Source organism: Larkinella sp. VNQ87 (assembly GCF_049445795.1).
Taxonomy (GTDB): domain Bacteria; phylum Bacteroidota; class Bacteroidia; order Cytophagales; family Spirosomataceae; genus Larkinella.
The window spans coordinates 1-57,671 of the sequence record NZ_JBMSDT010000012.1 but is presented as its reverse complement, the minus strand read 5'-3'; the positions used below and the strand labels follow the sequence as shown (position 1 = coordinate 57,671).

Sequence of the window (57,671 nt, the reverse complement as noted above, 5' to 3'; positions counted from 1 at the left end):
GGGAGAAATCCCCTGACTTAACTCAACAACGTTATGAGCTTGTCAAGCAATTCACGGAAAGAAAGTACTGAATCGTACGCCCGCCAACGGATGGGCAATACAATGGGTGTGGCACCCGAACAGAGCCAGTTGTCGAAAACCGAACAGCCGGGCGATTTGCTGCCTTCGGAATCCAATGATTCTAATGATATCGATGTAAATGATATTCTGCCGGTTGAAGAAAGCGCTGATTCCCGGACAAACGATGACGTCACGGATAGGGTAGAAGTCTCGGATCAGAACCTGGCCCGCGATGAAGACGGTGGCCTGACCGGATCGAAGTGGCACGAAGACCGCGTGCCAGGAGCCGACTGGAACCGGGATACGGAAGATCCCATCCATGAAGAACGTGGACACTCCTAATCGCTGGATTTGCATTTTTTAAAGCCCACCTCGTGTGGGCTTTTTTGTTGAACGGCTATTATTCCCACCGGCTGACGTCGACCAATTGCAAATCCGTCCTACCTTTGCGGAATGAATACTCCTCTTTTCCGGCGACCGGTTTTCTGGCAAGTTCTTAGCATTGCGCTGCTGATTCCCGCTCTTTTTTCGTACCTGGGCTATCTGCCGCTTGATACCGGGAGCGACGAGCCCCGCCGGGCGCTGGTGGCGCTGGAGATGATTCTGTCGGGCGATTACCTCACGCCAACGCTGAACGGGGAGTTGTATTTCAACAAACCGCCCCTCTACAACTGGCTCATCGCGGTTTCGTTTCACCTGTTCGGCAACTATTCCTCGTTTGCGCTACGCTTCCCGATGGCGGTTTCCCTGCTCCTGTACGGATTGACAATTTATGTACTCGTAAAACCGTATCTCGGCCCCCGAATTGCCTTTGCCTCCGCCCTGATGCTGGTTACCAACACCCGGATTTTATTGTACGATTCGATGTTGGGACTGATTGATACCACCTTCTCCTGGCTGACCTACGCGGCTTTTATTCTGGTTTACCGGTTTGATCAGAAGCGCAACTATTGGGCATTGTTTCTGAGTACCTACCTGTTGACCGCCCTCGGTTTTCTGATGAAGGGCCTGCCCTCGCTGGTCTTTCAGAGCCTGACGTTGCTGGCCTATTTTCTGTACACCAAACAGTTTCGCCGGTTATTCAGTCCCGCCCATTTTGCCGGGATCGGCCTGTTTCTGCTAATCATAGGGAGTTATTACGTGGCGTATTTTAACCGCAACGCCATTCCGCCCGAAAAGATAATGTCGGTTCTGTTCGATGAAAGTGCCAAACGGACCGTCGTTCAGTTCGGTATCTGGGAGACGCTGCTGCACCTGCTAACCTTCCCGTTTGAAATGCTCTACCACTACGCGCCCTGGATGCTGATGGTGGTGCTGCTCTTTCGAAATGGCGTTTTCCGTTGGAAAAAAACCGCTTCTGAAACCGAAAAGCCGCTTATTGCCGGACAGCCGTTTGTGCTGTTCAATGCCGTTGTGTTTGCGGTCAACTTCGTCATTTACTGGTCATCCCCACAGGTCTACGCCCGGTATCTGCTTATGTTACTGCCCTTACTTTTCACGGTTTTTGCCTACGTATATTACGAACGAACCTCGCCGACCGACTGGCGACGCCGGGGCTGGGAAACATTGTTGGGGGTGGTGCTAGTCGTCGTGACGCTGGGAGCCTGGGTGCCGCTGTTTTACCCCGATACCCAATCCATTCCGGGTTTGTGGTGGAAGTGCGGTTTGATGTTCGTGGGGCTTTCGTTTATTTCGTATCACTACATTCGACAACCCGAACACCGGCTGATTATCCTGATTGCGTTTCTGACGATGTTCCGAAACGGCTTCAACTGGCTGGTGGTTCCACCCCGGCTGGCCCACCGGCAGGAATACAAGGATTCGTCGGAACGCATCGCCCGGCAGTCGCTCGGCAAACCGCTGTACGGCTATAAACAGACCATCGGCAGCGACGGGCAAACCGACGTAAACAGCTTCCACATCGAAGTGGTGCGGAACGAAATTCTCCGAAAAACCGACCGCAAACTGCCCAATGCCCTCTACATCGGCGACTCGGCCACGCTGGCCGGGGAGCGGTACCAAACTCTTTCCGACTTTAACTTGTTTGACAGGCATCCGGCCAAACTGGTTCGCTTCGAGGCCGTTCCCACCGCGAAATAATTTTGTATGCAACCGTACCTTTCTATCGTCATCTGCGTCTACAACGAAGAGGGCAATATTTTTCCGATGATCGATCAGGTCGAGCGGGCCTTGATCGGCTATGATTTTGAGATTGTTTACGTCAACGACGGCTCCTCCGACCGGACGCTGGCCGAACTGAAATCCGTGCACAACGAGCGGCTGGTTGTGGTCGATTTGCAGACCAACTATGGGCAAAGCCTGGCCCTGGCGGCCGGGATCGATGTAGCGCGTGGTCAGTACATCATCACGATGGACGGCGATTTACAAAATGACCCCAGCGATATTCCGATGATGCTCCGGCTGGCCGAAGAAGGCGATTACGACCTCGTGGCCGGGATTCGGGCCAACCGCCAGGACGGCGCGTTATTGCGAAAATTGCCGAGCCGCATCGCCAACTGGATCATCCGGCAGACTTCCGGCGTTCATCTGAAAGATTATGGTTGTGCCCTGAAGGTGTTCCGGGGCGATCTGGCGAAAAGCCTCGGTTTGTACGGCGAACTGCACCGGTTTATTCCAGTTTTGGCCCGGCTGGAGGGTGCGCGCATGACGCAGGTCGATGTGAAGCACCACCCGCGCCGAATCGGGCAGTCAAAATACGGCCTGGGCCGCACGCTGAAAGTGGTCAGTGACCTGATTCTGATGCTGTTCATGAAAAAATACCTCCGCAAACCGATGCACCTGTTTGGCAATTGGGGCTTGATGGCGCTGGCACTGGGCTTGTTGATCAATGCTTATTTGTTTGTTCTGAAGTTATTGGGTCACGACATATGGGGACGTCCGTTGCTGATTCTCGGAACGATGCTGGTCTTGGCTGGTATTCAGTTGATTACCTTCGGCATCATGACCGAACTGCAAATGCGAACGTATTACGAATCGCAGGACAAAAAACCGTACAAAATCCGCCGGATTTACCAGTCGGCCCTGTCCTGAAACGCGGTCGTCGATGCCAAAGTACCTGAAAACCGCCCTTAAAATTGGCTTGTCGGCCCTATCGTTGTGGCTGGTGTTCCGCAAAATAGAGCCCGAGCGGGTTTGGAACGTGCTGTCGCGGGTGCAAGTGGGTTGGCTGTTGGTGGCTACGGCTCTGTTTATTTTGTCAAAAGTGGCGTCAGCCGAGCGGTTGCGGCTCTTATTTGGGCAGATTGGTCTGAATATGCGCTGGATTCCTAACCTAAAATTGTACTGGCTAGGGATGTATTATAATCTTTTCCTGCCTGGTGGCATTGGAGGAGATGGGTATAAAGTGTATCTTTTGAACCGATTGACCGGAATCCCGGTTAAACCGCTCGTAGGGGCTACGCTGATCGACCGCTTGATCGGGTTGCTGCCGCTGGGCTATGCTACGATCGTTTTTGCCGTGCTGGTGCCCGAAGTGTCGGGGTGGATCGGGTTTCCGGTAGGTTGGCTTTGGCTGATGGCTGTTCCCATTATTCATCTGATTACCAGGGTTGTAACAAAGTGGCTGATGCCGCAGTTTTACCCGGTTTTTGAACGCTCGGTCGGTTGGTCGATTCTGGTGCAAGGCTTTCAGATGGGGCAGATTCTAGCGTTGTTGCGGGCGGTAGAAGCTTCGGGAAGCTCCGAAGCTTACTTGCTTATCTTTCTGATTTCCTCGGTGGTCGCCACGATTCCGTTCACGATAGGCGGAGCAGGCGCGCGGGAACTGACCTTTTTGCTGGGTGCTGAACTGCTGAAACTGCCCGCCGATGCGGCTGTTTCGGTCAGTTTGTTATTTTATTTGATCACGGCAGCCGTTTCGCTGACCGGGCTCGTGTTTAGTTTTCGATCATCATCATTGACAAAAGAATTGAGTTCATGACTATTTTACTGACGGGAGGAGCCGGTTTTATTGGGTCGAACCTGGGCCAGCAACTTTTGGCAGAAGGCCATCAGGTCGTGTGTCTGGATAACCTGGATACGTATTACGATCCGGATATCAAGTGGAGCAACGTACAGACCAGCCTGAGTAACCCGGCTTACCAGTTTCATCAAGGCGACATTCGCGATACTGAACTGGTGAATACGCTGTTTCAGACGTACGGTTTTGAGGCTGTTATTCATCTGGCAGCCCGGGCGGGCGTTCGGCCGTCGGTGCAGGACCCGGCGCTATATTACGATGTCAACGTCAACGGTACATTAACGTTGTTGCAGGCCATGCAGCGGTCGGGCGTTCAGAAAATGGTCTATGCCTCTTCTTCCTCGGTCTACGGCGATTCGCCCCGCGTACCGTTTGCCGAGAACGATACGGCTGATAAACCGCTATCGCCCTATGCGGCTTCCAAACGAGCGGCCGAATTACTTTGTCATACCTTCCATCACCTCTACGGTTTCGATATTTTCTGCCTGCGGTTTTTCACGGTTTACGGTCCGCACCAGCGTCCGGAAATGGCCATTAGCCAGTTTACCGACAACATCCTGAACGGCAAGCCGATTACGGTTTTCGGCGACGGTTCGACGGCGCGGGATTACACCTATGTTACCGATATTGTCAACGGAATTATTCAGTCATTGAATAATCTGCAAGGCTACGAGGTGCTGAACATCGGTGGTTCGGACCCGATTTCGCTGGCCGGTCTGGTTCAAGTCATCGAGCGGGCCGTCGGGCAAACCGCCCTGATCGACCGCCAGCCGATGCAACCCGGCGATGTGCAGCAGACGTACGCCAGTATTGAGAAAGCCGCTCAACTAATTGGTTATCAGCCCGCCGTTCGGATTGAAGACGGTATTCAGCGGTTTGTCGATTGGTACCTCGCCAAACAAAATACCGGCTTGGTTCCGCACTGATGATTTTACCCCAACCCCCTAAAGGCCGGTGCCGGGCTTTCGAAATCCGGATGTTTCAGCCCCCTTTAGGGGGTTGGGGGTAAATCCAACAACTGCCGGGCGGCCTGCAACGGCAGCAATTCGCCTTTTCGTACGGCTTCCTCCAACTCCGTCAATCGTTCAGGCATGCCGGGTTGCTGATAAAACCGGCTTTCCAACTGTTGCCGGATCGTGCTGTACAGCCAGTTGAGGTTTTGTTGTTGGCGGTTCTGGTCGCGGTGGCCGCTGTGGGTCAGGCGGTTTTGGTGGTCGGTGATGATCTGCCAGAGTTCAGGGATGCCCCGGTTTTGGAGTGCCGAGCAGGTCAGTACCGGTAATATCCAGTTGGATGTGGTTGGGGGGAAGAGGTGCAGGGCATTCTGGTAGTCAATCCGGGCGCGGTCGGCGGCAGCGGCATTGTCGCCATCAGCTTTCGTGATGGCGATGGCGTCGGCCAGTTCCATGATGCCGCGCTTTAGGCCCTGCAATTCGTCACCCGCACCGGCCAGCATCAGGAGCAGAAAGAAATCGACCATCCCGTGTACCAATGTTTCGGATTGGCCCACGCCGACGGTTTCAATCAAAATAATTTCAAAACCGGCGGCTTCACACAACAGCATCGTTTCCCGCGTTTTGTTGGCCACGCCCCCCAGCGAACCGCCCGACGGGCTGGGCCGGATGTAGGCCAGCGGATCGGTCGAGAGGGTTTCCATCCGGGTTTTGTCGCCCAGGATGCTCCCGTGCGAGCGCTGGCTGGTCGGGTCGATGGCGAGCACGGCCACTTTTTTTCCCAGGGCCGTGAGGTGTTTCCCGAAGGCTTCGATAAATGTACTTTTTCCCACCCCCGGCACGCCTGTAATTCCGACGCGAATGGAGTGCCCGGTTTCCGGTAAGACTTGTTTCAAAATTTCCAGGGCTAAATCCTGATCGCTTTCCAACTGACTCTCGACCAGCGTTATAGCCCGACTGAGAACTAGCCGGTCACCGGAGCGAATACCGGCAATGTAGTAGTCGGGCGGGAGTCGGCGCATGGCGATTTCTGATTCCTGAGAAGCTGTCAGAGATTCGGACGGAGTTTCTGTTCCGCAATGTCCAGGTCTTCCGGCGTCGTGATTTTGATGTTATCGTACGAACCATCGATGAGCGTAATCGGATACCCGGCGTATTCGACCACGCTAGCGCAATCGGTGAAAAAAGGCTGTTCGTCGGCCTGAAAAGCGTGCCGAAAAAGCGGTAATTGAAATGTCTGGGGCGTTTGCACCAGCCGGTAGAGGCTTCGGTCGACGGCCTGGCTGCTCCCGTCGGGGTGCACCAGCCGGGCCGAATCTTTCAGCGGTACGCAGGTGACGGCGCTACCGGTTCGGTCGGCGGTTTCGAAACTGTTGTGAATAATCTCAGGGGAAATAAACGGGCGAACCCCATCGTGAACGGCCACCAGCCCGTCGGCGTCCGGAATCTGCCCCAGCCCGTTCCGAACCGACTGAAACCGGCTGGCACCACCCGGCACCATGGTCACCGGTTCTTCAAACCGGTACTGCTGGCAGAGTGTTTCCCAAACCGGAATTTGAGCCAATGGTAACACGAGAATGATCTGTAGGTCAGCCGAATAAACACGAAACTGCCGGATGGTGTGCATCAAGGTCGGCAATCCGCCAATGGGCAAAAACTGCTTCGGTCGGTCCAGACCCATCCGACTGCCGCTTCCCCCGGCGACGATAATGGCGTAGCGGTTTTTCATGAAAGAGCGTAAAGAGAAAAGACAAGAGACAAAAGACTGTTCCCCGGTCTTTTGTCTCTTGTCTATCGTCTCTTGTCTGATGTTACAGAATCAACATCGCGTCGCCATAGCTGAAGAACTTGTATTTCTCCTGAATGGCAACTTCATAAGCATGTTTGACCAGGTCATACCCACCAAATGCGCTCGTCATCATGATCAGAATCGACTCGGGCAGGTGAAAATTGGTCAGCAGCGCGTTGGCAATCTTGAAATCGTAGGGCGGAAAAATAAACCGGTCGGTCCAGCCATCAACCGGTTTCAGCCGACCATTGGCCGACACCGACGATTCGATGGCTTTTAGCGACGTGGTGCCGATGGCGCAGACCCGCTTGCCTTTGTCCAGTGCGTCATTCACAATATCGGCGGCTGGTTCCGTGATGGAATAATTTTCCGAATCGGTTTTGTGCTTCGTCAGATCTTCCACGTCTACCGTCCGGAAAGTGCCCAAACCAACGTGCAGCGTGATCGGTGCAAAGTGGATGCCCTTGATTTCCATGCGCTTCATAATGGTTTTCGTGAAGTGCATCCCGGCGGTCGGGGCGGCTACGGCGCCGACGTGCTGGGCAAAAATGGTCTGGTACCGGTCGCGGTCAGCATCTTCGGTTTTCCGTTTGATTTCGCGCGGCAGGGGGGTTTCGCCCAGCTCATCGATGGCCTTCATGAACTCTTCATGCGAGCCTTCGAACAAAAACCGGATCGTCCGGCCGCGTGACGTGGTGTTATCGATCACCTCTGCCACCAGGTCGCTATCTCCGAAATACAGTTTGTTCCCCACCCGGATTTTCCGGGCCGGATCGACAAGAACGTCCCACAGGCGCATCTCACGATTGAGTTCGCGCAGCAGGAACACTTCAATTTTCGCACCGGTTTTTTCCTTGTTGCCATAAAGCCGCGCGGGAAACACCTTGGTGTTGTTGATCACCATGACATCGCCGTCATCGAAATACGAAATGATGTCGGAGAATTGTTTGTGTTCGATGGTTTTGGTTTTCCGATCAACCACCATCAATCGCGCTTCTCCCCGTTCGGGCGGATAGAGGGCAACCAGACTTTGGGGTAAGTCAAACCTGAATTCGGATAGCTTCATACGGTACGGTCTACAAAGAGCTCCTCGTTAAAAAGAGCGCAAAATTAGCAAAAAAACAGTTAGCAGTTGACGATGAACCGGTTGCAAACCGCTGCATTTTTCGAAAAAATGCAGCGGCAGCAGTCGGATTATCGGCAAATATACAGTGCGCGGGGGGGCGATTGCAAGTATATTGTCTAAACGCTCGCTGCTTATTGCGGGTTGGTATCCAGACCGATAGCGTGAATAGGCTGTACGGAGCCTTCTGTATTGGTTTCGGGTCGTTCGGCGATTGAAAATTTCTGCATCAGTTCGGGCGTCACCTCGTTGGCGTACGTTCCCTGGGCTGATACAAAAACGCCTTTCATACCGTTGGTGGTCGAAATAGCGTAAAGGGTCATTTCATCACCGGGATCGGAAGTGCCTTCAAACCGGTGAAACTCATCGACGTTAATCTCTTCGCTTTTCAGTTTCAAGCCGGAGCCGCTTTCTTCGAGATAGTCCCGTTTGGGCTTAAAATCGTGCGTATAGCCGCGTTCGCGCAGGCTTTCCATCGCTTCCGTCAGGGTTTCAAAATGGTGCATGTTGTTTCTCAGTTTGTGTACCTAAGAAACCACCGACGGCGGAAGATGTTTATTGAATTAAGAGTTAAGAATTAAGAGTTATGAGTTGGCTGACGCATTCTATTCCTGCGGAGCCAACTCATAACTCATAACTCATAACTCATAACTCATAACTCTTAATTCTTAACTCTTAACTCAATCCGGTAGGACTTTCACCATGATGTCTTTGAAGTAGACCTTGCTTTTGGGGTCGTGGGCTTGCAGGGCGAAGGTGCCGCTGCTGATTTTACGCTCGGCCATGTCTTTGGAGCGCTCCACGTTGTCCGGTTCGGTGTATTCGTTGACGACTTTATCGTTGATTTTGATCGTCACCTTTTTGCCCTGCACCATGATCTCTTCGGTATACCACTCGTTGTCTTTGACGTAGGTTTCTTTGACGTCCTGAATAGCGTACAGGCTGGCCGTGCGTCGCCAGTCGGTGTGGGAGTTATTCACCTGAACTTCAAAGCCTTTTCTCGGCCAGCTTGCCTCCTGGTACTGCGTATGGAAGTACATGCCGGAGTTCGATCCGGGTAGCGTCATGACCTTCGCTTTGAACTGGAAGTTTTTGAAGTCATGATTTTGAACGGGGCCGTCGTAGAACAGGTGAGCCACCTGGCCGTTGACCGCAATGGCACCGTCTTCGATCTTGAACGATTCAGCGTTTTTCCCCACTTTCCAGCCATCGAGCGATTTCCCGTCGAACAGACTGATCCAGCCGTCTTTACCTGCTTTACTGCTACTTTTCGGACTTGAGGATTTGGAACAGGCTCCCAGCAAAACCGCCAGGCAGCCAACAATCAAAAGGTTTTTCATGGGTTTGTTGGAATAAGGAGTTTAGTTTCCGGCCCTAAGTTACGGGAGGGAAGAGAAATAATGTAAAATGAAGAATGTAAAATATCAAATGTAAAAGTAAAAAAGAAGGGCACACGTCTGCTGTCGAACAATTTACTCACCTATTAACAGGACGACGAAGCTTTGGAGTCCGAAAAGCAAGGCAATTAGCCCTAAAACGATGAAAACTTTTGTTATCTGAACCTTAACGGTCTGTTTTTCGGAAGCTGCGGGTTGCCAGAGAATTTCGAAAAGCGCTCGCAAAGTCGATTGATTTAGCAACAGGATCAGCAGCAGAAGCAACAGGCAGAATGCCGCAACCGACAACGCCCCGGCCGAAATCTGGAACGCACTATCGACCACGACGATATTCAGCAGAACAGGAATCAGGATGGCAACTCCCAGCAACTTCGTTTTCTGCGCTACCAACAACCACGCTCCGATGACCTGAGAAAGGCCAATAAACCAGATGTAAAACGGGGAGTGACCGAAAAACGCCCAGGTTAGATCAAAACCGCTCGCTTCGGCTAATGGAATTTGCGCGACTTTATCCGGAAAATGGCCGGGCCGGTAAAACTGTCCGCCCATAATCTTGCCCCAGCCGTAGAGATTGAGCACCACGAGTACGTAATAGCGGGCGGCCAGTTCCAGGTATGCTGTCCAGTTTTTTTGCATAAATAATTCTTCTGGATGGGTCACGATCGCTTTACCTGAAACGCTTTTCCCGCCACTTGCTGCGCTGGGCTTGGGTCACAGTGCTATTGCTTTCCGGTTTCGGTTGGCTATTTTGAAACAACCAAGCCGCCAGCACGGCCGCCAGCCGGGCTTCCAGCCGGGCTTCCTGCCGGCCTTCTTCCGAATCGGTTGGCGGAATAAGTTTATCGGGCGTAAAATAATGGTTGACAAAATGGGTGTCGAACTGCCCGGAGCGAAAAGCCTCGTGCTTCATCACAAATCGGCAGAAGGGCAGCGTCGTCTGCACGCCCGTAATCTGGTATTCGTCGATGGCCCGGATCATTTTCTCGATGGCTTCGGCACGGGTGGCTCCGGTGGTCACGAGCTTGGCAATCATCGGGTCGTAATAAATCGGAATCGCCATGCCCTGCTCAAAACCGTCGTCGACCCGAATACCGTTGCCCTGCGGCCGGACGTAGGTTTCGAGCGTGCCGACGTCCGGCAGAAAATTATTGGCCGGATCTTCGGCGTAGACCCGGATTTCGATGGCGTGACCGTGAATTTTTAAGTCTTCCTGACGGATCACCAGCGGTTTTCCTTCGGCAATGTAAATCATTTGCTTTACCAGATCGATGCCCGTAATCTGCTCCGTCACGGGGTGTTCGACCTGCAGGCGCGTGTTCATTTCCAGAAAATAGAAATTCAACTGGTCGTCGACGATGAACTCCACGGTTCCAGCGCCGTAATAGCCGCAGGCCCGTGCCACTTCCACGGCGCACCGCCCCATTTCGGCCCGGATCTCCGGCGTCAGCACCGACGAGGGCGCTTCTTCGACCACTTTCTGGTGTCGGCGTTGGATAGAACACTCGCGCTCGAAGAGGTGAATGATGTGCCCGTGCTGGTCGCCCAGCACCTGAATTTCGACGTGCCGGGGCGAGGTGACGTATTTTTCAATAAAAACCGATCCGTCGCCAAAGGCCGAAGTCGCTTCGCTGACGGCCCGCTCCATACCCTCGTCAAAATCGGCTTCCCGCTCGACAATCCGCATGCCTTTGCCACCGCCCCCCGCGCTGGCCTTGATCAGAATCGGGTAGCCGATGCGTGCGGCTGTCTGTTTGGCGGCTTCGCGGTCGGTGATGGCGTCGGGCGTTCCGGGCACCATCGGAATATTGTAAGCGGCCACGGCGGCTTTGGCGGCCAGTTTGCTGCCCATGATTTCGATCGATTCGGGCGACGGCCCGACAAAAATCAGCCCCGCATTCCGGACGGCCCGGGCAAAACCGGCATTCTCCGACAAAAAACCGTAGCCGGGGTGAATGGCGTTGGCTCCGGTTTTCTGACAGGCTTCCAGGATCGCATCAATCCGCAGGTAGGACTCGGACGAGGGCGCAGGGCCTACGCAGACGGCTTCGTCAGCATACCGGACGTGGGGCGACTGGCGGTCGGCTTCGCTGTAAATGGCCACCGTCGGAATGCCCATCTCGCGGGCCGACCGCATAATTCGCAGGGCAATTTCGCCCCGGTTTGCAACGAGAAGCTTCTGAATTTTCGTCATGGGTATGGGGTTGTCAGGCAGGCGACCGAATCGTCAACCGATGTTTGCAAAAATAGCCATCGTGCGGCCCGCTCCTAGGATTTGCCCCGGATTTCTAAAAACCGGCCCGGCTTGGCGATTGACGGAATTTGATTTACTTTTGTACTTATGTGGTTAACAAACTCATTATAAACCAATAAATAACGCAATAAAGTGGATTTATTTGAGAAATTACGCACCAACCTCGGACCCATCGGTTCGTCATCGCGGGAGCTGAACGCACACCATTATTTTGCATTTCCGAAGCTCGAAGGTGAGTTAGGGCCGCACATGACGTTCCGGGGAAAGAAGATGCTGAACTGGAGTTTGAATAATTATCTGGGGTTGGCCAATCATCCGGAAGTTCGAAAAGTCGATGCGGAAGCCGCTGCCGAATGGGGGCTGGCCTATCCGATGGGTGCCCGGATGATGTCGGGAAATTCGGATTTGCACGAGGAACTGGAGCGTCAACTGGCTGAGTTTGTCGGAAAAGAAGATGCATTTCTACTGAATTACGGATACCAGGGCGTCATGTCGGCCATCGAAGCCGTCGTGGATCACCGCGATGTGATCGTCTACGATGCCGAGTGCCACGCCTGTCTGATCGACGGGATTCGGTTGCACAAAGCGAAACTGGGCGAATACTACAAATTCAACCACAACGACGTCGAGAGTCTGGAGAAAAATTTACAGCGGGCGACGAAGAAAGCCGCCGAAAAAGGGGGCGGTATTCTGGTGATTACCGAGGGCGTGTTCGGGATGTCGGGCAAAGTCGGTATCCTGAAAGAGATCGTGGCCCTGAAGGAAAAATACGAATTCAAATTGCTGGTCGACGATGCGCACGGTTTTGGAACGATGGGCGCAACCGGCGCGGGCGTCGGCGAATTGCAAGGCTGCCAGGACGGCATCGACCTTTATTTCTCGACGTTTGCCAAATCGATGGCGGCTATTGGGGCGTTCATTGCCGGTTCGCACGAGATCATCATGTATCTGAAATACAACATGCGGTCACAGACGTACGCCAAGGCCCTGCCGATGCCGTACGTCGTGGGCGGGATGAAGCGGCTGGAATTAATTAAAAAACATCCGGAACTGCGCGAGAAACTCTGGCAGAACGTACGGGCGATGCAGGACGGTCTGCGGGCGCGCGGCCTGAACATCGGCGAGACGACCTCGCCCGTGACGCCGGTGTTGCTGCAAAGTGAAGGCGGCATTCCGGAAGCCACCGCCCTGGTGCGCGACCTGCGCGAAAACCGGGGTATTTTCTGCTCGATTGTGGTGTACCCGGTGGTGCCGAAAGGCGTCATCATGCTCCGGATTATTCCGACAGCCGCTCACTCGCTGGAGGACGTAGAATACACCCTGAATGCCTTCAGCGAAGTTGCCGAAAAGCTCAAGCAGGGATATTACCGGTCAAATGTCCTCAATGGAGCCGCTGAAGCGGCTTTAGTGACCGCTGATGTGGCAAAAACGCTGGCTGAGTAACCGTTTAGTAAGGAATTGTGGAATATTTGGATTTTTCCAACGATTTTTTTTGAGGTTTTCTTGCGCTGAATGATAGAATGCGTATATTTCGTCAAAAACGCGGTTTTTGAGCGTTTTAGGGCATTTTTCACAACTTAAACCCCATACGAACTGTTATGGCACGCTTTGATGAAATAAAAAATCTGGTTATGTCTTTGGAAGGCGATTTCGAAAAGTTTTACGAAAAAGGCAATCAGGCAGCCGGTACACGCGTACGCAAAGGCATGCAGGATCTGAAGACATTGGCTCAGAATATCCGCGCTGAAGTTCAGGATCAGAAAAATGCGAAGGCGTAAACACCAAATCACTCCACAATCAAACAAGCCCGGCACTTCTGCCGGGCTTGTTTGATTGTAAGCCAAATGAACCGTCAATTCTTTTTGTACATCAACGTTGCTACGCCCCGCGTTGTGATTTTGCCGGTTTGTCCGTCCTTAATTTCAGTGCTGACTTCGGCGGTGTGCTTGTCGGGGTTGGTCGAGATGACCGTAAAAACCGCTTCGTAGTCGGTATCGACAAACATGGGACGGAAAAACTCCAGCGTCTGTTTCAGGTAAACCGAACCGTGCCCCGGAAATTCCGTGCCCAGCACTTTCGTAAAAACACTGGCCCCGAGCATGCCGTGGATGATGGGCCGTTTGAACGGAGTCTGGCTGGCAAAGTCCGGGTCTAGATGCAGCGGGTTGTCGTCGCCGGTCACCCGGGCAAAAGCTTCAACATCGGCTTGTGTAAAGCGGAACGTGTGCCGATGGACGGCATTCAATTCAAAAGTAGTCATACAAAAAAGGTAAAAACCGGCCTAACTCGAATGGTCGCTCACGATGAGCCACTGGCCTTTAATTTTTCGCCAAAGTAAGGTAAAATGACCTTCGGCATCGCCGATTTGCGGGCGGGTCAGGTGAAATTTTCCGATCACGTAGGCGACTCCATTGGCCGGAAAGTCCAGTTTCAAAATCGTAAACTTCAGCGTTCCCATTGAGGCCCGGTCCGGATACCGGCGTTTGTAATTGCTCAGGGTGGCTTCATACCCGTACGTGACGCCCACTTTGCCCACAAACGTCAGCGAGTCCGAAGGCCAGTAGCCTTTCATGAACGCTTCGGTGTTGCCCGCGTTCCAGTCGGCGGTCTGGCGGTCCAGCGTGGCCAGAATCGCTTTCCGGTCGGCTGCGGTTTGGGCGTGGGCGACTGAAAGCGTCAATAAAAACAGGAGCAGGGTATAGAGTTTTTTCATTTTATGCCGAACTTTGAGGAAGCAAGTTGGACGGAAACCGGGTGTCCGGCCCCGAAAATTTCTCCAATACTAATGAATAAAATCCGCAAATTTTACGAAGAGTACAAGCCATACGTCTTTTCCGACGGCTGGTATTACATTTTCATTGTGGTGTTTATCCTGTTGCTGTTCATCTTCTTCTCCTGACCGTGGCATCAACGACCTTGCTGGCCATTGTCAACCCGTTGTCGGGCACGGCTTCGCTGGCTCAGAAGCAACAGTGGATCGATTTTCTGCTCAAAAAAGCACCGGAAGCCGGTTTTCAGCCCGAAGCGGTTTTTACGAAACACCCCGGCCATGCCACCGAACTGTCAGCCGATGCCGTGCGGCAAGGCATTCGGCGCATCATCGTCATTGGCGGAGATGGTACGATGAACGAAACCGCCCGGGCGCTGCTGCATACGCAAACGGCCTTGGGAATTGTGCCCGTGGGGTCGGGCAATGGGCTGGCGCGGCATCTGGGTGTGCCGTTGAATCCCCGCAAGGCCATCGAGTCGGCGATCAACGGCCGACCGGTCGTCATCGACAGCGGACGGATCAACGAACACGCCTTTTTTTGCACGACGGGTATTGGCTTTGACGCGTATGTAGCCCACGAGTTTGTCCGGCAGCCAGTCCGGGGGTTGCCCACCTACATTCGAACGACCTACCGCGCCTTCTGGTCGTACGAGCCCGCCAGCTACGAGATTGACGGGAAAACCCATACCTTGTTTTCGCTCACGGTCGCCAATGCCGGACAGTTTGGCAATAACGCCTGGATTGCGCCGAAAGCCAACGTAGCCGACGGCTTGCTGGATGTGTGTCTGCTGAAACCGTTTCCGCGCTCGGCGGTGGGGGCGCTGGCCTGGCGGCTTTTCAACAAAACCCTCGATGAGTCGGGCTATCTGACCGTGCGCCCAACCCGCTCGGTGACGGTGAAAGGGGCGGATTCCCTGTTGATCCACGTTGATGGCGAACCGGTGCAGTTGGCAACCAACACGGCGACGGTGCAGGTTGTGCCGTCGAGTTTGCTGGTTATTCGCTGAGTCTCAGCTTTCGCGGTTTTTGAGCTGCTGTACAATCTCCAGTACGGTTTTTTCGGGCAGCTTAAACGCTTTGGCGATGTCGGCGGTTGTCAGCCCCAGTTCCAGAAGGCCTTTGATGTGGGCAACCGTAGCTTCCTGGTGGCCTTGTTGTCGGCCTTCCAGTCGGCCTTCCATACGCAATTGTTCGGCAGCGTTCATAGCAACTTGTTCCGTTTTTTGAGAAACCATTTTAAAAATAGCAACAATCTCGTTGCTGGTCAAATTCGATGTTTCGGATAAATACAAAAACGTTGGCAGAATAAGGGCAGCTAGTTCCTCGACCGTCACCGTCGCCAGCAATGATTGGATGTGCTGCTTCAGAACCCGGATGTAGCGCCTGTTGTCGTGGTATTTTAACAGCATTGATGACAGGGCCAGAAATTTGTTGCGAAACGCGAGAATTCGCTCGTCATCCAGGTGCGACAGGTCGACCAGGATGTACTCAAAATCGGGAATGTATTGGCGCAGACTTTCGTGAAAACCGGCCAGTTGCGATGCCAGCGAACGGTAGGTCCAGCGGGAATTGCCGTGGTAAATCACGACCGGAATGATGGGCGTCAAGCCGGTGCCATGCTGCACATCCTGTTGCCAGTGATTGAGCATGTACCGGAGTAACTGAAGATGGGGATGTTTATCCGGATAACTTTTGTGTTCAAGCAATAAGGCGATGCGAAAAACCGTCAGATTGCGGAGCGTACACTGATAAACCAGGTCGGCGAAATGCTCGTTCAACGCTTCGTCGATATAGGAGTTGTTCGTCAACTGTAGACTGTTAAGGTCAATTTCAGCGGCTAATTCGGGCGGAAACAGGTCCTGGATCAGCGAGGCCACGACGGCAGGCTGTGAGAATGTTTGCTTAAATAATTTGTCGTGTGGATGATTCACCGGGCCGATGCGTACTTTTGTCCGGGCAGCAACTTACGCATTTTTTCGTAAACGACTCATGAGCAAGAAAAACCGTACGGGGATCATCTATTCGACCAATCCCGACTTCCACTACGAAGCTGATCATGAACCGGAAGCAGAAACGCTATCCCCGGCGCAGCAAAACCTGAAAATCTGGCTGGATCGGAAAGGGGGCGGCAAAATCGTGACGGCCATCCGGGATTTCGTCGGCACGGAAACCGACCTGACCGATCTCGCCAAACAACTCAAAACCGTCTGCGGCTCCGGCGGCTCGGCCAAAGACGGCGAAATCCTGATTCAGGGCGATCACCGCGACAAGATCCTGACCTGGCTAACCAGTAAAGGCTACAAAGGCAAGAAAGCAGGAGGCTGATTTCAGTGATGAGTTAAGAGTTAAGAATTAAGAGTTGGCTCCGCCACTTTACAGGAAACAGCGGAGTCAACTCTTAATTCTTAACTCTTAACTCATCACTGAACCCCGCCCATCCAGCGCTTCAGGGGTTTGTGGAAGAGCAGGATGAGGGCCGCGAAGCCGAAGCTGAAGTAAACGACGCTCATGAAGAGGCCGGGCATTTGCTGCACGTTTTCTTCGTCGAAACCGCCCGCGAACAAACCGGCGATGAGGTTACCGAGCGAGGTGCCGACAAACCAGATGCCCATCAACTGGCTGACGTAGCGTTTGGGCGCCAGCTTCGTGAACGAACTCAGGCCCACGGGGCTCAGGCAAAGCTCACCGAGCGTATGGAAGAGATACGTGAATGTCAGAAAAACCGGGGAAGTCAGTTCGCCGGTCAGGGCAATGTTTGAGGCCGCCACCATCACCAGATACCCCAGGCCGAGCAGGAAAAGCGCCACCACAAACTTCAGGTGCGGGGGTGGATTTTGGTTTCGTTTTCCCAGAAAAATCCAGAGAGCCGCCAGAACCGGAGAAAAGAGCAGGATGAAAGCCGGGTTGAAGTTCTGGAACCAGCTCGACGGCATCTGCCAGCCGAATAGGTTAAGGTCGGTATAGCGATCCGCAAAGATCTGGAGCGACGAGCCTTGTTGTTCAAAACCGGCCCAAAAGATGGCCGACGCCAGGAAAAACACGAACAGAACGCCCACCCGCTTCTTTTCGACCAGCGTCAATCCGCCCGCCAGCAGAATGAACAGGAAATAGCCGACCGCCGTCAGCGTGATAATGATGCCTGCCCCTTTTGCCAGGCCCTGTGCCGTGGTCAGGTCGAGTATGCCTGCAACCTGTAAAATGACTAGTATACCGACTAAAACGGCCAGAAATAACAGGCTTCGGCTCTGGTTGCCACTTTCAGTTGTTGCCTCGGTTTTGGTCGGTACGTCGCCGTAGCCACGCAGGTATTTCTGGCCGAAAACCCGGAAAACAATCAGCCCCAGGAACATCCCGACGGCGGCTGCTCCAAAACCGTAGTGCCAGCCTACTTTCTGACCCAGGTAGCCCACAATGGTAATGCCCAGGAAAGAACCCAGGTTGATGCCCATGTAAAAAATGGAAAAAGCGGCATCGCGCCGGGCACCGCCTTCCGGATACAGTTCACCGACGATGGAGCTGATATTGGGTTTGAGCAAACCGGTGCCGAGGGCTACCGTAGCCAAGCCGGTAAAAAACAGTACATTACCACCTGGAATCGCCAGCAGAATGTGCCCGAACATGATGACAAAACCGCCGTACCAGATGGATTTGCGCTGGCCCAGGATGTTGTCGGCAATCCAGCCACCGGGCAATGAGAGCAGGTAGGCCGAGCCGGTGTACAGGCCGTAGATGGCCGCGCCTTCGGCTTCGCTAAGCCCCATACCGCCCCGCACGTTGTCGATCAGGAAGAGCAGCAAAATAGCCCGCATCCCGTAATAACTGAACCGCTCCCACATTTCGGTGAAAAACAGGACGTATAAACCGGTGGGGTGTTTTGCCGATGTTGAAGAGCTTGGGGGTGAGGCAGTTGCTTGCATTCGTCAGGTTGGGTTGATGAGCGTTAACAGGATTCGTTTTGGTAAAAAGCATATTAAATATAGCCGATGCCCCGGAATCTCCCAAAACTTGCTCCGTTATTAACGAAATCGCCGAACTTTGCGGCATGGTACTACCCGTTAATTTTCAACGCGATCCCTTCGTGGTGCTGGACTTCACCGAACGGAATAACGATCTTCCGGGTCTTGACCTGACCGATACCGCCCGGTTTACTGAGTATGTTTTTGGGCAGCTTCGCCGGAGCGGGGCCATTGTGGGCGTCGGCGGGTACAACGAAAACCGGGTTATCTACCGGCGAAGTGCGCATTTTAACCAGACCGGCGAACCCCGCTGCATTCACCTGGGCATCGACCTCTGGGCCGAAGCCGGAACCCCGGTTTTTGCCCCGCTGGACGGTTTTGTTCACAGTTTTCAGGACAACAATCACTTTGGCGATTACGGCCCAACGATTATTCTGGCCCATCAGCAACCCGGCGAAAAACCGCTTTATTCGCTTTACGGGCACCTTAGCCGCTTGTCGTTGAACGGCTTACGGGAGGGAATGCCGGTGAAAGCCGGGCAGCAGATCGGTGAAATCGGGCCGTATCCCGAAAACGGCGACTGGCCTCCGCACCTGCATTTCCAACTGATGACCGATTTGCTGGGTCATCACGGAGACTTTCCGGGCGTTTGCAGCTTGTCGGAGCGGGAGCGTTACCTGGCGATTTGTCCGGACCCGAACCGGTTGCTGGGTATTCCGGGCCTGTAGCTTAGCGTTCGGTGATGGAAATCGTGATGTCGTGCGGGGCGGGTTCGTCACCACCGAAATACGGGTAAAGCCGATAGCGGTTGGTGCTCTGGACGGTGTTACACCCTCTTGTTATGATAGTTTCCTTGCCTTTAAAGGTGAAGACATAGTTGTCACTGACGATGCTGATTTTATAGTCCGTGGGTTGATTGAGGGCCACCGTGCCGAGTTCCTGCGAAACGCGTTCACCATTGCGGTAACAGTAGGCATAAATGCGCAACGCATTGTCGCGCCAGTTCCAGCCAAAACGGGCGCTGGCGGTTTGATGATGGGCACCACAATCCGAAAAACCGTAAAGTTTGTTGATGTCGTGCTGGTTCTCGGGAATTTTGCTCGTATAAATGGCTGAACTGTCGAACGTGACACTGAACGACAGGCTGGTTTTGGACGTGAACGATAGACCTTCCTGGTCGGCGTAGTGCTGACCAGACCGGATGCGGTAAACCGTCGTAAGCGGACCGGGCTCGTCAGGCGGGTCGGAGGGACCCTTGCAACCGCCAAGTTCGACCAGGCCAATAAACAACAGAGGGAGGAGATAACGCATAGCCATACAAACTCAACGAGCCAACATCAAAAAGTAAGGACAGACGGTGTAGGAACTTTCGACATGGGCAAAATTACCCATACCTAAAAACGGTTAACCATTAGTAATCTTTTACAAATATGCATAAACTTTCTTTCATTGTTTTGAGTTTGCTGAGCCTTTCGTCAGCAACGGCGCAACTTGCGCAGACGCCGGATTTGCCTACCAACCGGATCGTCGTCCTGGGTGATGCCGAACTGGAATTGCCCGCTGATCAGGTCCGCGTAACGGTTACCCTACAATATTCGGACCCAACCGATGCACGGAAGGCGTTCGAGGCTCACCAGGCCGCCGAAAAACGGTTGGTGAAGTTACTCAAAGAGTACCAGATTGACGAGAAGACCATTCAGTATACGTTGTTGCAGGTGCAAAAAAATCAGAACGATATTTATCAAACGGGTGAACGGCGCACCGAAATCGTGACGATGCAACAGGTAATTTTCAACCTCGACAAGCCCGACCGCTATCCGGCCCTGCAACTGGCGCTGATCAATGCTAACTTCAACCGGTTTGCGGCTACGTATCATTCCACCAAAGAAGAACAAAGCAAAAATTTGGTGCTGGAAAAAGCCGTTGAGGTGGCCCGTGGAAAAGCCGTCATCCTGGCAAAAGCCGCCGGTCGAACGCTGGGCGCGGTGTTGAGTGTGCGGGATACAGAAGAAACCGACCCGATCTTGCAGGGGCGGTTTGTGCTGGGAGCAACTGCCATGGCCGAAAGGGTACAGGTAGGCTACGGGGGGAGTTTATTGGATATTCCGCAGACCATCCGTATTCCGGCGCGGGTTAAAGTGACGTATGAATTGAAGTGATTTTTGGCGGAGTTGGTACTATTTTTCAATAAGTTGCTTGAAAACGGGGGTGGTTTGGGATTCTAAACCATCCCTTTCCTATTTTAGCGTGGGAATATTAACCGGCACTTTATGAACAAACTTCTGCTTGTACTAACCCTTTTAATTCGGTCTTTCGCTTTCGCCCAAACCCCACCGGTCTCTCCGGCGACCATTAGTGCTTTCACGAAGGGGATGGAAAAACAACCCGGTTTTTTGCCGTTTTACTGGGATGCCAAAAAAGGCAAAATCTGGCTTGAAATCGACAAGTTCGACACCGAACTGCTGTATTACCCCACGCTGGCGTCGGGCATTGGCTCCAACGACATTGGCCTCGATCGCGGGCGGCTGGGGCAGGAACACATCATCAAGTTTCAGCGCAGCGGCCCGAAGGTGCTGATGGTGGAGCCGAACTACCAGTACCGTGCCATCAGCAACGACCCGCTCGAACGCCGGGCCGTCGAAGAGTCCTTTGCGCAGTCGGTACATTGGGGGTTTGAGGTAGCCGCCGAAGAAGGTAATAGCGTGCTGGTCGACCTCACGCCTTTTCTGCTTCAGGATGCCGTGGGGGCCATTCAGGCCATTAGCCAGACGCGCCAGGGTACATTTCGGCTCGATGCCAGCCGGTGTGCGATGTACCTGCCGCACACCAAATCGTTTCCGCAAAATACCGAGTTTGAAGTTACGATCACGCTGACTGGCGACGCGCCCGGCGCATACCTGCGCTCGGTGGTGCCGACGCCCACCGCCGTGACCATGCGCCAGCACCACTCGTTTGTGCAATTGCCCGAACCCGGTTTTAAACCCCGCGAGTTCGACCCACGCATCGGTTACGGGGGCATCGAGTATTTCGACTATGCTACGCCAGTGAGCCAGCCCATCGTCAAGCGGTATATTTCACGGCACCGGCTGGAAAAGAAAGATCCCAAAGCCGCTGTCAGCGAAGCCGTCAAACCGATTGTGTATTACCTCGATCCCGGCACGCCCGAACCGATCCGGACGGCCCTTCTGGAAGGCACCGCCTGGTGGAATCAGGCGTTTGAAGCCGCCGGGTACAAAGATGCCTTTCAGGTGAAGCTGCTCCCACCCGATGCCGACCCGATGGACATTCGCTATAACCTCGTGCAGTGGGTGCACCGCTCGACGCGCGGTTGGTCGTACGGCGCGAGCATCATCGACCCCCGAACCGGCGAAATCATCAAAGGCAAAGTGACGCTCGGTTCGCTGCGCGTGCGTCAGGATTACCTGATTGCGCAGGGGCTGGTCGGAAAATTCGATACAGATACGTCGCACGTATCCGAAATGATGCAGATGTCGCTCGACCGGCTGCGGCAACTGGCGGCCCACGAAGTCGGGCATACACTTGGCTTGCCGCACAATTATATTGCGAGCACGCAAAACCAGGCGTCGGTGATGGATTATCCGCACATGGTCGCCAAACTGAAAGGGGCCAACATCGACCTCTCGGATGCGTATACGAAACGAATCGGCGACTACGACAAATGGAGCATCATCTGGGGCTACCAGGATTTTCCGGCCGGGACGAACGAAAAACAGGAACTGGATAAGATTGTCCGTCAAATGCACGCCAAAGGGCTGACGTTCCTGACTGACCAGGACGCCCGGCCCGAGGGCAGCGCCCACCCGGCTACGCACCTTTGGGACAACGGAGCCAATGCCGTCGACGAACTGAAGCGGACGCTGGAAGTGCGCCGGGTGGCGCTGGATCATTTCTCTGAGAAGAAAATACCGGCCGGTGCGCCGATGGCGACACTGGAAGAGGTATTTGTCCCGATGTATTTGTTCCACCGGTATCAAACCGAGGCTACGGCCAAGGTGCTGGGCGGACGGACCTACACGAATGCGTTGCGGGGCGATGGGCAGCCGGTTCAGGATGTGGTTCCGGCGGAAGAGCAACGCCGAGCGCTCGATGCCTTGCTGTCGACACTCAATCCGCAGATACTGGCCGTGCCGCCGGTTTTACTCAAATCAATTCCTCCGCGCCCGTTTCGCTACAGCCCGAATACACGGGAAGTGTTCAAACGGCGAACCGGTCTAACGTTCGACCCGCTCGGCCCGCCCGAAGCCGCCGTGGGCATGACGCTGCGGATGCTGCTCAATCCCGAACGCTGCGCCCGGCTGGTCCACCAGAAAATGCTCGATCCGACTCAACTCGGGCTCGACGATGTGCTGAATCAATTGGTCCGAACGGTTTACAAACGGCTCGGCGACCGGGGGTACACCGCCGAAATCAGCCGGATGACCAGCCTGAAAGTGGCCGAACAACTCATCGCGCTGGCCCATAACAAGGATGCCGACGGCACCACCCGCGATCTGGCACACCGGACCTTGCTCCGCATCAAAGGTATGGTAGAACCGACCCTGTCGGATGGCACGTACGGGCTGATTACGCACCTGATCCGGCAATACGAGCAAAACCCGGCGGAGGTCACGACCAGCCCCGTGCTGCCCCCCCCCGACGGCCAGCCCATCGACTCGGGTCAGGAGTGGCTGGAAGGATTGCTGGGCGAACCGGCCTGTGAGTGGAAATGGTAATGAAGGGCGCTGAAGAGCCGGGATATATTCGTCAGGTTTAGTGTTTTAAACCGCATCAACCTACTTTTTACAGAAAGGCAAACAGAACGGCCTGCTTTTGGGCCGTTCTGTTTTTTTTATGCGAGACATAAAAGATAAGTGACCTAAAACCGGGTAGACCGTCGGCTTTTTTCTCTTGTCTGTAGTCTAAAGCCTATCCAAACTAACTCATATGAAAAAAGTACTGGCCTTTATTAGTTTATTAAGTAGTCATTGGGGACTCGCCCAGCAGTCTGCCGATTCGTTGGCGTTGTCCGGCGCACCGACCCGGCCAAAACCGGTTTCCGAAAAAAACGAACTGAAATACAACCTGAACGAGTCGGGCACGCATTTTTTCAAGGCGACTTTTCTTAACCAGACCTGGTTACGGTTTACGGAGAGCAATCCCGGTACCACGGTGACCGGTGATCCGAAAGACAACACCTTCGACATTGGCCTGCGCCGAACCCGAATTCAACTGTTTGGCCAACTCAACGACCGCGTCTTTCTCTACCTTCAGTTCGGGATGAACAACTTCAACTTCCTGAACGGTTTTCCGGCGTATAACACCAGCGGAACGCCCTCGAATCGGAAGATACAGGCGTTTTTTCACGATGCCGTGGGCGAATACACCGTGTTTAAGAACCGCGATTACCTGAAACTCGGCGCCGGACTGACTATTGTGAACGGCCTCTCGCGGTTCAGCCAGCCGAGCATCAGTTCGATTCTGTCGATGGACGTGCCGGTTTTTGCCCAGACCACTGTCGACCAGACCGACGAGTTTTCGCGGAAACTGAGCGTCTACGCCCGCGGTCAGGTTGGGCCGCTCGACTACCGGGTCGTCGTCAGCGATCCGTTCCCGGTTCAGACCAACGGCGCCACCCCGCCTGCGCTCGGCCCCAATGCCAACTTCGCTCTGAAAGGCCATCACAAGCAATTCCAGGGCTTGCTGCTTTACCAGTTTTTTGACAAAGAGTCGCACCAGACACCCGGTTACATGACCGGGACCTACCTCGGGAAAAAGAAAATGCTCAACCTCGAAGCCGGCTTTATTACGCAGAAAAAGGCCACCTGGCATACCGGCGAAACGGTTGCCGATACGGTGTATCAGAACCTGAACCTCTGGTCGGTGGCGGTTTTTCTGGATATGCCGACCAACCGCGCGACGGGTTCGGCCCTTAGCGCCTACCTCGGCTATTTTAACCTGGATTACGGCAAGAATTACCTGCGCTACAACGGGATCATGAATCCGGCCAGCGGCACCACGCAGCCGGTCGGCGGACTGGGCGGTACGCAGGGCAACGCGTTTCCGATGTTCGGAACGGGCAGTGTGGTGTATGGGCAGGTGGGGTATCTGTTTCGGCAAGGATTGTTGGGCGGCAGCGGGACGCTGCTGCCGTACGCACAGGCGCAGATTAACCGGTTTGACCGGGTCGACGGCACGATGGGCATTTACAACCTCGGCCTGAACTGGCTGATCAACGGGCACAACGGCAAGCTGACGCTCGATTACCAAAACCGTCCGTATTTCATCGCATTACCGTCCGGCCAGCTCGACGCGCAGGGCCGTCGCGGGCAGGTCGTGCTGCAATATCAGGTGTTTATCTAAAAGACAAGAGAGCAAAGAAGTGAGACAATAGACCAGGCCCTGATGGACCTAAATTGTCTATTATCTCACTTCTTTGCTCTCTTGTCTTTCTTACAACTCCAGCGTTTTCAACACATCGTTCATGTTCCGAACGGCGTCGGCGGATTTATTGAAAGCGGCTTTTTCGTCTTCATTCAACTCGAAATCGATGATTTTTTCCCAACCATTCCGACCGATCACGACCGGGACGCCCAGGCAGATATCCGACTGGCCGTATTCTCCTTCCAGGTACACGCAGCAGGGGAAAACCCGCTTCTGGTCGCGCACGATGCTTTCGACCAGAATGGCTCCGGCGGCTCCCGGTGCATACCAGGCCGACGTACCGATCAGCTTTGTCAGGGTTGCTCCGCCCACCATCGTATCGGCAGCCACTTTTTGCAGCGTTTCAGCGTCGAGAAACTGGCTGACCGGCACGCCCGAGAAGGTTGCCAGCCGGGTCAGCGGAATCATCGTGGTATCGCCGTGACCGCCGATCACCGTGCCCTGCAAATCGTTGGGCGAGCAGTCGAGGGCCAGCGACAAATAGGTTTTAAACCGGGCCGAATCCAGAATACCGCCCATGCCGATGATGCGGTTTTTGGGCAGTCCGGACGATTTCAGCGCCAGGTACGTCATGGTATCCATCGGGTTGGAAATGATGACGAAAATCGCGTCTGGCGAGTACTTCAGGATGTTTTCGGTCACGCCTTTCACGATGTTGGCGTTGGTCCCGATCAGTTCTTCGCGGGTCATTCCGGGTTTACGCGGCAGACCCGATGTGATCACGACAACATCCGAATTGGCCGTTAATTCGTACTTATTGGAAGAACCCGTGATTTTGACATCACAATCCAGTAACGTAGACGCCTGAAGCATGTCCAGACCTTTGCCTTCGCTCAAGCCTTCTTTGATATCCAGGAGGACGACCTCCTCGGCTAATTCACGGCGGGCGATGTTATCGGCACAGGTCGCACCTACAGCCCCGGCACCTACAACGGTAATTTTCATAGAGTTAATGGTTTAAATTTTGGTAATACTGGTAATATCCTCAGGGACCAGCCGGTTTTTGAATCAATAACGAGTCGGGCAGCGGATGAAGGATTGCCCTGATTTTGACCGGTACAAAAATAGGAGAGCCAGTGAACACTCGTACCGTGCGCTAGGCTTTTTTTTGAAGAATCAGACTTTTGATCCCGAATTTGTGTTATATACGTGTCCAATTTATCAGAGACATTATACAACAATATACCTATGGCAAACCGTCGCTTAGTAACGGCTATTCTCAGTTCTATTTTTTTTCGGCGTTCCACGAAAAAAGCATCGCGGTATGCCCGCAGTGGCAAAAGTCTGCTGGAGTTGCTGCAACGAGTGGCCAACAAATCCCGGTCGCTGGGGGTAGGAGGAAGTTACTCGGCCGCCAAAGACCAGATCAACATCGTCGTGCGGATGGTGCGGGCCTACGCCAAGGGCGAGTACCGGGCCATTTCGGGCAAAACGCTGCTGCGGATGGTGGCCGTGTTGGTGTATTTCGTGTCACCCCTCGATTTCATTCCGGACGTGCTGCCGGTGCTGGGCATGGCCGATGACATCGCGCTCATTCTGTGGCTGGTCAGCTCCATTTCGGAGGATATCGACCGGTTTCGGGAGTGGGAGCGAACCCATTCCTCGGCGATTAAAATTGGGTGAAAACGTTTTTTTAGTGCGCAATAAATTCGTAATATTCGTTACATTTGTAAAGAGTTTCTGCATACACTCATAATTCTTACTATCATGGCATTACTCACAATTTATGCATTCCTGGGCTCACTCGGCGGAACCGAGCTTCTTTTGATTGGTTTGGTGATCCTGTTGTTCTTCGGTGCAAAACGGATTCCCGATCTGATGAAGGGACTTGGCAAAGGCATTAAAGAATTCAAAGACGCTACCAAAGACGTGCGCGAAAATATCGAAGAAGGACTTCGCGATACGAATGTGAAATAAGAATTTAGGAATATCGAACAATGTAGGAATATCGAATAATGAATATTGAATAACGAACTTCGAATTAGACGATGTTCCCTTCAATATTCATTATTCTGGATTCAATATTCGATATTTCCACGATTTTACTCAGACAACAGCTCGGCCTGATCGGTCGTTCTGTTGTCTCTTTTTTTCTACCAGCCGTACCTGAGGTATGCCCGTAAAACCGTACGATTCCCTTTCCGACATTCAGCGTGACCTGGCAGCGGGAGCCATTACCTGCCGCCAACTGGTCGAACACTACCTGCAACGCATCGACGAAAACCGCCATCTCAACGCCTTCGTGGCCGTCTATGCCGATGAAGCCCGTCAGCGGGCCGACGAAGTGGATGCCCGGCTGCAAGCCGGAACAGCGGGCCGACTGGCCGGGATGGTGCTCGGAATCAAGGACGTATTGTGTTACAACCAGCACGGTGTCCAGGCCGGAAGCCGGATCCTCGACGGTTTTGTGTCGCAGTTTACGGCCACGGCGGTGCAACGGGTGATTACGGAAGACGTGATTATCATCGGGCGGCAGAACTGCGACGAGTTTGCGATGGGCTCCTCGAACGAAAACTCGGCCTTTGGGCCGGTGCGGAATGCGTTCGACACCAGCCGGGTGCCGGGCGGTTCGTCGGGTGGTTCGGCGGTGGCGGTGCAGGCCGGTTTGTGTCTGGCGTCGCTGGGGTCCGATACGGGCGGTTCGGTCCGCCAGCCGTCGGCGTTCTGCGGGACGATTGGTCTGAAACCGACCTACGCCCGGGTGTCGCGCTGGGGATTGATTGCCTATGCGTCGTCGTTCGACTGCATCGGGCCGATTACCAAAACCGTCGAAGATGCGGCTTTGCTGCTGGAAATCATGGCGGGTGCCGACGAGTTCGACAGCACCGTGAGCCGTCATCCGGTTCCGGCCTATAGCCAGTCCTTGACGCTCGACCGTTCGCTGCGCATCGGCTACCTGCGCGAAGGGGTCGAGAGCGAGGGCGTCGATCCGGTCATCCGGCAGAAAACGCAGGAAGCGCTCGACCGGCTGCGCGAGCAGGGCCATACCGTTGAACCGGTGGATTTCCCGTTGCTGAAACACATCCTGCCTACCTATTACATCCTGACCACCGCTGAAGCCAGTTCGAACCTGTCGCGGTTTGACGGGGTTCGGTATGGTTTCCGCAGTCCGGAGGCTACCGATCTGGAATCGCTCTACAAAAAATCCAGGACCGACGGTTTTGGCGATGAAGTGCGTCGGCGCATCATCCTCGGTACATTTGCTCTCAGTTCGAGTTATTACGACGCTTATTATACGAAGGCCCAGCAGGTCCGCCGGTTGATTAAAGATGAAACCGATGCGCTCTTTGCCCGGTACGACCTGGTTGCATCGCCCGTGACGCCCACGACAGCTTTCCGGATTGGCGAGAAAGCCAGCGATCCACTACAAATGTACCTGGCTGATATCTTTACGGTCCAGGCCAATGTGGTCGGTTGCCCAGCCATTTCCATTCCGAACGGCACTGACGAAACCGGTCTGCCGATCGGTTTTCAGTTGATGGCCGCTCCGTTCCGGGAAGCCGATCTGCTGGCCACGGCCCAGTCGCTTACCCAACGGGCGGGGGTTGAGGTGTAGGAAAGTGGAACGTGATTTGGCTTCAGGCTGTTTGAAAGAAAAGCCATAAATTAAACAGGGTCATGACAACTCCGGCAGGCAACAATGATGTATTAATTCAAACCATTCAGGGGTTGGGGTATGCTTCACTGGTTGACTTTGCCCGCGAGCAGGCCCGGAGCATCCTCGAACAAAAAATTGCGTATTATCAGAGCCGAGTCGATTTTTTTCAACAGAAATACGGTTTCGATTTTGATCAGTTTAGTCAGCAATTCGACCAAATTAAGCCGTACTCAATGCTGGAAAAAGAAGACGATAGCATGCAGTGGGAAACGGCCCTGGATGTAGTCCGCGCTTATCGAAATGACTTACTGGCTTTAAATCAATGAGTGAAGAAGTTTTCGACCACTTTACCCATTTGATTCTTAAAAATCGGACGATAAGCAATCGCCAGGACGGCCACTTATCAGAATATAAAGCTCGTCTGGTGTTGGTAGATCACTCGATTCTAGAGTTCACGGAAATTCAGATCCACGGCATTCAGTAGCGAAAGTATGCCTTCCAATGGATGAGTGGACAATTTGAGCTTATTATCCGATGGGATAATGCTTCTCATCATCGTCACATCCCGACTTTCCCTCACCACAAGCACGTTGGCGACGAGAACCAGATTGAACCTTCATCGGAAATGCATCTGATGGATGTCCTGCGTTACATTGAGGGCCAATTGACAAGTCAATAACTAGCCTCACTACATACAACCACATACAACCGCTTCTTGGGAAGATCTCCGTCTATTAGCGGTATTTTACCCCAAAAGGCACGGTTCTTGTAACTTGCTTCATTTTCTGACCGCACTTCGTAGCGCAGCCGGGTAGAGACAATTCGGTAAGTTTTCAGGCTTATTTTGCGTGAAAGTTTGATGTGAACTAATTTTTGTCCTATTTTTATCCACCATACCGCTCAGACCACCGGAAATACGTAACCAAAATGTAACCAAAAACCTGCTCATGTCGAACCTGAAGAAGACCCTTCACGGCCTCCGCTTGGCTTGTATTGCCTTGATTTTTGTCAGTGTTAGCCCCCGCTCCTGGGGCGCTTATTTCCAGGCCGACACCAATGGTGTCAGAGCCGACGTCAACGAAGAGACAACCATTGATGTACAGGATGTGCCCGAGGTGTTGTCCATTCCGGAACCCGTTTTGCGGGAGCGGCTGGCCAAACTCGAAAAGGACATTCCGCTGAACTACAACAAAACCGTCCACGGCTTCATCGACTACTTCACCTTCCGGAAGCCGAGTTACACCAAAAAAGTGCTGGAGCGTGTACCCATGTTTTTTCCGCTGTACGAACGGGTACTGGCCCAACACGAAATTCCCGACGAGCTGAAATACCTGTCCATTGTTGAGTCCTCGCTCGACCCGAAAGCGGTGTCGCGCGTGGGTGCCGGGGGGCTCTGGCAGTTTATGCCGTATACGGGCGAAGAATACCAACTGTATCAGGATCAATACGTTGATGAGCGGATGGACCCGGTTAAATCGACGGATGCGGCATGCCGGTACCTGAAGCGGTTATACAATGTCTTCGGTGACTGGCACCTGGCTCTGGCAGCTTACAACAGCGGCCCCGGAACGGTTAAGCGGGCCATGCGACGGTCGGGGGGCGATTCGTTCTGGACCATCTATGACTACCTGCCGAAAGAAACCCGGGCGTATGTGCCACAGTTTATCGCCCTGACTTACATGATGAACTACGCCAACGACCACGGGATCTACGCCGAGCGGCCCGAATACCCGATTCCCTGCGATACCATTCACGTCAACGGCTACCTGTCGATCGAGCGGTTTTGCCAATACAGTGGGGTGCCGCTGACCGAAATCCAGAAAATGAACCCCTCGATCATGACCGGTGTGTTGTCCGATCAGACGCGCGGTTTTGTGTTGCGGGTACCCAAAGCGCATTTTGATTACTTTGCGGCCAACCGCCGGGCCATTCTCGATTCGGCAGGCCGCTCGCCAATGGTGTCGACGAACATGCTGCTGGCAACCACCGAGAGCGTGGATTACGGGTCGGGTTCGGCTACCAAACGCGATCATTTCCCCTTTACGGATGCCAATGAGGAACAGGCCCGGGAGTCGCAGCTTGTGGTAGCGGCCAATTCACTGGCGGAAGAGGAGGAAGATGTGGAGCAAGTGGTCCGTCGGAAACCCAAAAAGTTGGTGTATGTCGTGAAGAAAGGGGAGGCTTTGTCGAACATTGCAGAAAAATACAATGTCGAAGTCTACGACCTGAAGAAATGGAATCACCTGCGATCAAATCGAATTCAACGGGGTCAGAAGCTGACCATTCTGCGCGAACCGGCTGTACCATCGACCTCGACTCGCCTGGCCAGTACCGCCAAAAGCCAGCTCAAAACTGAGGTGGCTAAAAAAACGAAAAGCTACAAACCGAAATACCACCGCGTTCAGGAAGGCGATACGCTATGGAATATTTCACAGCGCTACAGCGACCTGACCGTTGAAGAACTGAAGAAACTAAACAAAATCAAAGGTAACTCCCTCAAACCCGGCCAGCGCCTAATCGTAGGTTAGTTAAGAGTTATGAGTTAAGAGTTAAGAGTTGGCTCCGCCGTTTTCTGGAAAGTGGCGGAGCCAACTCTTAATTCTTAACTCATAACTCTTAACTCTTTTGTATCTTTGTTGGGTGAAAACCCGCTTTTTGACGGGTTGCCAAGCCCTTGTATGATTGCTTACATCACTGGAAAAGTTGCCCACAAAGAGCCAACACTGGTTATTCTGGAAACCAACGGAATTGGCTACGAAATCCACATCTCCCTGTATACCTCGACGGCTTTGCCCAAACCGGGTGAATCGTATAAACTGTTTACCTACCAGCATATCCGTGAGGATGCCCAGACGCTATACGGTTTTGGGGAACTGGATGAAAAAACGCTTTTCCTGGATTTGATCGGCGTTTCGGGCATTGGTCCAAACACGGCGCTTACGATGCTATCGACGCTGGCACCCAACGAACTCCGGCAGGCTATCCTGATGGAAAATGTCAAGGCTGTACAGAGCATTAAAGGGATCGGTAGCAAAACCGCCCAGCGGGTTATTCTGGAACTGCGTGACAAAATGAAGAAAGCCGGTATTCTGGCCCAAGCCGACACCCCGAATTACCGCATGTCGGCCAACCCCGTGCGCGATGAAGCTTTGGCCGCGCTGGTCACGCTGGGAATCCCAAAACCGGTTGCCGAAAAAAGCCTCGACACCATCCTCAAGCGGGAAGGGGATGAACTCAGTGTTGAGCAGCTTATCCGTCTGGCTCTCAAGTAGTTAAAAGTTAAAAGTTAAAAGTTAAAAATAGGATACTACGCGTCAGCCTACTTTTAACTTTTAACTCTTCACTTTTAACTAAAATATTGGCAAGGTTTTCGCCGTTTGCTTGTAGAGATAAACTCCTTTTGAAGAAAACGCCTTATCCACCGAATCAAATTATACGTGCCTCTCTTGGAATGTGTTGAGTACCACCGATTGACCCGGCCGGGGATCAGGAACGGCCGGTTTGGCCCTTGGTTGGTTGTGCTGTGTGCGTTATTATTCGGACCGGTTTGGACAAACCGGGTGGCGGGCCAGACAACCCCGCGCCGACGGGCGGTTTCACAGGCCGATTCAATCGCCCGTGCCCGTCAGGATAGCATCCGGGCGACCCGCTCGGCCGAACGTCGGCCGATTATTCGCTGGCGCGACCGGTATGTGAGTCCTTTTTCCGTTACACTGCCTAAATCACCGTTTTTACTGCGCGACCCCCGCGTTGTGGGTACCGACATTCAACTCGACAGCGCCGGGCAAATTTCCGTGCGCGAGCGCATAGGGGCATCCGTAGGAACAACGCGTCCTACACCCGGTGTTGGGTCGCAGCCGGCCGCTACAACCGGTGTGATTGGAGCGAATCCCGGACCAACTACTCCCAGTCCGGTTTCATCGGGTTTGCCGTTCCGTCCGGCCGAAACCATGTCGTACGAAGAGTATAACCGTTTACAGAACCAACGTGTTCAAAAAAGTTTATGGCGGGAGTACAGCGCCCGTAGCGAAGGCAAGAGCGCGGTGAGCGGGCGGGGGCTGTTGCCCAAACTGGAACTACCGCCGGTTTTTGATCGACTTTTCGGTGGTAGCCTGGTGGATTTCAAGCCGAATGGGTTCGTGATGCTCGATTTTGGGTATCTGTACCAATTTATTGACAACCCGATCATTCCGGTTTTGCAACGCCGGAACGGGAATTTCATTTTCAACGAACAAATTAACATCAACTTCAACGGGAAGATTGGTGAACGCTTGGGCATCACGGCCAACTACGATACCAAATCCAGTTTCAACTTCGAGAACGTCCTGAAGCTGAATTACCGGCCGCCGGTTCCGAATCTGCCCAATGCCAATAACCTGACTAATGGGCTACCCGGTTTGCCCACAAACCCGCTGAACGGTAGTTTGCCCAATGCAGGCAGTATGCTCCCCTCGACTGTCCCGCAGTTTCAGGCGCAGGACCCGAGCATCATTCAGGGGCTGGAAGCCGGTAACATCAACTGGCAACTCAGCAGTCAACTCATTCCGGGCGTGCAGAACCTGTTCGGCGTGAAGACCCAGTTACGCTTCGGGAAGCTGTATGCAACCGTCGTGGCCTCACAGCAGCGTTCGAAACAGGAAGAAATCACGATCAAAGGCGGGGCCATGCAGCGGCCCTTCGAAATCCGGGTCGATACCTACGACGAAAACCGGCACTTCTTTCTGTCGAGCTTTTTCCGGGATAATTACGAACGGTCGCTGAAGAAGTTGCCGCAGATTATGTCGGGTGTAACTGTAACTCGTTTAGAGGTATACGTAACAAACCGGACGAATACCACGACATCCTTACGAAACATCGTTGGTTTTACCGATCTGGCCGAACCGCAGCCCTACAACCGGAACAACCCGAATCTGCAACCGATCAACCCCAACCCCGGCGCTCCCGCCGACAACACGAGCGGCAACGGCTTGTACAACCGGGTCAAAGATAACCCGGCCATCCGCCAGGTCGACCAGACGGGTTCGCTGCTTGAAGGGACCTTCAATTTTGCCAAAGGAATTGATTTTGAACTGTTGCGCGGAGCCAAACGGCTGACCGAAACCGAATTCAAGTTTCAGCCCGAACTGGGGTACATTTCCCTCGTCACTCCGCTGCGCAACGACGAGGTGCTGGCGGTTTCGTATGAGTATACCTATCAGGGCCGTAAATACAAAGTAGGGGAATTGACGGAAGATTATCAAAACCGCCAGGATAACGAAGTGCTGATTCTGAAGCTGTTGAAGTCGTCGACCATCCGCAACAACACCCAGTTGCCGATGTGGAACCTGATGATGAAGAACATCTATTCGCTGAACACTTCGCAGATCAACCGGCAGAATTTTCAACTGCGGGTGATCTACAAGGATGACCTGACCGGAATCGACAACCCGAACCTCCAGGAAAGTAACCTGGCCAATATTCCGCTGGTACAGGTCTTCAACATGGACCAGGTCAATGCCCAACTCGACCAGCAACCCGATGGTAACTTTGACTACGTAGAAGGAGTAACCATCGATAGCCGTTACGGCCGGGTGATCTTCCCGGTGCTGGAACCGTTCGGGTCGTACCTGTCCAACCGGTTTAATGATGCAAACGCGGATGTTTACCGTTCCAAATACGTCTTCAACGAATTGTACCGCAACACGCTGGTCGATGCGCAGCAGATTGCCGGAAAGAACAAGTTCTTCCTGAAAGGGAGCTATCAGTCGTCGACGGGTGGCGATGTGTCGCTGCCGTACGGGGTCGATGAGAAATCGGTGCAGGTGACGGCGGGCGGGGTGCCGCTGACGCCGGGCGTCGACTTTGTGGTGGAATCGCAGATTGGCCGGGTGCGGTTTTTGAACGAAAGCCTGACGAACTCCGGGCAGGAAATCAAGGTGCGCTACGAGCGTCCGGACCTGTTCCAGAACCAGATTCGGCGGCTGATCGGAACGCGGCTCGATTACAAGCTGAGCCCCGACGTGAACATCGGGATGACAGCCATGAACATGCGCGAAACCCCCGCCGGTTTTCTGACCCGTGTCGCCATCGGCAACGAACCCGTCAACAACACCATTCTGGGCTTCGACGCCACCATCCGGAAAGATTCGCGGCTGCTGACCAAACTGCTCGACGGCCTGCCGCTGATCCAAACGAAAGAGCTGTCGAACATTGCCTTCCAGGGCGAAGTGGCGCAGTTGTTCCCGGGCGTAGCTCCGCGCGTCAACAACAATGCGTTTATCGACGACTTTGAAGCGGCCCGGACGATCTACGACCTGACCCGGACACCGACCCGCTGGCGGCTCGGTTCGACACCGACGACCCCCGGCCGCGACTTTCCGCAGGGAACCTTTGCCGAGCCGTTGTCCTACGCTTTTAACCGCGCCCGGATTTCGGTCTACACCGTCGACAATACGCTGGCGGCTTCCAACATCGTCGGTAACCAGGCACCGCAAACCAACCTGACCGATGCGGATCTGACCAACCATTATGAACAGTTTTTCAATTCAAACGAACTGTTTCAGGGGCGTTCGCTCCGGCTGGTCAATCTGCCAGAGAATATTCTCGACGTGGCCTACTTTCCGAAAGAACGCGGGATGTACAATTTTAACCCCAATCTGGACGCCGACGGCCGGCTGGCCGGTGACCCGAAAAAGAACTTCGGAGCCGTGATGCGGGCCATTTCGTCGGATGCCGATTTTGACAACGCCAACATCGAGAACATCGAGTTCTGGCTGTTGGACCCGTTTCTTGGTGTCACTGATACTACCAATGCCACCATCCGCGACGGGTTCGAAAACCGGGCCAATGTGACGGGCGGGAAATTGATTTTCAACCTGGGCGATGTGTCGGAAGATGTAATCAAAGACAGCCGGTTCGGGTTTGAAAACGGGCTGGCCGTTCCGAACAGTCCCATTCCCGATTCGACGGCCTGGGGCCGCGTCACGCGCTCGCAGTTTGTGACGCAGGCTTTTGACAACGTGACGCGCTCCCAGCAGGATGTTGGGCTGGATGGGTTGAGCAACCGGGATGAAAATACCTACTTCAAAAGTTACATCGATCAGGTGTCACCCCGTCTGAATGCCAGAGCCCGCGAACGGCTGCTGAGCGACCCGGCCAATGACGACTTTATATTTTATTACGGCCAGCGGGCCGATTCGGTCAAGTACATCGTCAGCCGCTACAAGCAGTACATGGGCATGGAAAACAACTCGCCCGAGTTGCAGGACCGCAACCAGTTGGTCACGCCCGCATCGACCACGCTGCCCGACATCGAGGACCTGAACACCGACAATACCATCAACGACAACGAAGCGTATTACGAATACGAAATCAACCTGAAACCGGGCCAACTGGAAGTCGGGAAGGGCTATATCGTTGATAAAGTGGATGTAGTGAAAAACGGCCGGACCGTCACCTGGTATCAGTTCCGGATTCCGGTTCGCGACAATCCGAGGAAAGTTGGTAACATCAACGGATTTAAGTCGATGCGGTTTGCCCGGATGTACCTGACCGAGTTTGATCAGCCCGTGGTACTGCGGTTTGCCCAGTTGCAACTGACGGCCAACCAATACCGGAAATACACCGGCGACCTGTCGGCGCGCGGTTTGCAGGAAGTTCCCGAACCGTATGATGCCCAGTTTAAAGTCGCCACGGTCAACGTGGAAGAAAACAGCGGAGCCGGAACGGGTAACAACAAATTCGTGTACCGCGTACCGCCGGGCTTCCAGCGCGACCGCGATTTTACACAGATCAACCAGGTCGAACTCAACGAACAGTCGATGAGCCTCAGCGTCACCAACCTGCGCGACGGCGATTCCCGGGCGGCTTTCCGGAACACCAACCAGGATCTGGTGTTCCGTGAGCGGTTGAGGATGTTCATCCACATGCACAACGAAGAAGAGGAAAGCGGTCAGGTATCGGCTTTCATCCGGCTCGGAACGGATTTTACGGATAACTTCTACGAAATCGAAATCCCGAATCTGGTGGCAACGCCCGCCGGTCCCCGGACGGCCGATGTCGTCTGGCCGACGGAGAACGAACTCGATATTGCACTCGATGAACTGATCAATCTGAAAGCGGAGAAAAACCGGCAATTTTCGCGGACCTCCTTACAGCCCTTCACCCTCAACAGCCAGGATGGGCGGTATAAGCTGACGGTGGTCGGGAACCCGGATTTGAGTGCGGTGCAGGTCATTATGATCGGGGTGCGAAACCCCAAATCGGCCGATGAGCGGTCAAAAAGCTTTACCATCTGGGTTAACGAACTCCGCGCCAACGGCTTCGACCAGACGGCCGGGCGGGCGGCTGTTGGCGTGCTGAATGCCAAACTGGCCGATGTGGCCACGGTGACGGCTTCGGGCAAGATTACCACCTTTGGCTTCGGCGGGGTGCAACAACGCATCAGCGAACGGTCGCGCGAGACGACGAGCGAATACGGCATTCAGTCGCAGATTGCAGTCGATAAACTATTGCCCGAAAAATGGGGCTTGCGGATTCCGCTGTACATCAATTACGACCAGCGCCTGAGCCAGCCGCATTTCAACCCGCTCGATCCGGATACACCGCTGGAAACCACGCTATCGACCCTGAACGAAAACGAGCGGTCGCGCTACCGGCGGCTGGTCGAAGATCGGGCCGTTCGGCGAGGGTTCAATTTGTCGAACTTCCGGAAGGTGAAAACCAACCCGAACGCCAGAAACCATTTTTACGATTTCGAAAACTTCTCGTTTACCTACGCTAAAAACGAAGCGACCCGGACGAACATTCTGACGGAAGAATACACCCAGCGGCAAACCCGGGGCAGTATTGCGTACGTTTACAGCGCTCAACCCAAGCCGTTCGAGCCGTTCAAGCGGTTTGAGGCACTGGAGCGGCCCTACCTACGCTGGCTGCGTGATTTTAACCTGACGTTGTTGCCCACACAAGTAGCCATTCGGGGGGAGGTCGACCGGAGTTTTATCAAAACGCAGCTTCGGAATTCGGAGCTGACCACCGACGGTATTGTGCCGCAGTTTGAAAAGTATTTCTGGTTCAACCGGACGTATGATCTGCAGTGGAACCTGACCCGCAATTTGATTCTGACTTATAACGCCCGGACAAACGCCATCATCGACGAACCGGCTGGGGATCTGAATACCCAGGCCAAAATTGACTCGGTCTGGGCGAACGCCAAGCGGTTTGGCCGGACGAAAAACTTTGAGCAAAATATTCGAACCACGTACCGGATGCCGCTGGACAAAATTCCGCTGCTCGACTGGATTGCGGCCGATCTGAACTACAACATCCGGTATCAGTTTCAAGCCAATTCATTCGGCATTACCGATACGCTGGGCGTTCCATTCGGGAACACGATTCAAAACCGCCGGGAGTGGGGGGTACAGGGACGGGTCGATTTCATCCGGCTTTATAACAAAATCAAGTCGTTGCGGTTTGCCAATACGCCTTCACCCCCGCGCAAAAACTTTACCCGCAACCCGGGTGACGTGGAGGATATTCAGCGTTCGGAAAGCCGGGTGCTGAAGAGCTTCGTCCGGACGCTGCTGACCGTGCGGGGTATTAACTTCAACTATGCGGTGGAAGAATCGACCTTCCTGCCCGGTTTTCTGCCGACGCCCCGTTTCTTCGGGATTTCGCGTGAGAATGCGCCGGGGCTGCCGTTTGTGCTGGGCAGTCAGAACCGAAACATTCATCGCCAGGCGGCCGAGCGGGGCTGGCTGACGCGCAGTGTGGTTCAGAACCAGCCGTTTACGCAAACGCTGGCGAAGAAGTTCGACGCCCGGACGACGCTGGAACCGTTCAAGGATTTTCGGATTACGGTCGAAGCCCGGCTAACCCGGCAGGATAGCTACCAGGAGTTTTTCCGGCCCGATTCGACGGGCCAGTTTACCAGTCAGAACCCTTTGCGGAACGGCCAGTTCAGCATGTCGTTTCTGTCGTTCAAAACCGCCTTTACGAAGAAGAACCGCGACAATTCCTCGCCGATTTTCGACCGGTTTGCCGAATACCGCAAGATTATCCTGAACCGGCTGCTGCAACTGAATTCGGGTGTCGGAAGTGGAGGTGAATACAACCTGACCTCGCAGGATGTGTTGATTCCAGCGTTCTTCGCGGCTTACAGCGGCAAAGATCCGAATACCGTAAAAATCAACCCGTTCCTGCGGTTTCCGCTGCCCAACTGGCGGGTCGATTACAACGGTCTGTCGCAACTGAAACCGTTCCAGAAGCTGTTCAGCGCCTTTACGCTTTCGCACAGCTACAACTCAACCTATAGCGTGGGAAACTTTACCTCCTCGCTCGACTACGAAGCCGCCTATGTCAACCTGGCCGTGATGGGCTATCAGCTTGGTACACGCTACAACGAAGACAATCAGTTTATTCCGGTTTTTGTCATGAGTACCATCACGATGACTGAGCGGTTTGCGCCCCTGCTGGGCGTGACGTTCCGGACGCAGAGTAAGATCAGCGGAGGGATGGAATACAACCAGGACCGGAGCGTCGCGCTGAATCTCTCGAATGCGCAGGTGGCCGAACTAACCAACAAAGACATTACGTTCCGGGTTGGCTTTACGAAGTCGAATTTCCGGATTCCGTTCAAGATCAACGGCGCGTATCGCCGGTTGAAGAATGACCTGACATTCAACTGCAACCTGACGTTCCGCGATACCCGCACCGTCCAACGGAAGTTCGACGACTCCGCTTCGTCAAACAACGAGAAAGGGGTTGGGGAGCAGATTATTACGGCGGGGAACGTCAATTTTCAACTACGACCGCAGTTGAGTTACGTGGTAAGTCGCCGGTTGAATGTGCAGGTGTATTTTGATCGGACCTTTAATGATCCGCTGGTTTCCAATTCGTTCCGCCGGGCAACCACGGCGGGCGGGGTGCAGGTACGCTTTAATTTAGCCGAGTAAAAGGGATTCTGGCCCGTCCCTTTAATCAGATTTGCAACCGTCTGACCCCGTTTGGTGGTTATAGGCGTATAGGTTCTCTACTGTATGAAAATCCACCGGCAGGCCGTCGTTTATTTCCTGATTTTTAGTGTAGTTGGCTTCTCGGCCCGGGCGCAGGGGAAACTGGTTCGTTTCGCCCAAAAGGTGCTTAATGATACCTCCTCGGCGGCTACTTCCAAACTGCTGGTTTTTCCGACAGCCGGTTTTGCCCCCGAAACCAGCCTGGAATTGGGCGTGCGGGCCTTTTCGCTGTTTTACGCCAAACGGGATACGGTCGTCAACCGGTTGAGCGAAATTGTCTTGTACTCGTTTGTTACTCTGAAAGGACAGTTTGGCGTCTTGCTGGAGAACGCGGCTTATACGAACAAAAACACGTATTTTTTTCTGGGCCGTGCCCGGTATCAGCAGTTTCCGTTGCTTTACTACGGGATTGGCCCCAACACGCCATCGGTCAATCCGGCGCTGGTCAACTCCAGTTATTTTCAGATTCGGCAGCGTATTCTGCGGAAGGTGATCAGGAATTGGTATGCCGGGGCCGAAGCGGATTTTCAGACCATCCAGCGGGTTTCATTTGAATTTGACGAACAGCACCCGCCGGGCTACCGTCTGCCGCTCGGGGGCGAAGGCTCCACTACGGTCGGGCTGGGGGCTGCTGTGGTCTATGATGACCGTAAAAACGTGCTGAATGTTCGGAAAGGCCACTTTCTGGAAACCGGTTTGCTCTGGTACCGTCCCGGTTTTGGGAGTGATTTTTCGTACCAGAGCGTCGTGCTCGACGGCCGCCTGTACCGTCCGCTGGGCCAGCCAAACCGGGTGCTGGCGCTGCAACTGGCCGGAACGTTTATGACCGGTGCTATTCCCTTCAACAACCTGGGGCTGCTCGGGGGCGAATCGCTGATGCGGGGCTATTATTTGGGTCGGTATCGGGACAAAAGCGTCCTGGCCGGGCAGGCCGAACTGCGCTGGTTGCCGTTTGGGTTCAGCAAGCGCTGGGGCGGCACACTCTTCGCCGGGCTTGGTAGCGTAGCCCCGGCAGTCCGGGATTTTCAACTGAATCAGGTGCGCTGGGCGGCCGGGGGCGGTGTCCGGTTTTTGTTTTTCCAGAAAAAAGACGTCTTCCTACGGGCCGATCTGGGCGTCACGCGGGAAGGAACCGGTTTTTACGTCTCGCTGGGCGAAGCGTTCTGACCATCACGCCAGATTCCGGCCAATCCAGTAAGCCAGCACCACGGCAAAAGCAATCCAACTGGCGGTTTTTCCATAAAACCGGTGTCGAATACCCGCAGAATGGTTTCGCAACGGCGTGTACTCAATGAGCAGTCCTACCAGGACATACGGCAGCGACAGCACCAGCAACGGATTGTAGCCATACGCCTGCGCCAGATGACCATGCATCAGTTGATGCAGGCAACGTTGGGAACCGCAACCGGGACACTGCAGGCCGGTCAGCAACCGGAACGGACAGGGCGGAAAAATGGACACCTGACCCGGATCGAACCGGAAATACAAGACCGCGAGCCCCAGGACGCCCGCTCCAGCCAGGACTCGCCCGGCTTGCTTAATAAAACGAACTGGTAACTCCACTGAGAACACCGATAAAAACAAGGGCCAGCCACAACACAAAAAGCCCAATGGAGACGAAGAAGCCAATTTTGGTCCATTTGCCTGCCTCTTCGGAAGCACGCTGTGCTCCGGCAAAATCTCCGTTCGAATAGCGTGTGTCGACGTTGGATGCATTGATGATCCCGGCAATGCCAAACGGCAGGCAGCAGAACAGCGTGACCAGAATCGACTCAACCAGCCAGGTTTTGGGCTTCGGCATCGAGGAACCTAGGGGCTGGTTCGGGGTGTACGACTCCTGAAAAGGCCGGTTTACGGCCGGAGGAACGGCGGAGGGTTCAATGGGCGTGGCTGGCAGCGGTTGCGTGCCCGATAACGTCTCGTTGATTTCGGGAACCAGACGGGCTTCGGTCCAGTCGGGCAGGCCCTGCGTCCAGACTTTTGTTTCCGGGGTGAGCGGTTTGCCTCGTAACTCGTCCAGCGTAAACGGGCCAAATTGCTGGTTGCCCTCCAGGTAATAATACTGCTTCATGAACGGGTAAAGGATTCGTTTCGAATGAAACCGGCAACCTGCCGGTGTGCCGATTGAATGGTAAGTTAGGAAAAGAAGTGAACTTAGGTTTATCTTTTTTAATGATTGGTAATAAACAGTAACAATTGCCGGTCACGATCTTTAATTGCCTGGAGAACTGCTTGATTTTAAACCCATGTCCCGATTCTACGCGGCCCTGCTACCGGCTGGTTTATTGACCCTGCTGGCATTTTCATACAAACCCGATGTCCAGCCGATGGTGCCGGATACGGATTGGCGCGAATACAACGGGAATGGTGAGCAGTCGCACTATTCGTCCCTCAACCAGATCACCGCCGACAACGTGGAGCAACTCACCAAGGTCTGGGAATATGCATCGGGCGGGGCCGACACGGTGGGCAATCAGACACAAATGCAATGCAATCCGATTGCGGTCGATGGCGTGCTGTACGGGGTGTCGGCGGGTTCGCAGGCGTTTGCGATTGATGCAGCAACGGGCAAAGAACGCTGGAAAACCGCTTTTACCGACGAAACCTTTAAAATGACCAGCCGTGGTGTTTCGTTCTGGACGGATGGCACAGCCCAACGGATTTTCTTTGCCTTCGGACATTGGCTTTACGCCCTCGATGCCCGGACCGGAAAACCGGTTTCTTCATTTGGCAAGGATGGAAAGATCAACCTGCGCGACGGCCTGGAACGCGTCGGGGCCGATGAGTACGTGATCTCGAACACGCCCGCTACGGTTTTCGAAAACCGGCTGATCGTCGGCGTCCGGGTGTCGGAAGGTCCAACGGCGCTGAAAGGCAACATTCGGGCCTATGATGTGCGTACGGGCCGCCTGCTCTGGACGTTCCGCACGATTCCGGAACCGGGCGAGTTTGGCTACGACACCTGGCCGAAAGACGGCTTCCGCAACGTCGGAGGGGCCAACAACTGGATGGGCATGGCCATCGACCGGAAGCGTGGGATTGTCTATGCGCCTACCGGTTCAGCGGCTTTCGATTTTTACGGCGGCAACCGCCTGGGAGCCAATCTCTTTGCCAATTGCCTGCTGGCTCTCGATGCCCGAACCGGTCGGCGGCTCTGGCATTTTCAGTTGGTCCACCACGACATCTGGGATCGCGATCCGCCCGCACCGCCCAACCTGCTGACAGTGACGCAGAATGGCCCCGACGGTCGTCCCCGCCAGATCGACGCCGTGGCGCAGGTGACCAAACAGGGCCATGTGTTTGTTTTCGACCGGGTGACGGGAAAACCGCTGTTCCCGATTGAGGAAAAACCGTTCCCGGCCTCCGACATGCCGGGCGAGCAGGCTCATCCGACACAACCTATTCCGCTGAAACCGGCTCCGTTTACCCGGCAAACCTTTACCGAAACCGACCTGAACGAAACCGTGGCCGACCGCGAGGAAGTCCTGCGCGAACTGCGGGCCAGCCGCACCGGCACGCCGTATTATCCGGTGGGCCGCCAGCGAACGATATTTTTCCCGGGCACCGACGGCGGAGCGCAGTGGGGGGGAGCCGCTGTCGATCCGGAGGGTATCCTGTACGTGCCCGCCAAGGAAATTCCGGTGTATTCGACGCTGACCGATGCGCCCAAACCAACGACGGTCAGCAGTGCCGAAAAACTGTACGCGACGAACTGCGGGGCCTGCCACGGGGCTGACCGTCGGGGAGACCATAGCGGGGCGTATCCATCGCTGCTGGCCATTGCCGACCGCATGAAACCGGACGCTATTCACCAGTTGCTCCAAAAAGGGCGGGGCATGATGCCTGCGTTTTCGCATTTGTCGCCCGCCGAACGAACGGCCATTGTCGATTTTATTTCGGGAAAAAATACCGCACAAACCGCCGTAGCAACCACCAAACCGCGCACCTGGTTGCCGTACATGCACACCGGGTATAATCGCTGGTATGACCGGAATGGGTATCCGGTGAGTCGCCCGCCCTGGGGCACCCTGACGGCCATCGACCTGAACACGGGCGAACACCGCTGGCAGATTCCGCTCGGTGAGTTTACGGCGCTGACCAAACAGGGCATTCCGCCGACCGGAACTGATAATTACGGCGGACCTACCGTGACGGCCAGCAATTTGCTGTTTATTGCCGCTACGCCCGACCAGAAATTCCGGGTGCTCGACCGCCGGACCGGAAAACGGCTCTGGGAAACACAGCTTCCGGCCGCCGGGTATGCCACGCCCGCGATGTATTCGGTAGGCGGAAAACAGTACGTCGTCATTGCCTGCGGGGGCGGAAAACTGAAAACCCGCTCGGGGGATCTTTACGTGGCCTTTGCCTTGCCCTGACTGCTTGCAAACGTCAGGCCGGTGGTTTGTAAAACCGTTTTATCGGTGTAAATTGCAGCGCTAAACGAACCGTTACGTATGAATTTTCCCGCAGAACTTAAGTATACGCAGGACCATGAGTGGATTCGCATCGAGGGCGATACCGCCGTGGTCGGCATTACGGATTTTGCCCAGAGTGAATTAGGGGATATTGTGTTTGTCGATATCACGAGTGTCGGTCAGAGCCTGCCGAAAGGTGAAGTGTTCGGGTCGATCGAAGCCGTGAAAACCGTTTCGGACCTCTTTCTGCCTATCGAAGGCGAAGTACTCGAAATCAATCCGGAGGTTGAAAAATCGCCCGAACTGGTCAACGATGACCCGTATGGCCGAGGCTGGATTATTCGCCTGAAACTAGCCAATGAAGGCGATGCCGAAGACCTGTTATCGGCCGACGCCTATAAAGAACTGGTTGGCGCTTGAGTCGCCTACGATCGTCAGGAAGCTCCATCCGGGGCTTTTTTTTTGCAATCCCATGAAACTACTCATACGTGCCGCCCGAATCATAGACGCCAAGTCGCCCTTCAACGGACAAATTCGGGATGTTTTGATTGAAAATGGCCTGATCCGCCAGCTTGGTGAATCGCTGTCGATCGATACCGATTCGTCGGGTGAGGCTGTCCGGATAATCGAAGAAGAAGGGTTGTGCCTGTCGCCGGGCTGGGTCGATCTGCGGGTATCGGCCAAAGACCCCGGTTTTGAGCAGAAAGAAGACCTGACAACGGTGTGCCGCGCGGCTGCACGGGGCGGTTTTACAGACATTGCGGTGTTGCCCAACACCAAACCGGCGCTGGACTCGAAAGATACGCTGGGGTATGTCCGGCAAATGGCGCAGGGGCAACCGGTGACGGTGTATCCGATTGCCGCCATCACGAAAGGGACTGAAGGCAAGGATTTTACGGACATGATCGACCTGCACCACGCCGGAGCGGTGGCCTTTTCCGATGGTGAGCATCCGTTGACGAATCCGGACCTGCTGCTGAAAACCCTGCAATACCTGCAACCCTTCAACGGCTTGCTGATGAACCGCCCCGAAGAAGAGCGTCTGACGCATTTCGGGCAGATGAATGAAGGGCTAACCAGTACCTTGCTGGGCCTGAAAGGCATGCCCGCGATGGCCGAAGAAATGATGATTGAGCGGGATTTGCGCCTACTGGAATACGCGTACCCACGGACCGGCGGGCGTCCCCGTTTAGTCCGTGAGAGCTTAACTCATCTGGGTGATTCAAACGCTTACGGACTAAAGTCCGTGGGTACGTCAGGAGATCTACCAGCTCACGGACTAAACGGGGACGTCTGCCGGTCCGTGGGTACGGTATTACACTTCTCCACAATTTCGACCGCCCGCGCCGTTGAATTGATCCGGCAGGCCAAACAACAGGGCTTGCCCGTCAGTTGTGACGTAGCCGCCCACCAACTGGCGTTCGACGATACCACCCTGATGGGCTTCGATACAAACCTGAAAGTGAACCCGCCATTCCGGTCGGCGGCCGACCGCGAAGCCCTGAAGCAGGGACTGGCCGATGGCACCATTGACGCGATTGTGTCGGATCACAACCCGCAGGACGACGAAAGCAAGAATTGCGAATTTGATCATGCCGAATTCGGCATGATTGGCCTGGAAACCGCTTTTGCTGTAGCCCGGATGAATTGCCCGGATTTGCCGCTGGATGAATTGATCGGAAAATTGACCCATAACCCGCGCCAAATTCTGCGGTTGCCGCCGGTGGTCATCGATGAAAACCAACCGGCCACGCTGACGGTTTTCCATCCGGATCAGGCCTGGACATACGAGCGAACCGCTTCCCGGTCTAAAAATTCACCCTTTCTGGGCAAGACCCTGACGGGAAGAGCGTTAGGAATTATTAACAAGGGGTTTATCGACTTTACATGATGCTGGATGCTAGATAGGTGACTGAGGCAATGGAGGGAACGGCTGGAAGCCAGCATCTTGTCCCTGTCCTCCAATATACGGTATCCAACATCCAATATCAGTATCCAGTATCAACCATCCAGCATCCAGCTACAAAACCGTGTGAAGACATTTTTTTCCTATTTCAGGCATCCGCTGCTGAAGCTGCCCATCCTGTTCGGACTCGTGGCGGGTGTGTTGTGTTTTGTCTATTTTCTGGTGCTGTACGCTACGGGCGTCGTGCCCCTGGGCAATGTACGGGTGCCGGATTTCGGTTTCCAGATCATCATGATGGTCACGGCGGTCTGGTATTACCGCAAGTACATCGGCAAGGGATTCCTGCATCTGTGGGAAGCCCTGACGATTTGCTACGTTGTCAACACAGTGGGCGCGTTGCTGACGGCCTGGTTGATTTATTTCTTTGTCAAGTACATCGACCCGACGGTCTTCACGCGGTATCTGGAGGATATGCGCCAGTTGCTCATCTCGACCAAGGGACGACTCGTCGATACGGTGGGGCAGGCCGAATACCTGAAAGCCCTGAAAAACATCGACCAGATTACGCCGGAAACGCTCGTTGGCGACGAAATCAGCAAGAAGACCGTCCTGGCGGTATTGCCGGTATTGATAATTTCCTTACTTTTCCGGAAACAGGATTATAGTTTGTACAATTCGACACCCGAAGCACCGAATCGTTCCAAATCTCCGAAATCGTAAACGTGTAACCTTTTTATCATGGAAGAGAAACCGTCAACTGCTCGTCTGGCGCTGAAATGGGGAGTAATCTCCGGCGTCATTTCAATGATTTTTACCACCGTGGTGAACCTGACCGGCCAGTTCACCCATTCCGCCGTGCCCTGGATCAGCCTGGTCATCGCGGTGGTGATCATTGTGCTGGCCATGCGTGAATACCGGACGCTGAACGGCGGTTTTATGAGTTACGGCGAGGGGGTTAGTCTGGGGGCGCTGTTGTCCATCATTTCAGCCCTGGTATCGATTACGTACAGCCTGATTTACACCACGTTCATCGATCCGACCATTCGCCAGCAAATTATGGACAAAGCCCGGGAGGACCTGGAAAACCGCGGGATGGCCGACGATCAAATCGAGCAGGCCATGTCCTTTACGGAGAAGCTTCAGAGCCCCGGTATGCAGTTTGTGTTTGGGATTATCTTTGCGGGTATTTTCGGCCTGTTGATTTCTCTGGTCGTTGCGGCTTTCCTGCGTCGGAAAAAGCCGTTCGCCGATTTTCAGAATTAATTATTGTAATAAAGTCAGACAAGAGCGCAAAGGCAATTGTACTGAACCCGTCTAGTCTTGATTCTCTTGTCTTTATTCCAGTACAGCATGTTGCCTGTTTTTCGGAAAGAAATCAACGGTTTTTTCAGCTCACCGGTTGCCTACGTGATCATGGCCGTTTTTCTGACGGCCGTCGGGCTGATGGTCTGGGTGTTTCCCGACACGAGCCTGCTGGACTACGGCTATGCCGATCTGGGCGTTTTTTTCAATCTGACGCCGTACGTCATGCTGTTTCTGATTCCGGCCATCACGATGCGCTCTATTGCCGAGGAAGTTCGTACCGGAACCATTGAATGGCTACTGACCAAACCGCTGACGCGCTGGCAGTTAGTGCTGGCTAAGTTTCTGGCCAACTGGTTGGTCGTCATACTGTTATTGCTCCCGACACTGGTGTATTATTACGCGATCTATGAACTGGGTAATCCAATCGGTAACATCGATTCTGCCTCGGTATTCGGCTCTTACGTGGGCTTGTTGTTGCTGGGGGGCGTGTTTGTCGCCGTGGGCTTGTTCGCTTCGTCGATCAACGAGAATCAGGTCGTAGCGTTTGTGGTGGGCGTTTTTCTATGCTTTTTGCTTTACGTCGGAATCAGTTCCGTGGCGGGTCTGGAATGGTGGGGAACGCTGTCGTATCCGCTGACCTGGATCGCGCTTGACCAACAGTATCAGGCGCTGGGCCGGGGGCTGATCGACTCCCGAAATGTGGTTTACTTAGTGAGTGTAGTTACTCTTTTTTTATTTTTGACTGAGTGGCGCATGACCGCCCTCACCCGCTGATATGCGACTGGATGTATTGATTAAATGGGCCGCTATCGGCTGGACGCTTGCCATATTCGTCGGCTGCGGCTGGCCCAGCGATTACCCAACGGAAGACATCATCACCGTAAACGATAAGTTTATCCACTTTTCCATTTTTGGCTTGTGGGCATTCCTGTGGTTGATGGTCTACCGGTTTCCGGCCCGGCTGTTTGTCATTGGCGTGTTGTACGGTTTTGCCATCGAGATCTACCAGCTTGTGATGCCCATCAACCGCGACTTTGAATGGCTGGATCTGGTCGCCGATACAGGCGGTATTCTAGCTGGTTTAACGGTCGGAACGATTCTGATGCGCCGGTTGTCGCGGGGGTGAATAAATACTGGAAGCCAACCTGCAAGCGACCAGTAAAGGAATTGAATTACACGGAAAGTCCCTCATTTGAGACATAGACGAGAAGACCATGCCCTACGTTCATGGCTTTTTCGTCTATGTTGCTATTTTCCTCAGGTGCCCTCTTTCTTCACTAGTCATCATGTACTGCAACGTGCAGACCTGCTATTCTGGAATCTACCGGAAAAAGCAGATTCTGTTGAGCGGTACAAGTATTAGTTGGATCAGTCAACTTGATCCTTAAGCGAATTATCCTATCTCTGGAGCTATTGGTGGCCACCCAGACCTTTCAATCGACCAGGCGGTCTAAGCATCTTTTAGCGTGTTCATGCGGGTTTGCCGAAGATACCAAAAATGGCAGGATGGTTGAGGGGAGTTATACAGAACCCGCTTATTGAGACTTGTAGCCGTTGACTATTAGTGTATTGATAGCAAGAAAGATAGGAGTTTTAAAAATAGTGTTTACATTAGTTTTGGTAAATGTTTAGTTAAATATATTTTGTATTTGGTTACTATTGAGTTAATTAGAAATATTTAAAATTGTAAATTATTTCTGCATGTTTTTCTCTATTGCTTTGTCTTTTAAATCTTGAATGTTCTACCCCCAAAATAGCCCTAATAGTACCCAAAAGGGTAGTTTTTTGCTAAATCCTCTTTAGGTAAATTTGTGATAATCAGTTCTGTTAAATGGTAGTAAATTTTTTGTTTATGACTATAATATAGGTTTTTATCTATAAAATTTTCCATTTGTTAAGTTATATTTTAAAATTTTTTATAGTTTATTAGTAATGTGTTAATTAATGATCTGTTTCGTTTTTATCAAATTTTTATAGTAAATGCCAGATCTTTTTTGCTGCTATGAATGCTTGGGAAACAAATACTACTTGCGACTGTGACACTTGTTTAAACTTACAATAATGACCGCAGAACAATCAATTATCTTTCAGTCGGAGACAGACTTTATGAAGAGAATCACTTCAGTATTAAGTGATTTGACAGGGCAAGAGCGAAAAGTGCTCCGGTTAACGATTTCGGACTTCTCATGCAAAGAAATTGCTGAACAACTACATATTTCGAATGAGACGGTAAAAAAACATCGGAAGAATATAATGAGAAAATTTCAGGTAACGGGTAAGGTTGCCTTCCGAAGATTTCTCCGTCAATTGGAGTATTACTTTGCCCAATATTCGTTCCTTTACCCCCAACTATTCCCCCAAATCACTCCCACGGGGGTATTTCCCTGAAGTTGGTCCAGGCCTAGCTTTGTAGGCGCTATCAAGGCCGTTTCCAGTAGACATCAACAACGGGTTTACCTGATACCATTTCCATCCCATGCTAACGATTTTACCCCGCCTGAAAGCGTTGCTTTTTAGCATCGCCTGGTTGCCTCTGTTTTTTCCGGGCAAGCTGTATGCCCAGGATAACACCCGCACTTATATCCTCACAAGGTCCTACAAGGAGGCCAAAACCGACTATTCAGCGGCCGTTTCCGGCAACGTGGCCCAGATGGAAGTCCAGTACCTCGACGGGCTGGGGCGACCCCTGCAAACCGTTGGCGTGCAGGCCGGTAAAGCAGGCGTCGATGTCGTCAGCCCGGTGGAATACGACCCGGTGGGGCGGCTTTCCAAATCGTACCGGCCCGGACCGACAACGGTCAACACGGGAACCTACCAGAGTGCGGCCACGAGCCTGTCGCAGGCGTATTACCATAACGACCGCTTTACCGACAAGACCGACCGCTCGTACGCCGAGACGACTTATGAGCCCTCCCCGCTGAACCGCATCAAAAGCACCATCGGGCCGGGCACGTCCTCCCCGGTGTCGTATGAATACGGGGTGAATGCTGCGAATGCGGTGAAAAAATACAAGGCAGGCAGTGGTATTAACGACATTACGGAGGATGGCACGTATGCGGCCAACCAACTGACCTCGGTGAAGACCACCGACGAATCGGGCAAGGTGTCGATCGAGTACAAAGACAAGGAGGGCCTGACGGTTTTGAAAACCGTGGGCGATGTGGCCTTTACCTACTACGTCTACGATGATCTGAACCAACTGCGGGCGGTGTTACAACCTCAACTGCAAACCACTTTTTCAGCGGCTACGGTGCAGCAGTTTGCCTTTCTCTACCATTACAACGACCGGGGCTTGCTGGATCAGAAACACGTACCGGGCACCGTTGGGGTATCCAGTTATGAATACAACAGCCGGGATTTGCTGACCCGCACGGTTGATCCCAACAATTACAGTGTCTACACCGAGTATGACCCATTGAACCGCCCCATCCGCACGTACAATGCTGCCGGCGACAACCTGAGTTATACGTATTACGACCACTACGATCATACGATCCAGACCGGGGGCCAGCTAAAGACGACGCTGGCGTTCAGCCCGACGCAACTGACCTGGACGGCCAGCGGGGATTTCGTTCCTTCCGATATCTATGCGAATCGAAAAAACCAGGTTACGGGTGGCTGTGTCCGGCTGGTGCGCGGGGACGGTACGTTGGGCGACTGGAAATGCTCGGCCACGTATTACGATGATAAGCTGCGGGTGGTGCAAACGGTTCGGCAGATGACCGTCAGCAGCAGCGCCAGGGAACGGCTCTCGTACAAGCGAACGTTCGACGGTCGGGTGTTGCAGGAAAAAACCGTTCACGACTGGAGTGGGGATGTGAGCATAGTAGAAAAAACCTATAAGTATGATCTGGCGGCCCGACTGATCGGCACGCGAATGAAAACCTCGGGGCGGTCGCTACCCACCAAAGACATTTTCATCAACGCCCAGGCCTACAGCGAAGTGGGTCAATTGGCCACCAAGTACCTGCACACGACCAGTGATGCCGGTGCGGGTGCCAAGGCGACGTTGACTTATAAATATGACGTCCGGGGCTGGTTACGCAACCTGAGTGCCCCTTCGCCGAATTACTCGATTGGGCTCAATTATGAGAGCAACGGGAACATTAGTACCATGAGCTGGCAGCATCCCAACTCTTCGGGGGCCTACCAGTTTAGCTACGATGGGCTCAACCGCATGACGGCGGGCCGCAATGGAAGCGGCACGGGGGAAAACCTGTCGTATTCGCTCAATGGCAACATCAGCAGCCTCCAGCGGTATGAGGGCACGACGCAAGTCGACAACCTAACGTACAGCTATGACGGCAACCGGTTGAAGAAGGTGACCGATACGGCTAACAACGCGGCAGGTTTTAACAACGGCAGTAGTGGGAGCAATGACGATTACACGCACGATGCCAATGGCAACACGCTTTCGGATGCCAACCGCTCGGCGACGATGGCCTACAACTGGCTGAACCTGCCGCGTCGGGTGACGATCAACGGCAAGACGCTGGACTATGTCTACGAGACGAGCGGGGTGAAGCGGACGTTTAACAACAACAGCAGTCCGACGAGCTACGAAGGGATCTTTGAGTACGATGGGGGCAACAACGTGACGCGGATCGCTACGGAGGAAGGTCAGTTGGTGAAGGTGAATGGGGTCTGGCAATGGCAGTATTACCTGCGGGATCACCTAGGGAATGTCAGGGTGGTGATGAACGAGAATGGGCAGACGGTGCAGCAAAGCGAATACCAGCCGTTCGGGTTAGCGGTTCTGAAAGCGGGAATTGTGGGGGACAATAAATATCTTTACAACGGCAAGGAAGCCCAGCCGGAGACCAACTGGCTGGATTACGGGGCCAGGATGTATGATCCGGCGGTGGGGCGGTGGATGGCGGTTGATCCTGTAGCAGAATCGTTTGAATCGGTTTCTCCTTATAATTATGCACTAAATAATCCTTTGGTGTATATTGATCCGGCGGGAGATAGTACATATCATGTAAATGATCTGAACCTTAAACACTTTAATCCTGAAAAGGATGATGTTCAACTGGATGAAGTAACGGTTACAAGTAAGGGACGGGAACTTCAAACTTGGAATACTTCTATTACGGATGAACAGTATGATCAGTTGCAAGAAAGCCTTAAAGAAACGGTACTGTTCCTACTAAAGCTTAACCTTCCAAGCGATTATTCGACTGTTGTCAATACTAATGGCCGACCGGTTTATGCTTCAAGTCCATCATTTGGTGGGGTTAATAACATTGCTAAAACAGGAGCGAGTCTTTCTATCAATGGTGCTAAGCTATCCAGACATCTAGAACAGCTCGAAAAATATGGAAAAGCAAATTATAAGCAATTACAGAATGGAAGAATTAGATACTATGGGAACGTTACTCAAGCAGAAAAGCCAGGAGAAATGATTGGTAGACGGGTTGTCCGTGAATGGGATCCTGCAACAGGAAAAACACGTACTTGGATGGAGACTTTGGATGGAGATAATAGAGTAAGGATCATTAGGCCAGAAACCGGTGGTACTAAAGTACATTTCATGTTTGATCAATTTGGTAAATTCACAGAAAAATGGTAAAAATTAGTCTTGATGAATTAAAATTAACTTTACAAAGAGTACTTCAAGGTGAAGTAACTAGAGAGGAGGCTGCAAATTGGGCCTTTAAATTGAGAGAGATGGGGGATAATAATAGTCTGGAATATGCTCCTGAAGATTCCGAACAAAAAATATGGGATGCAATACTTGTAGTTGAAGGAATCGACTTGAAAGATTCCCCAAATAGCTATCTACATAATAACGATGACATACAAAGATTTTTGTTAAACTTGTAAATTTTTGACACTATCTTAAAAACTGTGTAAACGAAGAGTCGGGATTTGTAATCCCGATTTTTTCTTTTAATCAACCACCTTTTCTAAGATTATATGATTAAATGACGGATGAATTTTTGATGCAGTTCAAGATCTGAGATGCTCTTTATAACATTGTTGGCTAGTCACACAAAGGAATTAATTAGAAGATGCTAGCCGTAAGTATTTAGGATGAACCTACCGCGTCGGGTGACGATCAACGGCAAGGAATCGCAACAGGAGACCAACTGGCTGGATTACGGGGCCAGGATGTATGATCCGGCGGTGGGACGCTGGATGGCGGTCGATCCGCTGACGGAGAAGCAGGAAGCCTGGAGTCCCTACCATTATACGTATGGAAATCCGATTCGGTTTAACGACCCCGATGGACGACAGCCGTGTTGCGGTGATGAGATAGGTGGTTTTGTTGAAGGGGTAGGAGAGGCACTCGTCAGAAATGTCAGAGCGCTAACTATTGACTTGCCACAGACCTTGCAGGGCGTTGCAAATATGACCAGTCCTTTAGGTCAGATACAAACTGCGGTAGGTGCAAACATGTTGTATGAAAAAACACTAAGTGATTGGAATACGGGGGATACGCGAACGAGGGCAAATATTATTGGAAACGTAGTAGGGGAAGTAGCTATCGCTGTTGCTGGCTCAAAAGGTGCCAGTAGTTTGGGTAAGGCTGGAAAAATCTCTGAAATAGTTACATTAGATGCAAAAGCGATCAGATTTAGTCAAAATTCCGTTACCGGAGCTGCTGAAATAGAAGCAAGTATGGCTAAAAATGGTTGGAAAGGCGGGGCTATTGATGTAGTTAAAATGACGGATGGAAAATTGACAACGCTTGATAATACACGAGTTTTAGCAGCGAGTAGAACAAAAACACCGGTGAAGGCAAAGGTCCATGAATATGATTCTCCAATACCCTCTAATATGGCGGAACGATTTCCGAGCAAAAAAGGTACGCTACCCAACACTTACGGTCAAGCAGTCGAGAACAGAATTCAGAATCAGGCAAGTGGTTTTAGAAAAAGATACCCACAAGGCGGAAACATTACAGGATCAATAGAATAAATTGCTGGAGATATGTCGAAATACTTAATAAAGGAAAATGAGCTACCAAAATGGTTTAAATATCCTAGCTCTTTTTTGAAGGTTATAGACCAAAATCTGGTAGATATAAGCCCTTGGCATATATTGTCAAATGATTTGTTGGAAATAAAATACAATGGCCTAAAAGAACGATATCCTAATCTTTCGCTTGTGCCATTTGCAAGAAGATTTGATAATGATGATGTAGCCTGTTGGGAGAAAAGCCAATTAGGTAAGGTAATTATTATTCATGATTACGCTTCAGAAGGCTGGGAAATAAGGCAAATCTATGATGATTTTTGGAGTTGGTTTAAAGTCGCAATAGATGATATGATTAAATTTGAGTAAAAAACACTAAGAAATGATTGAGTGTCGATAAATGTAAAAAAAATTGATTGATAAAGCAAAGTTGGGTAAAACGGAATATCATGCGATATGGATGCAAAAAGCGAATTCAATTGATCTTTGATGAATAACTCACCTTGCGGCATGGAATACCAAACGAAGGTATACTAGACAGAGCAGGAACGAATGCAAGCAGAAGGGAAAATCTTAGAAATGTCAAAAATCAACCAGGTTTTGATAGAGATGATGCTCCTGCTGCGGTAATTAATACTGGTAAACATTCCAGCGTAAAACACATACCGAAGTCAGACAATCGTGGTGCCGGTGCTAGTATAGGAAAACAAATTAAAGATATACCCGACGGGGCGAGGGTTAGATTATTACCTAAATATGACTAATATGTTTTCAAACCTCTTAAATAAAAGGAATAATATTGACGTAGCGCCAATTGGAAGTAGATTAGCTATTAATTCTGCAGTAAGCGATAATCTATTCCATAAGTTCATGGCAAAAACTAATGGTGGATTTTATTTTAATAAAGCATTGCATATTTACTCATACCACCCCTATAACAGTGCATGACATTATTCATATCAATGAAGTACTTAAGAAATCATTTGGTCAATTAACTCAGAATGGATTTTTTTAGCACAGGATCTGTTTGGAAATCAATTTGGTTTTGTAAATAATAAGATATCGTTCTTAAATATTGAGACAGCAGAAATTGAAGAAATTGGGGAAGAGTTTGCTGACTGGATAGCCGCAATTGTCTCAGATAGTGATTATTATACAGGCGAGCAGTTGTTGCTAGAATGGGAGAATAAGATTTCAATAATGGATTTAAGTAACCGTTTATGTGCAATAAGTCCATTTGTTATTGGAGGAGAATATACTATCGATAATCTTTATTCAATTAATATTGAAGAGAATATAGGTTATAATGCTAGTATAGTGTTTCAAATTCATAATTTACCGGATGGAACACCAATTAAAATTGAAATAAAGAAATAATTTTAGTGCTGCCGATCAGTCTATCTTTTGCGTTTAAGGCCAAAGATATCTTTGGACACTATCTCAAAAACTGTGTAAATGAAGAATCGGGGTTTGTAATCCCGATTTTTTACCTTTAACCAAACACAGTTTATGAGACCAGAGGATTTATTGACCGATGAATTTCTGAAGCAGTTCAAGAGCCGCGACGCGCTCAATGACTTTCTTGGCCAATTGCAAAAGCGCGGCATCGAAAAGATGCTGGAAGGTGAGTTGGATGGGCATTTAGGCTACGATAGGCACCAACAGTCCGCCAACAGCAATTCGCGGAACGGGTATGGAAAGAAGACGATTAGGACCCGTTACGGCGAGTCGGAGATCAATGTGCCGCGTGATCGGGATGCCAGCTTTAATCCGCTGATCGTTCCTAAACGGGAAAATATGGTTGATGGCATCGAAGAGGTGATTGTCTCACTCTACGCCAAGGGCATGAGTGTTGCCGATATCGAAGACCAGATCAAGGATGTTTACAATTTTGAGGTATCGGCTTCTACCATCAGCCGGATCACTTCCCGGATAGCCGAAGACATCATCAGTTGGCAGAACCGGCCATTAGAGCCCATTTATCTCATTGTCTGGATGGACGGCATCGTCTTCAAAGTACGGGAAAACAGCAAGGTGATCAACAAGACGGTTTACATTGCGGTAGGCCTTAAACGGGATGGTTATAAGGAAATTCTAGGCATGTGGTTGGGCAAAACCGAGTCTGCCGCCTACTGGCTGAGCGTGTTAACCGATATGAAGGCCCGAGGACTGCAAGACATCCTGATCACGGCCACCGACAATCTCAACGGCTTTACTCAAACGATCCGGTCGGTGTTTCCAGAATCGGCTACTCAAATTTGCGTCGTCCACCAAATTCGCAACAGTTGCCGATATGTGGTCTGGAAGGACAAAAAGGAGTTTAGCCGTGATATGAAGGACATTTATGCAGCGCCGACCCGGCAGGCTGCTCTGGCCGCGTTGGAAAATCTCGAATTGAAATGGAGTAGTAAATACTCGTATGCCATCAAAAGCTGGCGGCAACATTGGGATGAGCTGACGGTGTTTTTTGATTTCCCTTTGGAGATCCGGCAAATCATCTACACCACGAATCTGATCGAAAACCTAAATGGAAAAATCAGAAAATACACGAAAAACAAACTCTCATTTCCGAATGATGAAGCCGTATTGAAGTCTGTATACCTGGCTCTTAGGGAGGCCTCCAAGAAGTGGACGATGCCCATCCGGAACTGGGGTATGATTCTAAATCAGTTTTTAACTATTTTTGAAGAGAGGGTTAGGCTGTAAGCTTCGCCCACCCCCGATTGGAAAGTTACACGGTTATTGCGATAGTCCCTATCTTTGGCCTTTTTCTTTTCGATGTAGTATTTATTACCCCAAATAACCCCCAAACTCCCTCCACAGGGTAATTTACCTTTTCACCAATTCAGCCCACTTTTGTATTGAAAGTTTGTCATACTGACGGCAACTGAATTCTTCTATTAAGCCGAAAACGTAACGTTTTCCAATCCATATGAAATACCTATACACCGGTTTGCTTACCGCTTTATGCGTAGGCTGGACGCTCATTGCCTTCGGGCAGCCATCCGGCCAGGTTTGGCAAGATGTCAATGCCAATGGTCGACGGGATGGTTCTGAAACAGGAGTTGCTTCCATCAGTGTCAAAGCCTATGACCGAAAGGGTCAATTGGTGGCCGAAACCCATAGCGAGTCCGATGGACGCTATCACTTAGCCATTCCCAATGGCCAGCCCATTCGGTTAACCTTTGGCAATCTGCCTGCCGGACTGACACCCCTACCGGGGCACTACTTGCATCAATTCATCAAATCCTCGCCACTGGAAGTGAACCTAGCTCTATATCAGCCGCAGGTTTACATGGGTAATAGCCCCAGGATGGCGCTCAGTATGCAGCCTTTAGGCAATCATAAAGCTGGGGAAAGCGATACACTCAGCAGCGTTATCATTGTCGATGCGCTTAAGAACCGTAAAGAGTCGAAACTTTGGGCCAAACCGGTGATCACGGGATCCATCTGGAGCCTAGCATTTGATCGGGCCAAACAACGTTTATTCTCCGCTGCCCTGGCAAAACGGCATAGCGGTTTTGGGTCATTGGGGTCAGGGGGAATTTATGTAACCGACCTAATATCCGGCCAGACCAAACCCTTTGTTGATTTAGGCAAAATGGGCATTGTGACAGGACCCAACTCGCTGGAACGGGATCTATCCAGTGACTTACGCGAGGCTATGGTCGATTCGCTCATGTATCCCTGGGTGGCAGGGCTGTTAAGTTCTTTGCTTTTTTTACATTAGTGCCAAATTTTCTCTGGTATGACGCTCTATGAAGCCTTTGCGGCTCTCCCCGACCCCCGGCGTGCCGAAGGACGACGCATTGAATT

The 57,671-nt window shown here is 52.6% G+C and carries 51 protein-coding genes and 1 pseudogene; 37 read left to right on the top strand and 15 right to left on the bottom strand.

Annotated features, from left to right (window positions below):
• Window positions 1-33 precede the first annotated feature (33 nt).
• The 5 genes from ACO2Q8_RS20675 to ACO2Q8_RS20655 all read left to right on the top strand — a co-directional run bounded on the left by ACO2Q8_RS20675 (window position 34) and on the right by ACO2Q8_RS20655 (window position 4,965).
• Complete coding sequence (locus ACO2Q8_RS20675; protein ID WP_423346756.1) at window positions 34-402, top strand: hypothetical protein; 369 nt, start codon at window positions 34-36, stop codon at window positions 400-402.
• A 111-nt stretch (window positions 403-513) separates the two neighbouring features.
• Entirely contained in the window at window positions 514-2,160 is a 1,647-nt protein-coding gene (locus ACO2Q8_RS20670; RefSeq protein ID WP_423346755.1) for an ArnT family glycosyltransferase, read from the top strand.
• Window positions 2,161-2,166: 6 nt separating this feature from the next.
• The gene (locus ACO2Q8_RS20665; RefSeq protein WP_423346754.1) at window positions 2,167-3,111 is read left to right on the top strand and encodes a glycosyltransferase family 2 protein; all 945 of its coding nucleotides are present in this window, start codon (window positions 2,167-2,169) and stop codon (window positions 3,109-3,111) included.
• A gap of 13 nt (window positions 3,112-3,124) precedes the next feature.
• On the top strand, window positions 3,125-4,000 hold the full coding sequence (locus tag ACO2Q8_RS20660) for a lysylphosphatidylglycerol synthase transmembrane domain-containing protein (RefSeq protein WP_423346753.1): 876 nt from the start codon (window positions 3,125-3,127) through the stop codon (window positions 3,998-4,000).
• Window positions 3,997-4,965, top strand: coding sequence for an NAD-dependent epimerase/dehydratase family protein (locus ACO2Q8_RS20655; protein WP_423346752.1), 969 nt, complete (start codon window positions 3,997-3,999; stop codon window positions 4,963-4,965). The genes ACO2Q8_RS20660 and ACO2Q8_RS20655 overlap by 4 nt, the downstream gene beginning before the upstream one ends.
• A gap of 65 nt (window positions 4,966-5,030) precedes the next feature.
• Here ACO2Q8_RS20655 and meaB read toward each other — a convergent pair whose 3' ends face one another.
• The 7 genes from meaB to ACO2Q8_RS20620 form a co-directional block, all read right to left on the bottom strand.
• Window positions 5,031-6,014: a methylmalonyl Co-A mutase-associated GTPase MeaB gene (gene meaB / locus ACO2Q8_RS20650; protein WP_423346751.1), complete on the bottom strand. Its 984-nt coding sequence runs from the start codon at window positions 6,012-6,014 to the stop codon at window positions 5,031-5,033.
• A 26-nt stretch (window positions 6,015-6,040) separates the two neighbouring features.
• Window positions 6,041-6,721, bottom strand: coding sequence for a 2-C-methyl-D-erythritol 4-phosphate cytidylyltransferase (locus ACO2Q8_RS20645; protein ID WP_423346750.1), 681 nt, complete (start codon window positions 6,719-6,721; stop codon window positions 6,041-6,043).
• 82 nt (window positions 6,722-6,803) lie between these two features.
• Window positions 6,804-7,847 (bottom strand): tRNA preQ1(34) S-adenosylmethionine ribosyltransferase-isomerase QueA, encoded by a 1,044-nt coding sequence (gene queA / locus ACO2Q8_RS20640; RefSeq protein WP_423346749.1) that lies wholly within the window; start codon window positions 7,845-7,847, stop codon window positions 6,804-6,806.
• A 191-nt stretch (window positions 7,848-8,038) separates the two neighbouring features.
• Window positions 8,039-8,410: a hypothetical protein gene (locus ACO2Q8_RS20635; protein WP_423346748.1), complete on the bottom strand. Its 372-nt coding sequence runs from the start codon at window positions 8,408-8,410 to the stop codon at window positions 8,039-8,041.
• A 174-nt stretch (window positions 8,411-8,584) separates the two neighbouring features.
• Entirely contained in the window at window positions 8,585-9,244 is a 660-nt protein-coding gene (locus ACO2Q8_RS20630) for a 3-keto-disaccharide hydrolase (RefSeq protein ID WP_423346747.1), read from the bottom strand.
• Window positions 9,245-9,376: 132 nt separating this feature from the next.
• Complete coding sequence (locus tag ACO2Q8_RS20625; RefSeq protein WP_423346746.1) at window positions 9,377-9,937, bottom strand: hypothetical protein; 561 nt, start codon at window positions 9,935-9,937, stop codon at window positions 9,377-9,379.
• Between the two features lie 31 nt (window positions 9,938-9,968).
• The gene (locus ACO2Q8_RS20620; RefSeq protein ID WP_423346745.1) at window positions 9,969-11,492 is read right to left on the bottom strand and encodes an acetyl-CoA carboxylase biotin carboxylase subunit; all 1,524 of its coding nucleotides are present in this window, start codon (window positions 11,490-11,492) and stop codon (window positions 9,969-9,971) included.
• A 192-nt stretch (window positions 11,493-11,684) separates the two neighbouring features.
• Between ACO2Q8_RS20620 and ACO2Q8_RS20615 the strand changes: the two genes are divergently transcribed.
• Together ACO2Q8_RS20615 and ACO2Q8_RS20610 are read left to right on the top strand one after the other, a co-directional pair.
• A complete protein-coding gene (locus ACO2Q8_RS20615; protein ID WP_423346744.1) occupies window positions 11,685-12,995 on the top strand; it encodes an aminotransferase class I/II-fold pyridoxal phosphate-dependent enzyme in 1,311 nt (436 codons plus the stop codon).
• Window positions 12,996-13,150: 155 nt separating this feature from the next.
• Window positions 13,151-13,330, top strand: a complete 180-nt coding sequence (locus ACO2Q8_RS20610) for a histone H1 (protein WP_423346743.1) — start codon at window positions 13,151-13,153, stop codon at window positions 13,328-13,330.
• A gap of 74 nt (window positions 13,331-13,404) precedes the next feature.
• Here the strand turns inward: ACO2Q8_RS20610 and ACO2Q8_RS20605 are convergent, their stop codons facing one another.
• A complete protein-coding gene (locus ACO2Q8_RS20605; RefSeq protein WP_423346742.1) occupies window positions 13,405-13,812 on the bottom strand; it encodes a MaoC family dehydratase in 408 nt (135 codons plus the stop codon).
• 21 nt (window positions 13,813-13,833) lie between these two features.
• The gene (locus tag ACO2Q8_RS20600; protein WP_423346741.1) at window positions 13,834-14,265 is read right to left on the bottom strand and encodes a YybH family protein; all 432 of its coding nucleotides are present in this window, start codon (window positions 14,263-14,265) and stop codon (window positions 13,834-13,836) included.
• 188 nt (window positions 14,266-14,453) lie between these two features.
• On the opposite strand from ACO2Q8_RS20600, the gene ACO2Q8_RS20595 reads away from it, so the two are divergent.
• A complete protein-coding gene (locus ACO2Q8_RS20595) occupies window positions 14,454-15,329 on the top strand; it encodes a diacylglycerol/lipid kinase family protein (protein WP_423346740.1) in 876 nt (291 codons plus the stop codon).
• 3 nt (window positions 15,330-15,332) lie between these two features.
• Here ACO2Q8_RS20595 and ACO2Q8_RS20590 read toward each other — a convergent pair whose 3' ends face one another.
• Complete coding sequence (locus ACO2Q8_RS20590; RefSeq protein ID WP_423346739.1) at window positions 15,333-16,253, bottom strand: Rpn family recombination-promoting nuclease/putative transposase; 921 nt, start codon at window positions 16,251-16,253, stop codon at window positions 15,333-15,335.
• Window positions 16,254-16,311: 58 nt separating this feature from the next.
• On the opposite strand from ACO2Q8_RS20590, the gene ACO2Q8_RS20585 reads away from it, so the two are divergent.
• Entirely contained in the window at window positions 16,312-16,647 is a 336-nt protein-coding gene (locus ACO2Q8_RS20585; protein WP_423346738.1) for a translation initiation factor, read from the top strand.
• A 95-nt stretch (window positions 16,648-16,742) separates the two neighbouring features.
• On the opposite strand, the gene ACO2Q8_RS20580 is transcribed toward ACO2Q8_RS20585, so the two are convergent.
• Window positions 16,743-18,239 (bottom strand): peptide MFS transporter, encoded by a 1,497-nt coding sequence (locus ACO2Q8_RS20580; protein WP_423346737.1) that lies wholly within the window; start codon window positions 18,237-18,239, stop codon window positions 16,743-16,745.
• Window positions 18,240-18,364: 125 nt separating this feature from the next.
• Here ACO2Q8_RS20580 and ACO2Q8_RS20575 point away from each other — a divergent pair, with 125 nt between their 5' ends.
• On the top strand, window positions 18,365-19,006 hold the full coding sequence (locus ACO2Q8_RS20575) for a peptidoglycan DD-metalloendopeptidase family protein (protein WP_423346736.1): 642 nt from the start codon (window positions 18,365-18,367) through the stop codon (window positions 19,004-19,006).
• A 1-nt stretch (window position 19,007) separates the two neighbouring features.
• Here the strand turns inward: ACO2Q8_RS20575 and ACO2Q8_RS20570 are convergent, their stop codons facing one another.
• A complete protein-coding gene (locus ACO2Q8_RS20570) occupies window positions 19,008-19,589 on the bottom strand; it encodes a hypothetical protein (RefSeq protein ID WP_423346735.1) in 582 nt (193 codons plus the stop codon).
• Window positions 19,590-19,708: 119 nt separating this feature from the next.
• Between ACO2Q8_RS20570 and ACO2Q8_RS20565 the strand changes: the two genes are divergently transcribed.
• The 3 genes from ACO2Q8_RS20565 to ACO2Q8_RS20555 all read left to right on the top strand — a co-directional run bounded on the left by ACO2Q8_RS20565 (window position 19,709) and on the right by ACO2Q8_RS20555 (window position 24,638).
• Window positions 19,709-20,437 carry an SIMPL domain-containing protein gene (locus ACO2Q8_RS20565; protein WP_423346734.1) on the top strand — a complete coding sequence of 243 codons (729 nt, stop codon included), beginning with the start codon at window positions 19,709-19,711 and terminating at the stop codon, window positions 20,435-20,437.
• 111 nt (window positions 20,438-20,548) lie between these two features.
• Window positions 20,549-23,011: a zinc-dependent metalloprotease gene (locus tag ACO2Q8_RS20560; RefSeq protein WP_423346733.1), complete on the top strand. Its 2,463-nt coding sequence runs from the start codon at window positions 20,549-20,551 to the stop codon at window positions 23,009-23,011.
• A 211-nt stretch (window positions 23,012-23,222) separates the two neighbouring features.
• Entirely contained in the window at window positions 23,223-24,638 is a 1,416-nt protein-coding gene (locus ACO2Q8_RS20555; RefSeq protein WP_423346732.1) for a hypothetical protein, read from the top strand.
• A 90-nt stretch (window positions 24,639-24,728) separates the two neighbouring features.
• Here the strand turns inward: ACO2Q8_RS20555 and mdh are convergent, their stop codons facing one another.
• Window positions 24,729-25,664, bottom strand: coding sequence for a malate dehydrogenase (mdh, locus tag ACO2Q8_RS20550; protein WP_423346731.1), 936 nt, complete (start codon window positions 25,662-25,664; stop codon window positions 24,729-24,731).
• A gap of 243 nt (window positions 25,665-25,907) precedes the next feature.
• Between mdh and ACO2Q8_RS20545 the strand changes: the two genes are divergently transcribed.
• The 9 genes and pseudogenes from ACO2Q8_RS20545 to ACO2Q8_RS20505 all read left to right on the top strand — a co-directional run bounded on the left by ACO2Q8_RS20545 (window position 25,908) and on the right by ACO2Q8_RS20505 (window position 40,475).
• A complete protein-coding gene (locus ACO2Q8_RS20545; protein WP_423346730.1) occupies window positions 25,908-26,342 on the top strand; it encodes a YkvA family protein in 435 nt (144 codons plus the stop codon).
• 84 nt (window positions 26,343-26,426) lie between these two features.
• The gene (locus tag ACO2Q8_RS20540; protein WP_114408458.1) at window positions 26,427-26,636 is read left to right on the top strand and encodes a Sec-independent protein translocase subunit TatA/TatB; all 210 of its coding nucleotides are present in this window, start codon (window positions 26,427-26,429) and stop codon (window positions 26,634-26,636) included.
• 196 nt (window positions 26,637-26,832) lie between these two features.
• Window positions 26,833-28,275, top strand: coding sequence for an Asp-tRNA(Asn)/Glu-tRNA(Gln) amidotransferase subunit GatA (gene gatA, locus ACO2Q8_RS20535; RefSeq protein WP_423346729.1), 1,443 nt, complete (start codon window positions 26,833-26,835; stop codon window positions 28,273-28,275).
• Window positions 28,276-28,337: 62 nt separating this feature from the next.
• Complete coding sequence (locus tag ACO2Q8_RS20530) at window positions 28,338-28,643, top strand: hypothetical protein (RefSeq protein WP_423346728.1); 306 nt, start codon at window positions 28,338-28,340, stop codon at window positions 28,641-28,643.
• 170 nt (window positions 28,644-28,813) lie between these two features.
• Window positions 28,814-28,996, top strand: a pseudogene (locus tag ACO2Q8_RS20525) (toxin-antitoxin system TumE family protein); the annotation flags it as partial.
• Between the two features lie 268 nt (window positions 28,997-29,264).
• A complete protein-coding gene (locus ACO2Q8_RS20520) occupies window positions 29,265-30,845 on the top strand; it encodes a LysM peptidoglycan-binding domain-containing protein (protein ID WP_423346727.1) in 1,581 nt (526 codons plus the stop codon).
• 150 nt (window positions 30,846-30,995) lie between these two features.
• A complete protein-coding gene (ruvA, locus tag ACO2Q8_RS20515; RefSeq protein ID WP_423346726.1) occupies window positions 30,996-31,589 on the top strand; it encodes a Holliday junction branch migration protein RuvA in 594 nt (197 codons plus the stop codon).
• Window positions 31,590-31,835: 246 nt separating this feature from the next.
• The gene (gene sprA, locus ACO2Q8_RS20510; RefSeq protein ID WP_423346725.1) at window positions 31,836-39,248 is read left to right on the top strand and encodes a cell surface protein SprA; all 7,413 of its coding nucleotides are present in this window, start codon (window positions 31,836-31,838) and stop codon (window positions 39,246-39,248) included.
• An 84-nt stretch (window positions 39,249-39,332) separates the two neighbouring features.
• Window positions 39,333-40,475 carry a BamA/TamA family outer membrane protein gene (locus ACO2Q8_RS20505; RefSeq protein WP_423346724.1) on the top strand — a complete coding sequence of 381 codons (1,143 nt, stop codon included), beginning with the start codon at window positions 39,333-39,335 and terminating at the stop codon, window positions 40,473-40,475.
• A 3-nt stretch (window positions 40,476-40,478) separates the two neighbouring features.
• Here the strand turns inward: ACO2Q8_RS20505 and ACO2Q8_RS20500 are convergent, their stop codons facing one another.
• Complete coding sequence (locus ACO2Q8_RS20500) at window positions 40,479-40,739, bottom strand: DUF2752 domain-containing protein (protein WP_423346907.1); 261 nt, start codon at window positions 40,737-40,739, stop codon at window positions 40,479-40,481.
• Between ACO2Q8_RS20500 and ACO2Q8_RS20495 the strand changes: the two genes are divergently transcribed.
• A complete protein-coding gene (locus ACO2Q8_RS20495) occupies window positions 40,677-40,865 on the top strand; it encodes a hypothetical protein (RefSeq protein ID WP_423346910.1) in 189 nt (62 codons plus the stop codon). The genes ACO2Q8_RS20500 and ACO2Q8_RS20495 overlap by 63 nt on opposite strands.
• Here ACO2Q8_RS20495 and ACO2Q8_RS20490 read toward each other — a convergent pair.
• Window positions 40,846-41,379 carry a CD225/dispanin family protein gene (locus ACO2Q8_RS20490; protein ID WP_423346723.1) on the bottom strand — a complete coding sequence of 178 codons (534 nt, stop codon included), beginning with the start codon at window positions 41,377-41,379 and terminating at the stop codon, window positions 40,846-40,848. The two genes, ACO2Q8_RS20495 and ACO2Q8_RS20490, sit on opposite strands and share 20 nt — an antisense overlap.
• Window positions 41,380-41,554: 175 nt before the next feature.
• On the opposite strand from ACO2Q8_RS20490, the gene ACO2Q8_RS20485 reads away from it, so the two are divergent.
• The 14 genes from ACO2Q8_RS20485 (at window position 41,555) to ACO2Q8_RS20420 (ending at window position 57,585) form a co-directional block, all read left to right on the top strand.
• The gene (locus tag ACO2Q8_RS20485; protein ID WP_423346722.1) at window positions 41,555-43,684 is read left to right on the top strand and encodes a PQQ-binding-like beta-propeller repeat protein; all 2,130 of its coding nucleotides are present in this window, start codon (window positions 41,555-41,557) and stop codon (window positions 43,682-43,684) included.
• A gap of 78 nt (window positions 43,685-43,762) precedes the next feature.
• Window positions 43,763-44,143 (top strand): glycine cleavage system protein GcvH, encoded by a 381-nt coding sequence (gene gcvH, locus ACO2Q8_RS20480; RefSeq protein WP_423346721.1) that lies wholly within the window; start codon window positions 43,763-43,765, stop codon window positions 44,141-44,143.
• Window positions 44,144-44,195: 52 nt separating this feature from the next.
• A complete protein-coding gene (locus ACO2Q8_RS20475) occupies window positions 44,196-45,614 on the top strand; it encodes a dihydroorotase (protein ID WP_423346720.1) in 1,419 nt (472 codons plus the stop codon).
• Between the two features lie 141 nt (window positions 45,615-45,755).
• The gene (locus tag ACO2Q8_RS20470) at window positions 45,756-46,349 is read left to right on the top strand and encodes a DUF4199 domain-containing protein (RefSeq protein WP_423346719.1); all 594 of its coding nucleotides are present in this window, start codon (window positions 45,756-45,758) and stop codon (window positions 46,347-46,349) included.
• Between the two features lie 18 nt (window positions 46,350-46,367).
• On the top strand, window positions 46,368-46,892 hold the full coding sequence (locus tag ACO2Q8_RS20465; protein ID WP_423346718.1) for a DUF4199 domain-containing protein: 525 nt from the start codon (window positions 46,368-46,370) through the stop codon (window positions 46,890-46,892).
• 87 nt (window positions 46,893-46,979) lie between these two features.
• A complete protein-coding gene (gene gldF, locus ACO2Q8_RS20460) occupies window positions 46,980-47,708 on the top strand; it encodes a gliding motility-associated ABC transporter permease subunit GldF (RefSeq protein ID WP_423346717.1) in 729 nt (242 codons plus the stop codon).
• Between the two features lies 1 nt (window position 47,709).
• Window positions 47,710-48,060: a VanZ family protein gene (locus ACO2Q8_RS20455; protein ID WP_423346716.1), complete on the top strand. Its 351-nt coding sequence runs from the start codon at window positions 47,710-47,712 to the stop codon at window positions 48,058-48,060.
• 935 nt (window positions 48,061-48,995) lie between these two features.
• Complete coding sequence (locus ACO2Q8_RS20450; protein ID WP_423346715.1) at window positions 48,996-49,322, top strand: response regulator transcription factor; 327 nt, start codon at window positions 48,996-48,998, stop codon at window positions 49,320-49,322.
• An 88-nt stretch (window positions 49,323-49,410) separates the two neighbouring features.
• On the top strand, window positions 49,411-52,506 hold the full coding sequence (locus ACO2Q8_RS20445; protein WP_423346714.1) for a DUF6443 domain-containing protein: 3,096 nt from the start codon (window positions 49,411-49,413) through the stop codon (window positions 52,504-52,506).
• Entirely contained in the window at window positions 52,500-52,760 is a 261-nt protein-coding gene (locus tag ACO2Q8_RS20440; protein ID WP_423346713.1) for a hypothetical protein, read from the top strand. Before ACO2Q8_RS20445 ends, ACO2Q8_RS20440 begins: the two co-directional genes overlap by 7 nt.
• Before the next feature lie 210 nt (window positions 52,761-52,970).
• Complete coding sequence (locus tag ACO2Q8_RS20435; protein WP_423346712.1) at window positions 52,971-53,858, top strand: RHS repeat-associated core domain-containing protein; 888 nt, start codon at window positions 52,971-52,973, stop codon at window positions 53,856-53,858.
• A 12-nt stretch (window positions 53,859-53,870) separates the two neighbouring features.
• A complete protein-coding gene (locus tag ACO2Q8_RS20430) occupies window positions 53,871-54,224 on the top strand; it encodes a hypothetical protein (protein WP_423346711.1) in 354 nt (117 codons plus the stop codon).
• A gap of 1,140 nt (window positions 54,225-55,364) precedes the next feature.
• Entirely contained in the window at window positions 55,365-56,561 is a 1,197-nt protein-coding gene (locus ACO2Q8_RS20425; RefSeq protein WP_423346710.1) for an IS256 family transposase, read from the top strand.
• Between the two features lie 226 nt (window positions 56,562-56,787).
• Window positions 56,788-57,585, top strand: a complete 798-nt coding sequence (locus ACO2Q8_RS20420) for an SdrD B-like domain-containing protein (protein ID WP_423346709.1) — start codon at window positions 56,788-56,790, stop codon at window positions 57,583-57,585.
• Window positions 57,586-57,671: the final 86 nt, after the last annotated feature.

Excerpts from the sequence above, each read along its gene's own strand:
- ACO2Q8_RS20495 (WP_423346910.1), top strand. The coding sequence starts at position 40,677 with ATGCATCAGTTGATGCAGGCAACGTTGGGAACCGCAACCGGGACACTG.
- ACO2Q8_RS20450 (WP_423346715.1), top strand. The coding sequence starts at position 48,996 with ATGACCGCAGAACAATCAATTATCTTTCAGTCGGAGACAGACTTTATG.
- ACO2Q8_RS20660 (WP_423346753.1), top strand. The coding sequence starts at position 3,125 with ATGCCAAAGTACCTGAAAACCGCCCTTAAAATTGGCTTGTCGGCCCTA.
- ACO2Q8_RS20465 (WP_423346718.1), top strand. The coding sequence starts at position 46,368 with ATGGAAGAGAAACCGTCAACTGCTCGTCTGGCGCTGAAATGGGGAGTA.
- ACO2Q8_RS20430 (WP_423346711.1), top strand. The coding sequence starts at position 53,871 with ATGTCGAAATACTTAATAAAGGAAAATGAGCTACCAAAATGGTTTAAA.
- ACO2Q8_RS20630 (WP_423346747.1), bottom strand. The coding sequence starts at position 9,244 with ATGAAAAACCTTTTGATTGTTGGCTGCCTGGCGGTTTTGCTGGGAGCC.
- ACO2Q8_RS20530 (WP_423346728.1), top strand. The coding sequence starts at position 28,338 with ATGACAACTCCGGCAGGCAACAATGATGTATTAATTCAAACCATTCAG.
- ACO2Q8_RS20575 (WP_423346736.1), top strand. The coding sequence starts at position 18,365 with ATGGTACTACCCGTTAATTTTCAACGCGATCCCTTCGTGGTGCTGGAC.
- ACO2Q8_RS20435 (WP_423346712.1), top strand. The coding sequence starts at position 52,971 with ATGAACCTACCGCGTCGGGTGACGATCAACGGCAAGGAATCGCAACAG.
- ACO2Q8_RS20420 (WP_423346709.1), top strand. The coding sequence starts at position 56,788 with ATGAAATACCTATACACCGGTTTGCTTACCGCTTTATGCGTAGGCTGG.
- ACO2Q8_RS20490 (WP_423346723.1), bottom strand. The coding sequence starts at position 41,379 with ATGAAGCAGTATTATTACCTGGAGGGCAACCAGCAATTTGGCCCGTTT.
- ACO2Q8_RS20635 (WP_423346748.1), bottom strand. The coding sequence starts at position 8,410 with ATGCACCATTTTGAAACCCTGACGGAAGCGATGGAAAGCCTGCGCGAA.
- ACO2Q8_RS20620 (WP_423346745.1), bottom strand. The coding sequence starts at position 11,492 with ATGACGAAAATTCAGAAGCTTCTCGTTGCAAACCGGGGCGAAATTGCC.
- ACO2Q8_RS20665 (WP_423346754.1), top strand. The coding sequence starts at position 2,167 with ATGCAACCGTACCTTTCTATCGTCATCTGCGTCTACAACGAAGAGGGC.
- ACO2Q8_RS20485 (WP_423346722.1), top strand. The coding sequence starts at position 41,555 with ATGTCCCGATTCTACGCGGCCCTGCTACCGGCTGGTTTATTGACCCTG.
- gatA (WP_423346729.1), top strand. The coding sequence starts at position 26,833 with ATGCCCGTAAAACCGTACGATTCCCTTTCCGACATTCAGCGTGACCTG.
- ACO2Q8_RS20585 (WP_423346738.1), top strand. The coding sequence starts at position 16,312 with ATGAGCAAGAAAAACCGTACGGGGATCATCTATTCGACCAATCCCGAC.
- mdh (WP_423346731.1), bottom strand. The coding sequence starts at position 25,664 with ATGAAAATTACCGTTGTAGGTGCCGGGGCTGTAGGTGCGACCTGTGCC.
- ACO2Q8_RS20540 (WP_114408458.1), top strand. The coding sequence starts at position 26,427 with ATGGCATTACTCACAATTTATGCATTCCTGGGCTCACTCGGCGGAACC.
- ACO2Q8_RS20440 (WP_423346713.1), top strand. The coding sequence starts at position 52,500 with ATGGTAAAAATTAGTCTTGATGAATTAAAATTAACTTTACAAAGAGTA.
- meaB (WP_423346751.1), bottom strand. The coding sequence starts at position 6,014 with ATGCGCCGACTCCCGCCCGACTACTACATTGCCGGTATTCGCTCCGGT.
- ACO2Q8_RS20425 (WP_423346710.1), top strand. The coding sequence starts at position 55,365 with ATGAGACCAGAGGATTTATTGACCGATGAATTTCTGAAGCAGTTCAAG.
- ACO2Q8_RS20580 (WP_423346737.1), bottom strand. The coding sequence starts at position 18,239 with ATGCAAGCAACTGCCTCACCCCCAAGCTCTTCAACATCGGCAAAACAC.
- ACO2Q8_RS20670 (WP_423346755.1), top strand. The coding sequence starts at position 514 with ATGAATACTCCTCTTTTCCGGCGACCGGTTTTCTGGCAAGTTCTTAGC.
- ACO2Q8_RS20565 (WP_423346734.1), top strand. The coding sequence starts at position 19,709 with ATGCATAAACTTTCTTTCATTGTTTTGAGTTTGCTGAGCCTTTCGTCA.
- ACO2Q8_RS20625 (WP_423346746.1), bottom strand. The coding sequence starts at position 9,937 with ATGCAAAAAAACTGGACAGCATACCTGGAACTGGCCGCCCGCTATTAC.
- ACO2Q8_RS20520 (WP_423346727.1), top strand. The coding sequence starts at position 29,265 with ATGTCGAACCTGAAGAAGACCCTTCACGGCCTCCGCTTGGCTTGTATT.
- ACO2Q8_RS20605 (WP_423346742.1), bottom strand. The coding sequence starts at position 13,812 with ATGACTACTTTTGAATTGAATGCCGTCCATCGGCACACGTTCCGCTTT.
- ACO2Q8_RS20505 (WP_423346724.1), top strand. The coding sequence starts at position 39,333 with ATGAAAATCCACCGGCAGGCCGTCGTTTATTTCCTGATTTTTAGTGTA.
- gcvH (WP_423346721.1), top strand. The coding sequence starts at position 43,763 with ATGAATTTTCCCGCAGAACTTAAGTATACGCAGGACCATGAGTGGATT.
- queA (WP_423346749.1), bottom strand. The coding sequence starts at position 7,847 with ATGAAGCTATCCGAATTCAGGTTTGACTTACCCCAAAGTCTGGTTGCC.
- ACO2Q8_RS20475 (WP_423346720.1), top strand. The coding sequence starts at position 44,196 with ATGAAACTACTCATACGTGCCGCCCGAATCATAGACGCCAAGTCGCCC.
- ACO2Q8_RS20675 (WP_423346756.1), top strand. The coding sequence starts at position 34 with ATGAGCTTGTCAAGCAATTCACGGAAAGAAAGTACTGAATCGTACGCC.
- ACO2Q8_RS20645 (WP_423346750.1), bottom strand. The coding sequence starts at position 6,721 with ATGAAAAACCGCTACGCCATTATCGTCGCCGGGGGAAGCGGCAGTCGG.
- gldF (WP_423346717.1), top strand. The coding sequence starts at position 46,980 with ATGTTGCCTGTTTTTCGGAAAGAAATCAACGGTTTTTTCAGCTCACCG.
- ACO2Q8_RS20455 (WP_423346716.1), top strand. The coding sequence starts at position 47,710 with ATGCGACTGGATGTATTGATTAAATGGGCCGCTATCGGCTGGACGCTT.
- ACO2Q8_RS20560 (WP_423346733.1), top strand. The coding sequence starts at position 20,549 with ATGAACAAACTTCTGCTTGTACTAACCCTTTTAATTCGGTCTTTCGCT.
- ACO2Q8_RS20445 (WP_423346714.1), top strand. The coding sequence starts at position 49,411 with ATGCTAACGATTTTACCCCGCCTGAAAGCGTTGCTTTTTAGCATCGCC.
- ACO2Q8_RS20610 (WP_423346743.1), top strand. The coding sequence starts at position 13,151 with ATGGCACGCTTTGATGAAATAAAAAATCTGGTTATGTCTTTGGAAGGC.
- ACO2Q8_RS20600 (WP_423346741.1), bottom strand. The coding sequence starts at position 14,265 with ATGAAAAAACTCTATACCCTGCTCCTGTTTTTATTGACGCTTTCAGTC.
- ACO2Q8_RS20555 (WP_423346732.1), top strand. The coding sequence starts at position 23,223 with ATGAAAAAAGTACTGGCCTTTATTAGTTTATTAAGTAGTCATTGGGGA.
- ACO2Q8_RS20570 (WP_423346735.1), bottom strand. The coding sequence starts at position 19,589 with ATGCGTTATCTCCTCCCTCTGTTGTTTATTGGCCTGGTCGAACTTGGC.
- ruvA (WP_423346726.1), top strand. The coding sequence starts at position 30,996 with ATGATTGCTTACATCACTGGAAAAGTTGCCCACAAAGAGCCAACACTG.
- ACO2Q8_RS20655 (WP_423346752.1), top strand. The coding sequence starts at position 3,997 with ATGACTATTTTACTGACGGGAGGAGCCGGTTTTATTGGGTCGAACCTG.
- ACO2Q8_RS20545 (WP_423346730.1), top strand. The coding sequence starts at position 25,908 with ATGGCAAACCGTCGCTTAGTAACGGCTATTCTCAGTTCTATTTTTTTT.